51 protein-coding genes and 1 tRNA gene (2 of these 52 running past the window's edge) are annotated in these 56769 nt (G+C 65.8%); 28 read left to right on the top strand and 24 right to left on the bottom strand.

The window, feature by feature from the left end; translation table 11 throughout:
• Positions 1 to 75: the start of a heme ABC exporter ATP-binding protein CcmA gene (ccmA, locus tag NLR35_RS29580; protein ID WP_257170059.1), read on the bottom strand. Its footprint begins 537 nt before the window's first position; 75 of the gene's 612 nt are visible here — the first part of the coding sequence; it begins with the start codon at positions 73 to 75; its stop codon lies beyond the left edge, outside the window.
• Between the two features lie 223 nt (positions 76 to 298).
• On the opposite strand from ccmA, the gene acnA reads away from it, so the two are divergent.
• The 3 genes from acnA (at position 299) to NLR35_RS29565 (ending at position 4814) form a co-directional block, all read left to right on the top strand.
• The gene (gene acnA, locus NLR35_RS29575; RefSeq protein ID WP_257170058.1) at positions 299 to 3019 is read left to right on the top strand and encodes an aconitate hydratase AcnA; all 2721 of its coding nucleotides are present in this window, start codon (positions 299 to 301) and stop codon (positions 3017 to 3019) included.
• A 189-nt stretch (positions 3020 to 3208) separates the two neighbouring features.
• Complete coding sequence (locus tag NLR35_RS29570) at positions 3209 to 3991, top strand: thioredoxin family protein (RefSeq protein ID WP_257170081.1); 783 nt, start codon at positions 3209 to 3211, stop codon at positions 3989 to 3991.
• Positions 3992 to 4448: 457 nt separating this feature from the next.
• Positions 4449 to 4814, top strand: a complete 366-nt coding sequence (locus NLR35_RS29565; RefSeq protein ID WP_257170057.1) for a DUF2794 domain-containing protein — start codon at positions 4449 to 4451, stop codon at positions 4812 to 4814.
• A 28-nt stretch (positions 4815 to 4842) separates the two neighbouring features.
• Here NLR35_RS29565 and NLR35_RS29560 read toward each other — a convergent pair whose 3' ends face one another.
• The 4 genes from NLR35_RS29560 to NLR35_RS29545 form a co-directional block, all read right to left on the bottom strand.
• Positions 4843 to 5370, bottom strand: a complete 528-nt coding sequence (locus NLR35_RS29560) for a GNAT family N-acetyltransferase (RefSeq protein ID WP_257170056.1) — start codon at positions 5368 to 5370, stop codon at positions 4843 to 4845.
• Between the two features lie 277 nt (positions 5371 to 5647).
• Positions 5648 to 6439, bottom strand: a complete 792-nt coding sequence (locus tag NLR35_RS29555) for a Bax inhibitor-1/YccA family protein (protein ID WP_257170055.1) — start codon at positions 6437 to 6439, stop codon at positions 5648 to 5650.
• A 293-nt stretch (positions 6440 to 6732) separates the two neighbouring features.
• Positions 6733 to 9303 carry an ABC transporter permease gene (locus NLR35_RS29550; protein ID WP_257170054.1) on the bottom strand — a complete coding sequence of 857 codons (2571 nt, stop codon included), beginning with the start codon at positions 9301 to 9303 and terminating at the stop codon, positions 6733 to 6735.
• A complete protein-coding gene (locus tag NLR35_RS29545; protein ID WP_006609300.1) occupies positions 9300 to 10034 on the bottom strand; it encodes an ABC transporter ATP-binding protein in 735 nt (244 codons plus the stop codon). The genes NLR35_RS29550 and NLR35_RS29545 overlap by 4 nt, the downstream gene beginning before the upstream one ends.
• Positions 10035 to 10089: 55 nt before the next feature.
• Here NLR35_RS29545 and NLR35_RS29540 point away from each other — a divergent pair, with 55 nt between their 5' ends.
• From NLR35_RS29540 to NLR35_RS29490, 11 genes are all read left to right on the top strand, one after another.
• Positions 10090 to 10722: an arylesterase gene (locus NLR35_RS29540; protein WP_257170080.1), complete on the top strand. Its 633-nt coding sequence runs from the start codon at positions 10090 to 10092 to the stop codon at positions 10720 to 10722.
• A 205-nt stretch (positions 10723 to 10927) separates the two neighbouring features.
• Positions 10928 to 11467, top strand: a complete 540-nt coding sequence (gene thpR, locus NLR35_RS29535; RefSeq protein WP_257170053.1) for an RNA 2',3'-cyclic phosphodiesterase — start codon at positions 10928 to 10930, stop codon at positions 11465 to 11467.
• Between the two features lie 157 nt (positions 11468 to 11624).
• Entirely contained in the window at positions 11625 to 12806 is a 1182-nt protein-coding gene (zapE, locus tag NLR35_RS29530; protein ID WP_257170052.1) for a cell division protein ZapE, read from the top strand.
• Between the two features lie 225 nt (positions 12807 to 13031).
• On the top strand, positions 13032 to 14000 hold the full coding sequence (mdh, locus tag NLR35_RS29525) for a malate dehydrogenase (RefSeq protein WP_015663565.1): 969 nt from the start codon (positions 13032 to 13034) through the stop codon (positions 13998 to 14000).
• Between the two features lie 126 nt (positions 14001 to 14126).
• Positions 14127 to 15323: an ADP-forming succinate--CoA ligase subunit beta gene (gene sucC / locus NLR35_RS29520; protein ID WP_257170051.1), complete on the top strand. Its 1197-nt coding sequence runs from the start codon at positions 14127 to 14129 to the stop codon at positions 15321 to 15323.
• A gap of 55 nt (positions 15324 to 15378) precedes the next feature.
• Positions 15379 to 16263 carry a succinate--CoA ligase subunit alpha gene (sucD, locus tag NLR35_RS29515; RefSeq protein ID WP_172112915.1) on the top strand — a complete coding sequence of 295 codons (885 nt, stop codon included), beginning with the start codon at positions 15379 to 15381 and terminating at the stop codon, positions 16261 to 16263.
• A 139-nt stretch (positions 16264 to 16402) separates the two neighbouring features.
• Positions 16403 to 19360, top strand: a complete 2958-nt coding sequence (locus NLR35_RS29510; protein WP_257170050.1) for a 2-oxoglutarate dehydrogenase E1 component — start codon at positions 16403 to 16405, stop codon at positions 19358 to 19360.
• Between the two features lie 144 nt (positions 19361 to 19504).
• Positions 19505 to 20746: a 2-oxoglutarate dehydrogenase complex dihydrolipoyllysine-residue succinyltransferase gene (odhB, locus tag NLR35_RS29505; protein ID WP_257170049.1), complete on the top strand. Its 1242-nt coding sequence runs from the start codon at positions 19505 to 19507 to the stop codon at positions 20744 to 20746.
• A 67-nt stretch (positions 20747 to 20813) separates the two neighbouring features.
• The gene (locus NLR35_RS29500; RefSeq protein WP_257170048.1) at positions 20814 to 21560 is read left to right on the top strand and encodes an SDR family oxidoreductase; all 747 of its coding nucleotides are present in this window, start codon (positions 20814 to 20816) and stop codon (positions 21558 to 21560) included.
• 45 nt (positions 21561 to 21605) lie between these two features.
• On the top strand, positions 21606 to 23009 hold the full coding sequence (lpdA, locus tag NLR35_RS29495) for a dihydrolipoyl dehydrogenase (protein WP_257170047.1): 1404 nt from the start codon (positions 21606 to 21608) through the stop codon (positions 23007 to 23009).
• A 129-nt stretch (positions 23010 to 23138) separates the two neighbouring features.
• Positions 23139 to 23678 (top strand): hypothetical protein, encoded by a 540-nt coding sequence (locus NLR35_RS29490; RefSeq protein ID WP_257170046.1) that lies wholly within the window; start codon positions 23139 to 23141, stop codon positions 23676 to 23678.
• Positions 23679 to 23882: 204 nt separating this feature from the next.
• Here NLR35_RS29490 and NLR35_RS29485 read toward each other — a convergent pair whose 3' ends face one another.
• A complete protein-coding gene (locus NLR35_RS29485) occupies positions 23883 to 24473 on the bottom strand; it encodes a DUF4337 domain-containing protein (RefSeq protein WP_257170045.1) in 591 nt (196 codons plus the stop codon).
• Positions 24474 to 24596: 123 nt separating this feature from the next.
• Between NLR35_RS29485 and NLR35_RS29480 the strand changes: the two genes are divergently transcribed.
• Positions 24597 to 25163, top strand: a complete 567-nt coding sequence (locus tag NLR35_RS29480; protein ID WP_257170044.1) for a hypothetical protein — start codon at positions 24597 to 24599, stop codon at positions 25161 to 25163.
• A gap of 9 nt (positions 25164 to 25172) precedes the next feature.
• Here the strand turns inward: NLR35_RS29480 and NLR35_RS29475 are convergent, their stop codons facing one another.
• Positions 25173 to 26075, bottom strand: coding sequence for a tyrosine recombinase XerC (locus NLR35_RS29475; protein ID WP_257170043.1), 903 nt, complete (start codon positions 26073 to 26075; stop codon positions 25173 to 25175).
• A 464-nt stretch (positions 26076 to 26539) separates the two neighbouring features.
• On the opposite strand from NLR35_RS29475, the gene NLR35_RS29470 reads away from it, so the two are divergent.
• Positions 26540 to 28750, top strand: a complete 2211-nt coding sequence (locus tag NLR35_RS29470; RefSeq protein ID WP_257170042.1) for a primosomal protein N' — start codon at positions 26540 to 26542, stop codon at positions 28748 to 28750.
• Positions 28751 to 28873: 123 nt separating this feature from the next.
• On the opposite strand, the gene NLR35_RS29465 is transcribed toward NLR35_RS29470, so the two are convergent.
• Complete coding sequence (locus NLR35_RS29465) at positions 28874 to 29416, bottom strand: septal ring lytic transglycosylase RlpA family protein (RefSeq protein ID WP_257170041.1); 543 nt, start codon at positions 29414 to 29416, stop codon at positions 28874 to 28876.
• A 653-nt stretch (positions 29417 to 30069) separates the two neighbouring features.
• Between NLR35_RS29465 and NLR35_RS29460 the strand changes: the two genes are divergently transcribed.
• The 6 genes from NLR35_RS29460 (at position 30070) to NLR35_RS29435 (ending at position 37061) form a co-directional block, all read left to right on the top strand.
• Positions 30070 to 30630 carry a F0F1 ATP synthase subunit delta gene (locus NLR35_RS29460; RefSeq protein WP_257170079.1) on the top strand — a complete coding sequence of 187 codons (561 nt, stop codon included), beginning with the start codon at positions 30070 to 30072 and terminating at the stop codon, positions 30628 to 30630.
• A complete protein-coding gene (atpA, locus tag NLR35_RS29455; protein WP_006609210.1) occupies positions 30630 to 32159 on the top strand; it encodes a F0F1 ATP synthase subunit alpha in 1530 nt (509 codons plus the stop codon). The genes NLR35_RS29460 and atpA overlap by 1 nt, the downstream gene beginning before the upstream one ends.
• A 156-nt stretch (positions 32160 to 32315) precedes the next feature.
• Positions 32316 to 33194: a F0F1 ATP synthase subunit gamma gene (locus NLR35_RS29450; RefSeq protein WP_257170040.1), complete on the top strand. Its 879-nt coding sequence runs from the start codon at positions 32316 to 32318 to the stop codon at positions 33192 to 33194.
• A 90-nt stretch (positions 33195 to 33284) separates the two neighbouring features.
• Positions 33285 to 34727, top strand: a complete 1443-nt coding sequence (gene atpD / locus NLR35_RS29445) for a F0F1 ATP synthase subunit beta (protein WP_257170039.1) — start codon at positions 33285 to 33287, stop codon at positions 34725 to 34727.
• 89 nt (positions 34728 to 34816) lie between these two features.
• On the top strand, positions 34817 to 35224 hold the full coding sequence (locus NLR35_RS29440; RefSeq protein ID WP_257170038.1) for a F0F1 ATP synthase subunit epsilon: 408 nt from the start codon (positions 34817 to 34819) through the stop codon (positions 35222 to 35224).
• A 166-nt stretch (positions 35225 to 35390) separates the two neighbouring features.
• Positions 35391 to 37061, top strand: a complete 1671-nt coding sequence (locus tag NLR35_RS29435) for an adenylate/guanylate cyclase domain-containing protein (protein WP_257170037.1) — start codon at positions 35391 to 35393, stop codon at positions 37059 to 37061.
• Positions 37062 to 37359: 298 nt separating this feature from the next.
• Here the strand turns inward: NLR35_RS29435 and NLR35_RS29430 are convergent, their stop codons facing one another.
• The 9 genes from NLR35_RS29430 to NLR35_RS29390 form a co-directional block, all read right to left on the bottom strand.
• Positions 37360 to 37857: an RNA pyrophosphohydrolase gene (locus NLR35_RS29430; RefSeq protein WP_257170036.1), complete on the bottom strand. Its 498-nt coding sequence runs from the start codon at positions 37855 to 37857 to the stop codon at positions 37360 to 37362.
• 137 nt (positions 37858 to 37994) lie between these two features.
• Positions 37995 to 38501 (bottom strand): RNA pyrophosphohydrolase, encoded by a 507-nt coding sequence (locus tag NLR35_RS29425; protein WP_257170035.1) that lies wholly within the window; start codon positions 38499 to 38501, stop codon positions 37995 to 37997.
• Between the two features lie 81 nt (positions 38502 to 38582).
• Positions 38583 to 39785 (bottom strand): divergent polysaccharide deacetylase family protein, encoded by a 1203-nt coding sequence (locus NLR35_RS29420; protein ID WP_257170034.1) that lies wholly within the window; start codon positions 39783 to 39785, stop codon positions 38583 to 38585.
• A gap of 164 nt (positions 39786 to 39949) precedes the next feature.
• Positions 39950 to 41302: a S41 family peptidase gene (locus NLR35_RS29415; RefSeq protein ID WP_006615124.1), complete on the bottom strand. Its 1353-nt coding sequence runs from the start codon at positions 41300 to 41302 to the stop codon at positions 39950 to 39952.
• Entirely contained in the window at positions 41299 to 42669 is a 1371-nt protein-coding gene (locus tag NLR35_RS29410; RefSeq protein WP_257170033.1) for a murein hydrolase activator EnvC, read from the bottom strand. Before NLR35_RS29410 ends, NLR35_RS29415 begins: the two co-directional genes overlap by 4 nt.
• 33 nt (positions 42670 to 42702) lie before the next feature.
• Positions 42703 to 43185, bottom strand: a complete 483-nt coding sequence (gene rlmH, locus NLR35_RS29405; RefSeq protein WP_257170032.1) for a 23S rRNA (pseudouridine(1915)-N(3))-methyltransferase RlmH — start codon at positions 43183 to 43185, stop codon at positions 42703 to 42705.
• A gap of 55 nt (positions 43186 to 43240) precedes the next feature.
• Positions 43241 to 43567, bottom strand: a complete 327-nt coding sequence (gene rsfS / locus NLR35_RS29400) for a ribosome silencing factor (protein ID WP_306577791.1) — start codon at positions 43565 to 43567, stop codon at positions 43241 to 43243.
• 346 nt (positions 43568 to 43913) lie between these two features.
• Positions 43914 to 44537, bottom strand: a complete 624-nt coding sequence (locus NLR35_RS29395) for a nicotinate-nucleotide adenylyltransferase (RefSeq protein ID WP_257170078.1) — start codon at positions 44535 to 44537, stop codon at positions 43914 to 43916.
• Between the two features lie 66 nt (positions 44538 to 44603).
• A complete protein-coding gene (locus NLR35_RS29390; RefSeq protein ID WP_257170030.1) occupies positions 44604 to 45893 on the bottom strand; it encodes a glutamate-5-semialdehyde dehydrogenase in 1290 nt (429 codons plus the stop codon).
• A gap of 147 nt (positions 45894 to 46040) precedes the next feature.
• On the opposite strand from NLR35_RS29390, the gene NLR35_RS29385 reads away from it, so the two are divergent.
• Both NLR35_RS29385 and NLR35_RS29380 read left to right on the top strand, forming a co-directional pair.
• On the top strand, positions 46041 to 46316 hold the full coding sequence (locus NLR35_RS29385) for a hypothetical protein (protein WP_006615118.1): 276 nt from the start codon (positions 46041 to 46043) through the stop codon (positions 46314 to 46316).
• The gene (locus NLR35_RS29380) at positions 46306 to 46614 is read left to right on the top strand and encodes a type II toxin-antitoxin system RelE/ParE family toxin (RefSeq protein WP_257170029.1); all 309 of its coding nucleotides are present in this window, start codon (positions 46306 to 46308) and stop codon (positions 46612 to 46614) included. The genes NLR35_RS29385 and NLR35_RS29380 overlap by 11 nt, the downstream gene beginning before the upstream one ends.
• Before the next feature lies 1 nt (position 46615).
• Here NLR35_RS29380 and proB read toward each other — a convergent pair whose 3' ends face one another.
• Positions 46616 to 47755 carry a glutamate 5-kinase gene (gene proB, locus NLR35_RS29375; RefSeq protein WP_257170028.1) on the bottom strand — a complete coding sequence of 380 codons (1140 nt, stop codon included), beginning with the start codon at positions 47753 to 47755 and terminating at the stop codon, positions 46616 to 46618.
• A gap of 161 nt (positions 47756 to 47916) precedes the next feature.
• The gene (gene obgE, locus NLR35_RS29370; protein WP_257170027.1) at positions 47917 to 48987 is read right to left on the bottom strand and encodes a GTPase ObgE; all 1071 of its coding nucleotides are present in this window, start codon (positions 48985 to 48987) and stop codon (positions 47917 to 47919) included.
• Between the two features lie 201 nt (positions 48988 to 49188).
• Between obgE and NLR35_RS29365 the strand changes: the two genes are divergently transcribed.
• Positions 49189 to 50106 carry a DMT family transporter gene (locus tag NLR35_RS29365; RefSeq protein ID WP_257170026.1) on the top strand — a complete coding sequence of 306 codons (918 nt, stop codon included), beginning with the start codon at positions 49189 to 49191 and terminating at the stop codon, positions 50104 to 50106.
• Between the two features lie 356 nt (positions 50107 to 50462).
• On the opposite strand, the gene NLR35_RS29360 is transcribed toward NLR35_RS29365, so the two are convergent.
• From NLR35_RS29360 to rplU, 3 genes are all read right to left on the bottom strand, one after another.
• Complete coding sequence (locus tag NLR35_RS29360) at positions 50463 to 51050, bottom strand: GNAT family N-acetyltransferase (protein ID WP_257170025.1); 588 nt, start codon at positions 51048 to 51050, stop codon at positions 50463 to 50465.
• A 139-nt stretch (positions 51051 to 51189) separates the two neighbouring features.
• Positions 51190 to 51459, bottom strand: coding sequence for a 50S ribosomal protein L27 (gene rpmA, locus NLR35_RS29355; protein WP_257170024.1), 270 nt, complete (start codon positions 51457 to 51459; stop codon positions 51190 to 51192).
• A 138-nt stretch (positions 51460 to 51597) separates the two neighbouring features.
• On the bottom strand, positions 51598 to 51981 hold the full coding sequence (rplU, locus tag NLR35_RS29350) for a 50S ribosomal protein L21 (RefSeq protein WP_257170023.1): 384 nt from the start codon (positions 51979 to 51981) through the stop codon (positions 51598 to 51600).
• Positions 51982 to 52367: 386 nt separating this feature from the next.
• On the opposite strand from rplU, the gene NLR35_RS29345 reads away from it, so the two are divergent.
• Positions 52368 to 53516 (top strand): ROK family protein, encoded by a 1149-nt coding sequence (locus tag NLR35_RS29345; RefSeq protein ID WP_257170022.1) that lies wholly within the window; start codon positions 52368 to 52370, stop codon positions 53514 to 53516.
• Positions 53517 to 53949: 433 nt separating this feature from the next.
• A tRNA-Ser gene (locus NLR35_RS29340) sits at positions 53950 to 54039 on the top strand.
• Between the two features lie 67 nt (positions 54040 to 54106).
• Here NLR35_RS29340 and NLR35_RS29335 read toward each other — a convergent pair.
• Both NLR35_RS29335 and NLR35_RS29330 read right to left on the bottom strand, forming a co-directional pair.
• Positions 54107 to 55453, bottom strand: coding sequence for a patatin-like phospholipase family protein (locus NLR35_RS29335; RefSeq protein WP_257170021.1), 1347 nt, complete (start codon positions 55451 to 55453; stop codon positions 54107 to 54109).
• An 82-nt stretch (positions 55454 to 55535) separates the two neighbouring features.
• Entirely contained in the window at positions 55536 to 56057 is a 522-nt protein-coding gene (locus NLR35_RS29330) for an HdeD family acid-resistance protein (protein WP_374940873.1), read from the bottom strand.
• Positions 56058 to 56391: 334 nt separating this feature from the next.
• Here NLR35_RS29330 and NLR35_RS29325 point away from each other — a divergent pair, with 334 nt between their 5' ends.
• Positions 56392 to 56769: the 5' end (the start) of an AraC family transcriptional regulator gene (locus NLR35_RS29325; protein WP_257170020.1), read on the top strand. Its footprint extends 654 nt past the window's final position; 378 of the gene's 1032 nt are visible here — the first part of the coding sequence; the start codon lies at positions 56392 to 56394; the stop codon falls past the right edge of the window.

Below are 56769 nucleotides of genomic sequence, written 5' to 3'. Positions count from 1 at the left end.
AAGGCTAGAGAACACCTCGCGGCCGCCACGCACGCATCTGACGTCGTGCCCGATCAGTCTTGGAGACAGCTGCATGGCGCGTGGTGACAGCCCTTACGAAATTGATGGCTAGCGTGTGAGAATTTGTGGGTGATGCCACGTCGAGACTTGATTGTCTCTGTAGCGACGCAGTTAGAAAGCTTCTATAAGCCCGACCTTGATGCAGCACACAATCGCCCGCTGCAAGCCATCCGGCGCCTCGCGCTGACGGTTCTTAAATACCCCCTCGGGGTATACAGATCAATTGGGATTCCCACGCATGACCTCGCTCGACAGCTTCAAGTGTCGCAAGACCCTCAAGGTCGGAACGAAGAGCTACATCTATTACAGCTTGCCCACAGCCGAGAAGAACGGTCTCAAGGACATCTCGAAGCTGCCGTATTCGATGAAGGTGCTGCTCGAGAACCTGCTGCGTAACGAGGACGGCCGCACCGTCACCAAGGACGACATCGTCGCGGTGTCGAAGTGGCTGCGCAAGAAGTCGCTGGAGCACGAGATCGCCTTCCGCCCGGCGCGCGTGCTGATGCAGGATTTCACCGGCGTGCCGGCAGTGGTCGACTTGGCCGCAATGCGCAACGCGATGCAGGCGCTCGGCGGCGACGCCGAGAAGATCAACCCGCTGGTGCCGGTCGACCTCGTCATCGACCACTCGGTGATCGTGAACTACTTCGGTGACAACAAGGCGTTCGGCAAGAACGTCGCCGAGGAGTACAAGCAGAACCAGGAGCGCTACGAATTCCTGAAGTGGGGCCAGAAGGCGTTCTCGAACTTCTCCGTCGTGCCGCCCGGCACCGGCATCTGCCATCAGGTCAATCTCGAATACCTGGCGCAGACGGTCTGGACCAAGAAGGAGAAGATGACGATCGGCCGGACCAAGGGCACCTTCGAGGTCGCCTATCCGGATTCGCTGGTCGGCACTGATTCGCACACCACCATGGTCAATGGCCTCGCCGTGCTCGGCTGGGGCGTCGGCGGCATCGAGGCCGAGGCCTGCATGCTCGGCCAGCCGCTGTCGATGCTGCTGCCGGACGTCGTCGGCTTCAAGCTGACCGGCGCGCTGAAGGAAGGCGTCACCGCGACCGACCTCGTGCTGACCGTCACCCAGATGCTGCGCAAGCTCGGCGTGGTCGGCAAGTTCGTCGAATTCTTCGGCCCCGGCCTCGACCATCTCTCGGTCGCCGACAAGTCGACCATCGCCAACATGGCCCCCGAATACGGCGCGACCTGCGGCTTCTTCCCGGTCGACACCGCCACGATCGACTATCTCAAGACCTCGGGCCGCAAGGGCCCGCGCGTCGCGCTGGTCGAGGCCTACGCCAAGGCGCAGGGCCTGTTCCGCACCGGCAAGTCGGCTGACCCGGTGTTCACGCAGACGCTGAACCTCGATCTCGCCGACGTCGTGCCGTCGATGGCCGGTCCGAAGCGTCCCGAGGGCCGCATCGCGCTGCCTGCCGTAGCCGAGGGCTTCGCCACCGCGCTGGCGGGTGAGTACAAGAAGCCGGATGCCGCCGAGCAGCGCTTCGCGGTCGAGGGCAAGGATTTCGACATCGGCCATGGCGACGTCGTCATCGCCGCCATCACCTCCTGCACCAACACCTCGAACCCGAGCGTGCTGATCGGCGCTGGCCTGCTGGCCCGCAACGCCGCCGCCAAGGGCCTCAAGGCCAAGCCGTGGGTGAAGACCTCGCTCGCTCCGGGCAGCCAGGTGGTTGCCGAATACCTCGCTAACTCCGGCCTGCAGAAGGACCTCGACAAGGTCGGCTTCAATCTGGTCGGCTTCGGCTGCACCACCTGCATCGGCAATTCCGGCCCGCTGCCGGAGGAGATCTCGAAGTCGATCAACGACAACGGCGTCGTCGCGGCGGCGGTGCTGTCGGGCAACCGCAACTTCGAAGGCCGCGTCTCGCCGGACGTGCAGGCCAACTACCTGGCCTCGCCGCCGCTGGTCGTCGCCTACGCGCTAGCCGGCACCGTGACCAAGGACCTCGCGGTCGAGCCGATCGGCATCGGCAAGGACAAGAAGCCGGTCTACCTGAAGGACATCTGGCCGACGACGAAGGAGGTCAACGACTTCGTCAAGAAGTTCGTCAAGGCCTCGATCTTCAAGAAGCGCTACGCCGACGTGTTCAAGGGCGACACCAACTGGCGCAAGATCAAGACGGTCGAGAGCGAGACCTATCGCTGGAACATGTCGTCGACCTACGTGCAGAACCCGCCGTATTTCGAGGGCATGAAGAAGGAGCCGGAGCCGATCAAGGACATCCTCGAGGCCCGCGTGCTGGCGCTGTTCGGCGACAAGATCACCACCGACCACATCTCGCCGGCCGGTTCGATCAAGCTGACCTCGCCCGCCGGCAAGTTCCTCAGCGAGCACCAGGTCCGTCCGGCCGACTTCAACCAGTACGGCACCCGCCGCGGCAATCACGAGATCATGATGCGCGGCACCTTCGCCAACATCCGCATCAAGAACTTCATGCTCAAGGGCGCCGACGGCAACATCCCCGAGGGCGGCCTGACCAAGCACTGGCCCGACGGCGAGCAGATGTCGATCTACGATGCCGCCATGAAGTACCAGGAAGAGGGCGTGCCGCTGGTGGTGTTCGCCGGCGCCGAATACGGCAACGGCTCATCGCGCGACTGGGCGGCCAAGGGCACCCGTCTGCTCGGTGTCCGCGCCGTGGTCTGCCAGAGCTTCGAGCGCATCCATCGTTCGAACCTGGTCGGCATGGGCGTGCTTCCGCTCACCTTCCAGGAGGGCACGTCCTGGTCGTCGCTGGGCCTGAAGGGCGACGAGAAGGTCACCATCAAGGGCCTGCAGGGCGACCTGAAGCCGCGCCAGACGCTGACCGCGGAGATTGTGTCGGCTGACGGTGCATCGCAGCAGGTGCCGCTGCTCTGCCGGATCGATACGCTGGACGAGCTGGACTACTACCGCAACGGCGGCATCCTGCACTACGTGCTGCGGAAGCTCGCCGCTTAACCAAAGCGCGATGCGACAGTTTGGCTCACTCTGAAGTGAGTAGCGGGTGATGAAGGAGGCGGCCTATGACAAGGGCCGCCTCCTTTGCATTTTCGGTTTATTAACTACGAGGACGGCATCGCGGATGTGATGGCGCGCGAGCGCGCAGCGGACGGTGGTCCAGACGGGACAGTGGCGATGAGTGGACAGATGTCGTGGTGGTCGCGCGCGGCGCTTGGTGTCTGTGCGGTCATTGCCTTCGTCCGGCCGGCTGCCGCCGATCCCCGTGCGGTGATCGAACTCTTTACGTCGCAAGGCTGCTCGTCCTGTCCGCCGGCCGACAAGCTGCTCGGCGACCTCTCCCGCGACCCCTCCGTGATCACCCTGTCTCTGCCGATCGATTATTGGGACTATCTCGGCTGGAAGGACACCTTGGCCGACTCCCGCTTCACGGCCCGGCAGCGCGCTTATTCGCGGGCGCGGGGCGATCGTGAGGTCTACACCCCGCAGGCCGTGGTCAACGGTGCCGTGCATGTGATCGGCAGCGATCGCGAGGCGATCGAGGGCGCCATCGAAGAGACCGGCCGAGGCGGCGCCGTGATGTCGGTGCCGGTCAGCCTGTCGATCGAAGGCCAGGAGCTGACCGTGTCGGTCGCGGCGGCCGACGAGCACGCGCCGCGCAGGCACGGTGAGGTCTGGGTCTGCTCGATCTCACGCGTCGTTCCGATCCAGGTCGCGCGCGGCGAGAATGGCGGGCGCGAGCTGACCTACTATAACGTCGTTCGCGGTCTGATGAAGCTGGGTGACTGGAACGGAGCGTCTGCCAGCTGGAGCGTCCCGCTCGAGAAGATCGCCCGAGAGGGCGTCGACGGCGCCGTCGTCTATGTCCAGGACGGCAGCCGGGACCGGCCCGGCCTGATGCTCGGCGCGGCCCGCTCGGACCTGCCATTTCTCACCCGGACTTCGGCGACGACGCGCGCTCCCGAGCGCTGAGCCTCTTCGCCGCTCACCTTCATACGGCCTGCAAGACGGCTTGCAAGACAACTTGATCCACGGCGCGACTCGCCGGGTCCAGGGCGCACGCGCGTCGCAGCATCTCGCGCGAGCTCACGCCAAAAAAGCAAAAGGACCAACTTGCGTTGGCCCTTTGCCTTTACTTGTGAATAGACCCGATCCTGACGACCCCGGGGGGCTGGGGGCTGAGGAATCCGGAACCGAAAGGACCGGGCCAACGCACACGAATCTTATGCCTAACGTCGGGGGCAGTCCCTGGGCGGAAACACGGCGCGATTATGATTCCGCTAACGATCCCGTGACGCTTGCGTGTTCGCGGAACTCGCGTTCGTCGCAGAAGCTGCCAAAGACGCTGCCAAGTTCGATAACGAAAACCGCCCCTTGCGGCTTTCACCGGTTGGCGCGATCATGTCACACAGATGACAGGAGGACGCTCATGAACCTCACCCCGGAGGATGCCGACCCCAGCGAGAACCGCGCGGCGGCGCGCAACGCGGCCGCAGCGCCGACCCGGGTGACGTTCGACCGCCTCGAGCTGAACCGCATCCTCAATCTCTACGGCCGCATGGTCGCCGACGGTGAGTGGCGCGACTACTCGATCGACTTCCTGCGCGACCGCGCCGTGTTCTCCGTCTTCCGCCGCGCATCCGAGGTGCCGCTCTACCGCATCGAGAAGGACCCGCGGCTGGCGCGCAAGCAGGGCATGTACAGCGTGATCTCGGCGACCGGCCTGATCCTGCGCCGCGGCCATGAGCTGGAGCGCGTGCTGCTGGTGATCGCGCCGAAGCCTGCGCTGGTCTGAGCCGGCGCTCCCGGTCGATCGGCGCGACCTAAGCCGGGATGTCGTTGCTGCCGCTCCCGAGCGGACGTTGCATCATGACGGTATCGAGCCAGCGGCCGAATTTCAGGCCGACGCTGGGATGGGTGCCGATCATCTGGAAGCCGCAAGCCGTATGCAGGCCGACGGAGCCGGCATTGGCGGAGTCGCCGATGACCGCGATCATCTGGCGGAAGCCTCTGATCTCGCACGCCTCGATCAGCGTCCGCATCAGCCGCATCCCGATGCCGCGGCGCTGGCTGGCCGGCGCGAGGTAGACCGAGTTTTCGACCGTGAAGCGATAAGCGGGCCGCGGCCGGTAAGGCCCGGCATAGGCATAGCCCACCACCTCCCCATCCAGCAGGGCGGCGAAATAGGGGAAGCCGCCGTCGCTCAGCGCCCGAAAGCGTCGGGTCATTTCCGCCAGATCCGGCGGGTCCAGCTCGAACGTGGCGGTACCCTCGCGGACGGCCTGGCCGTAGATCGCGGTGATGGCGGGAAGGTCGGCCTCGGCCGTCGGGCGGATTTCAATGCTGGACATGGCCGGAACATACCAGCGCGCGAAAGCCGTTCAACCTCCGCCGAACATGGCTCCGGTCTGCCGTGCAGGGATGCAGCCCGCGTGGAGAGGGGGCTATCGCATTTGGCGATCGGAGCGGTGCGCCGTCCGTCTCCACATCGTCATGGCCGGGCATGACGGAGTAAACCAACTGCTAGGATTGTTCGTCGCGACAGCCCCGCCGCCTGCAGGGTGCCCCAAACGAAAAGCCCCGGCGCGGAGGCCGGGGCTTTGAAGGTCGCTCGCTCGAGCCGTTGGATCAGTCGCGCTGTCCGAGCAGCTGCAGCAGCAGCGTGAACAGGTTGATGAAGTTCAAGTACAGCGACAGGGCGCCGGTAATCGCTGCGCGCTCGGCGATGTCGCCGCCCGCGGAGGCGTAGCCGTAGATGTACTCGTTCTTCAGGCGCTGCGTGTCCCAGGCGGTCAGGCCGGCGAACACGAACACGCCGATCACCGAGACGATGAACTGCAGCATCGAGCTCGCCAGGAACAGGTTCACGAGGCTCGCCAGCACGATGCCGATCAGGCCCATGAACAGGAACGAGCCCATGCCCGTCATGTCACGCTTGGTCGTGTAGCCGTACAGGCTGAGCGCGCCGAACGTCGCCGCGGTGATGAAGAACACACGCACGATCGAGGTGTGGGTGTACACCAGGAAGATCGACGACAGCGACACGCCCATCAAGGCCGAGAACACCCAGAACAGGATCTGCGCGGTCGACGGCGCAAGGCGGTTGATGCCGGCCGAGATCGCGAACACCATGACCAGGGGGGCCAGGATGAATAGCCACTTCAGCGGGCTCACGAACATCGCGTAGCCGAACTGCGTCAGATAGGCGTTGCCGAACTTGAACACGCCCGCCGCCGGATCGCCGGTCACCGACGCCATGTAGACGCCCAGCGCCGCGAGGCCGGTGATGGCCAGGCCGATGCTCATGTAGTTGTAGATGCGCAGCATGTAGGCGCGCAGACCGGCGTCGACGGTCGCGGCATCGGCGCGCCCGGCCACCCGGCCAAAGGGTGAAGCATAGTTGCGGTTGAGGTCCGACATGGTCGAATTCCCGTTGGTTGCCCGGCAGCCCGGTCCTGGCAGGACCTTTGGCCGGTTCTCGAAAAACCCTATCTCATAGAGCCTGCCATCGATATTAAATTTGCGTCATCGGCAAATTCGCCATCTTTTGGCAAATCTCTTTGGCGGCTCTCTGAGCCCATTCCCTAAATGGGAAACTAGCATATTTGGTGCAAGCTTCCACGCGCGGCTGAATGTCGCTCCGCGCGCGTCTGCGCCGTGAAAATCCCGTTAACCGTGCGGCATGAGCGCACAATACCTCAAACACCAGAGCGTCAAAGGTTCCTCAGAACCGTTGCCGGCTTCTGGTTGAGCGCCAGTAGCGTACCGGCGAGGCCGAGGCCCACGGTCACCACCAGGGCGGCCAGCACCACCAGCGCAGCGCTCCCGGCTTGCCAGGCGAAGCTCAGGGTCATCAACCGCGTCACGATCAGCCAGGCCGAGACGGAGCCTGCGATGACGCCGAACGCGGCGGTGGCAAAACCGATCATGAGATATTCGAGCGCGTAGGCGCCGAGCAGCCGCAGCCGCGTGGCGCCCAGCGTCTTCAGGATCACGGCGTCATAGACGCGATGGCGGTGGCCCGCGGCCAGCGCGCCGCCGAGGACGAGGATGGCCGAGATCAGCGTCACCGCGCTGGCGCCCCGGATGGCGAGCGCGAGATTTGAGACCACCGAGCCCACGGTTTCCATGACCTCGCGAACCCGTACGCTCGTCACCATCGGGAAGGCGTCCGCCACCTTGCGGATGACGCGGGCGTCCTCTGCGCTGTCGGAGCGTGCCTCGGTCAACGTGGCGACGTGGGTGTGGGGCGCGCCCTTGAAGGCATTCGGCGAGAACACCAGCACGAAGTTGATGCCCATGCCCTGCCAGTCGATCGTGCGCATGTTGCCGATCTTCGCCGTGATGTCGCGCCCGAGCACGTTGACGACGATGTCATCGCCGAGCTTGAGGCCCAGACCATCGGCGATCCGCTTCTCGATCGAGACCAGCGCCGGGCCGCTGTAGTTGTCGCCCCACCATTCGCCCTCGACGACCTTGGAGCCCTTCGGGATCTCGCCGGTATAGGTCAGGCCGCGGTCGCTCTGCAGCACCCATTCGGTGTCCGCTGTCGCCTTGAGGTCCTCGGCGCGCACGCCGCGGGCCGAGACGATCCGGCCGCGCAGCATCGGCACGTCGTCGACGGTGGATTGCGGCGCCAGACCCTTGAGGAAGTCGCGGAAGCGGTCGGCGTCGCCCGAGGGCACGTCGATGAAGAAGAACGACGGCGCCTGCTCCGGCAGTTGCGCCAGGAATTGCCGCCGCAGATTGCCGTCGATCTGGGTGATGGTGACCAGCACCGCGAGCCCCAGTCCGAGCGACAGCACCACCGAGGGCGTCAAGGCGCCTGGGCGGTAGATGTTGCTGACCGCGAGCCGCAGCATCGGGAAGCGGCTGCGCGGCGCGGCGCGCGCGATCGCCATCACGACAGCCGCAATGCCGCGCAACAGCACGAACACCAGCGCGGCGGCGACGACGAACACCGCGGCGATCTTCTTGTCGTAGGACAGGCCGACCACGACGGCGATCAGCAGTGCGACGGTGCCGGCGATCAGCGCCAGATAGCTCCAGCGCGGCCGATGCCATTCGGCGATGACCGCTTCCCGGAACAGCGCCGCCACCGGCACGTCACGCACGCGCCCGAGCGGCCACAGACCGAACGCGAGCGCCGTGAGCAGGCCGTAGAGGAAGGACAGCGCCAGCTCGTCCGGATGCACCGCAGGGATCACCGGCAGCGGCAGGATCTTGCCGAACAGGCCGACGATGGCGAAGGGCAGGGCGGCGCCGGCGCAGAGTCCGATGATCGAACCGATGGTCGCAAGGACCATCACCTGCACGAGGTAGATGCCGAACACGTCGCGGCTGGTGGCGCCGAGCGCCTTGAACGCCGCGATCACCTCGGTGCGGCGATCGACATGGCTCTTCACGGCGTTGGCGACGCCGACCCCGCCGACCAGCAGCGCGGCGAGGCCGACCAGGGTCAGGAATTGGGTGAAGCGGCCGATCGTCCGCTCCAGCTGCGGCGAGGCGTTGCTGCGGCTGCGGATCTCCCAGCCGGCCTGCGGCAAGGTCAGGCGGGTGTCGGCGATGAAGGACGCGGCGGCGTGGTCGTCGGTGGCGTTGTCGGGCAGCCGGACGCGATAGGTCCAGCGCACCAGGCTTCCCGGCTGCAGCAACGGGGTGGCGCGCAGGCCGGCCTCGCTGATCAGGAAGCGCGGCCCGAGGCCGATGCCGCCGGACAGCTTGTCCGGCTCGGCCTGCAAAGCGCTGCGGATCTGGAAACGGACGGTGTCGATGTTGACGATGTCGCCGACCTTGATGTCGAGGCGAGCCAGCAGCGCCGGATCGGCGGCGGCGCCGAACACGCCGTCGCGCTCGGCCAGGATGTCAGCCAGCGGCAAGTCGGGCTGCAGCTCGGCCTTGCCGAGCAGCGGGTAGGCGTTGTCGACCGCCTTGAGCTCGACCAGCGCCAGTTTGGCATCACCTGCCCGCACCATGGCGCGCAAGGTCGCCGCCAGCGACAGCTGGCCGCGCGAGCGCAGGAAGGCGATCTCCTCGGGCTTGGCTTCGCGCTGAAACAGCGAGAACGCGACGTCGCCGCCGAGCAGCGTGCGGCCCTCGCGGACGAGTCCGTCATTGAGGCTGGCGGCCACGGAGCCGACGCCGGCAATGGCGAGCACGCCGAGCGCGATGCACGCGATGAAGACATAGAAGCCGCGCAGGCCGCCGCGCAGCTCGCGCAGGGCGTAGCGCACCGGCAGCGCCGCCATGCGGCGGCCGGGAAGCGGTTCGGACAGGGTGCTCATGCGTCGGCAGGCTCGTGCGCGCCGTCGGCTTCGATCCGCCCCGAACGCAGCCGCACCACGCGGTCGCAGCGATGCGCGAGGCCGCTGTCGTGGGTCACCAGCACCAAGGTCATGCCGCGCTCGGCATGCTTGGTGAACAGCAGGTCGACGATCTGCCGCCCGGTCGACTCATCGAGATTGCCGGTCGGCTCGTCGGCCACCAGGATCGCCGGATCAGGCGCCAGTGCGCGCGCCAACGCGACGCGTTGCTGTTCGCCGCCGGACAATTGTGTCGGATAGTGATGCAGCCGGTGGCCGAGCCCGACCTGCTCCAGCTCCCGGGCGGCGCGCTCGGCGGCGCCGGAATGGCCGGCCAGCTCGAGCGGCACTGCGACGTTCTCCAGCGCGGTCATGGTCGGGATCAGATGGAATGACTGGAAGACGATGCCGACCTGGCGGCCGCGGAACCGGGCCAGGGCGTCCTCGTCCAGGGCATTGAAAGCGGTGCCGCTGACCACCACCTGACCGCTGTCCGGACGTTCCAACCCCGCCATCACCATCAGCAGCGTGGACTTCCCCGATCCCGAGGGGCCGATCAGGCCGATCGTCTCGCCCTGTCCCACCCGCAGGCTGATGTCCTTGAGGATATGAACCCGCGCCGCGCCGGTGCCGAGCGAGAGGTTGACGTTGGAGATGGTAATGGTGTCCGGCGCAGTGCCGGCCAAACGCGAGGTTTCGATGAGACTGTCCATGGCTCGGTCATATGGCAACTCCGCAAGCCGGGTCGAGGGGCGCGGACGCATCTTCGTGCACATACTCGTGTTGATGCTCGCCTTGATGACAGTCGGGCCGGCGCTCGCCGGCGCTGATCCTGGAAAGCCGATCAAGCTCGTCGTGCTTGGCGATTCGTTGAGCGCCGGCCTTGGACTCTCCGCGTCGGACTCCTTCCCGTCCAAGCTGCAAAAGGCGTTGCAGGCCAAGAGGCTGCCGATCGACCTGACCAATGCCGGCGTGTCCGGCGACACCGCGTCCGGCGGCCGTGACCGGCTCGACTGGTCGGTGGCCGACGGCACCGAGGCTGTCATCGTCGAGCTCGGCGCCAATGATGCGCTTCGCGGCATCGATCCCGCCGTCACGCGCAAGGCGCTGACCGAGATCGTCACCAAGCTGAAGGCGCGCGGCATCGCGGTCATGCTGTGCGGAATGCTGGCACCGCCGAACTACGGCAGTGACTACGCCGCGAAGTTCAACGCGATCTATCCCGATCTCGCCAAGGAGTTCGGCGTGCCGCTGTATCCGTTCTTCCTCGACGGCGTCGCCGCTGACGCCAAGCTCAACCAGGCGGACGGCATTCACCCCACGTCTGCCGGCGTCGACATCATCGTCGCCCGGATGCTGCCTACGGTCGAAGCATTCCTGCGTCCGCTTCGTGGGCAATGAAGGAACGAAGCCGTCGGCCGGACATTTGCGATAACCTTAAAGACCGGGTTTTCCGCAGGTTTTCACCGCGTTAACGCTCCCTCCGTCGCGGAGTCATATAAGTTCGGTAGGAATGTTGCATTGGCGATTCGTCGTCGATCATCTCGTCAAGGCATGATCTCGTCACCTTTCGAGATCAGCCTCCAGCATCGGGAGTCCTGAAACGATGCCGCGTCTGTTTACTGGACTGGAGATCCCGGCCGAAGTCGGCCACACCCTCTCCAATTTGCGGGGTGGCCTCCCCGGCGCCCGCTGGATCGATCCTGAAAATTATCATGTGACATTGCGCTTCATCGGCGACATCGACGGCGCCTCCGCCAACGAGATCGCCGCGATGCTGTGGCGGGTGAACCGCAAGCCGTTCGAGGTCACGGTGCAGGGCCTCTCCAGCTTCGGCGGCCGCAAACCGCGCGCTGTGGTCGCCAACATCGCGCCGAGCCGGCCGCTGATCGAGCTGCAGGCCGAACTCGAACGGATGATGCAGCGGATTGGCCTCGATCCGGAAGGGCGCAAATTCGTCCCGCATGTGACCTTGGCGCGGCTGCATGATGCCTCGAGCCAGGATGTTGCCGATTATCTCTCGGTTCGCGGCTACTTCCCGAGCCGGGTGTTCATGGCCGAGCGCTTCGTGCTGTTCTCGTCCCGTGCTTCCACGGGAGGAGGGCCGTATGTGGTGGAGGATGCCTACGATCTGTGCGCCGCCTGACGCGGCGGCTCACCGAAGCGAGACGTCGTTAGCCCGCAACTAACGCGCGCCGGCGCGTTTGCGTGCCATATACCACGATCCCACGGCCTCGCTGCATGGCGGCTTCCACCATTTGCGGATTGCATTTTCCGTTAGTCTCATGACCTAGAGTGGGCTCATGCTGTCCACTCCCTCAGACGCGTTCCGCGCGCAATATCAGTCGCTGGTCGACACCGGTGCGATCGAAGCCGACCCGGCGCAGGCCGAGGTCGCCGATGCCTTGGCGGCGCTGGAGCGCCGCCTGTCCACCTACAAGCCCGCCCGCAAGCAGAGCCTGTTCGGTCGCCTCTTTTCCGACAAGACCGAGCCGCCGAGCGGCCTCTATGTCCATGGCGAGGTCGGCCGCGGCAAGACCATGCTGATGGACCTGTTCTTCCAGAACTGTCCCGTCGAGCACAAGCGCCGCGGGCATTTTCACGAGTTCATGGCCGAGGTGCATGAGCGCATCTACGGCTATCGCCAGAACATCGCGCGCGGCGAGCTCGCCGATGCGGATGTGATCGGGCTCACCGCGCAGGCGATCTTCGATCAGGCCTGGCTGCTGTGCTTCGACGAATTCCACGTCACCGACATCGCCGACGCGATGATCCTGGGCCGGCTGTTCGCTAAATTGTTCGAGCTCGGCACTGTCGTGGTTGCGACGTCCAACGTCGCGCCGGAAGACCTCTACAAAGGCGGTCTCAACCGCGCGCTGTTCCTGCCCTTCATCAAGCAGATCGCCGACCACATGGACGTGGTGCGGCTGGATGCGCGCACGGACTTCCGGCTGGAGAAGCTCGCGGGCGTGAAGATGTGGCTGGTGCCGGCTGATGTCGATGCGCGCGCGGCGCTCGACAAGGCCTGGGCGCGGCTGACCGGCAACGCCCGCTGCAAGTCACGCGACATGACGATCAAGGGGCGCATCCTGCATATCCCGTGCTCGGCCAATGGCGTCGCGCGCTTCGGCTTTGCCGATCTCTGCGAGAAGCCGCTCGCGGCGTCCGACTATCTGCGGCTCGCGCACGACTATCATACGATCCTGATCGACCACGTTCCGGTGATGGATCTGGCCGAGCGCAACGCCGCCAAGCGCTTCATCACCCTGATCGACACGCTCTACGACAACGCCGTGAAGCTGATCGCCTCGGCCGAGGCCGATCCGATCTCGCTCTATGTCGCGACCGAGGGCATCGAGGCCATGGAGTTCAAGCGCACGTCGTCGCGCCTGATCGAGATGGGCTCGGAATCCTATCTGGCTCTGCCGCACGGCCGGAAGGACTCGGCCGCATCCGGGACTTCTACGGGCCTGGTCGAAACCTGACAAACACCGCCTTTCCGGCAGCGCCCGCCGCCGGGCACACAGCCGCGAAAAGGCCACGTCAATCATGCTGAAAGGATCATCAGCAGACCTCGCCCGGTCCTGATCGAAATCAAGGCACGCCCGCCAATTGGCCATAGCGTGACTTGAACGGCCCGGGCGAAAGGGATAACCACCCACTCGACTTTTCAACCTCCCTCACCCCTTCGGGTTAAAAGGAAATTTGCCATGGCGCGCGACAAGATTGCTTTGATTGGCTCCGGTCAGATCGGCGGAACGCTGGCTCACCTCGTCGGCCTCAAGGAGCTCGGCGACGTCGTGATGTTCGACATTGCCGAAGGCGTTCCGCAGGGCAAGGCGCTCGACATCGCGCAGTCCTCGCCGGTCGACGGCTTCGACGCCCACTACACCGGCGCCAACTCCTACGAGGCGCTCGACAACGCCAAGGTGTGCATCGTCACCGCCGGCGTGCCGCGCAAGCCCGGCATGAGCCGCGACGATCTGCTGTCGATCAACCTGAAGGTGATGGAGCAGGTCGGCGCCGGCATCAAGAAGTACGCCCCCGACGCCTTCGTCATCTGCATCACCAACCCGCTCGACGCGATGGTCTGGGCGCTGCAGAAGGCTTCCAACCTTCCGGCGAAGAAGGTCGTCGGCATGGCCGGCGTGCTGGACTCCGCCCGCTTCCGCTACTTCCTGGCCGATGAGTTCAACGTGTCGGTCGAGGACGTCACCGCCTTCGTGCTCGGCGGCCACGGCGACACCATGGTGCCGCTGACCAAGTACTCGACCGTCGCCGGCATTCCGCTGCCCGACCTGGTCAAGATGGGCTGGACCTCGCAGGCCCGCATCGACGAGATCGTCGACCGCACCCGCAACGGCGGCGCCGAGATCGTCAACCTGCTGAAGACCGGCTCGGCCTACTACGCGCCGGCTGCCTCGGCGATCGCGATGGCCGAGAGCTATCTGCGCGACAAGAAGCGCGTGCTGCCCTGCGCCGCGTATCTCAACGGCGAGTTCGGCGTGAAGGACATGTATGTCGGCGTTCCCGTCGTGATCGGCTCCAAGGGTGTCGAGCGCATCGTCGAGATCGAGCTCGCCGGCAAGGACCGCGAGGCGTTCGACAAGTCGGTCGGCGCCGTGCAGGGCCTGGTCGACGCCTGCAAGAAGATCGCGCCCGACCTGCTCGGCCGCTGAAGTTGGCAGGGCGGGCCATCCGCCCGCTCCGATGAGTTGCAGGATGCTTGGTATATGGTATACCAAGCATCCGCAAAACACTTATAGACGTCACCACCCCAGCGGGGGTTCGGGGAGCAAGCGCTTATGAACATTCACGAATATCAGGCCAAGGCACTGCTGCACGAGTTCGGCGTGCCGATTTCCAAGGGCGTGCCGGTTCTCCGTCCGGAGGACTCGGATGCGGCGGCGAAGACGCTCGGCGGTCCGGTCTGGGTCGTGAAGAGCCAGATCCACGCCGGTGGCCGTGGCAAGGGCAAGTTCAAGGAGGCCTCGGCCGGCGACAAGGGCGGCGTCCGCCTCGCCAAGTCGATCGACGAGGTCAACGCCTTCGCCAAGCAGATGCTCGGCGCGACCCTGGTGACCGTGCAGACCGGCCCGGACGGCAAGCAGGTCAACCGCCTCTACATCGAGGACGGTTCTGATATCGACAAGGAGTTCTATCTGTCGCTGCTGGTCGACCGCGAGACCTCGAAGGTCGCGTTCGTGGTGTCGACCGAAGGCGGCGTCAACATCGAGGACGTCGCGCACAGCACCCCTGAGAAGATCATCACCTTCTCGGTCGATCCGGCCACCGGCGTCATGGGACATCACGGCCGCGCCGTCGCCAAGGCCCTCAAGCTCACCGGCGATCTCGCCAAGCAGGCCGAGAAACTGACCACCCAGCTCTACACCGCCTTCGTCGCCAAGGACATGGCGATGCTCGAGATCAACCCGCTGGTCGTGACCAAGCAGGGTCAGCTCCGCGTGCTCGACGCCAAGGTGTCGTTCGACTCCAACGCGCTGTTCAAGCATCCGGAAGTCGTCGCGCTACGTGACGAGACCGAGGAGGACGCGAAGGAGATCGAGGCCTCCAAGTACGACCTCAACTACGTCGCGCTCGACGGCACCATCGGCTGCATGGTCAACGGCGCCGGCCTCGCCATGGCGACGATGGACATCATCAAGCTCTACGGCATGGAGCCCGCCAACTTCCTCGACGTCGGCGGCGGCGCCAGCAAGGAGAAGGTCGCGGCGGCGTTCAAGATCATCACCGCCGACCCGAACGTGAAGGGCATCCTGGTCAACATCTTCGGCGGCATCATGAAGTGCGATGTCATCGCCGAGGGCGTCGTGGCCGCGGTGAAGGAAGTTGGCCTGAAGGTGCCGCTGGTGGTGCGCCTCGAAGGCACCAATGTCGATCTCGGCAAGAAGATCATCAGCGAGTCCGGTCTGAACGTGCTGCCCGCCGACAATCTCGACGACGCCGCGCAGAAGATCGTCAAGGCCGTCAAGGGAGGCTGAGCGCCGGTTCAGGCGCTCGCTTCACCCTCACCGCAACGCTTTTAGAGAAAGCACGATGTCCATCCTCATCGACAAGAACACCAAGGTCATCTGCCAGGGCTTCACTGGCAAGAACGGCACCTTCCACTCCGAGGCGGCGATCGCCTACGGCACCAAGATGGTCGGCGGCACCTCGCCGGGCAAAGGCGGCTCGACCCATCTCGGTCTGCCCGTCTTCGACACCGTCAAGGAGGCCCGCGAGGCCACCGGCGCCGACGCCTCCGTGATCTACGTGCCGCCGCCGGGAGCTGCGGATGCGATCTGCGAGGCGATCGACGCCGAAGTACCGCTGATCGTCTGCATCACCGAGGGTATCCCGGTGCTGGACATGGTCCGCGTCAAGCGCTCGCTTGTGGGCTCCAAGTCGCGCCTGATCGGGCCGAACTGCCCGGGCGTGATGACCGCCGGCGAGTGCAAGATCGGCATCATGCCGGCCAACATCTTCAAGCCCGGCTCGGTCGGCATCGTGTCGCGCTCCGGCACCCTGACCTATGAAGCCGTGTTCCAGACCACCTCGGAAGGCCTTGGTCAGACCACGGCTGTCGGCATCGGCGGCGACCCGGTCAAGGGCACCGAGTTCATCGACATGCTGGAGATGTTCCTGGCCGACCCGAAGACCACCTCGATCATCATGATCGGCGAGATCGGCGGCTCGGCCGAGGAGGACGCGGCGCAGTTCATCAAGGACGAGGCCAAGCGCGGCCGCAAGAAACCGATGGTGGGATTCATCGCCGGCGTCACCGCTCCTCCCGGCCGCCGCATGGGCCATGCCGGCGCGATCATCTCGGGCGGCAAGGGCGATGCCGGTTCGAAGACGGCCGCGATGGAAGCTGCTGGTATCACAGTCTCTCCGTCGCCGGCGCGCCTCGGCAAGACGCTTGTCGAAAAGTTGAAATCCTGATTCAGGACTTAGTGCTTTTCGGCGCGAATATTTACAAAGAATAAGGTAAACCGTCCTAACCGAGCCTGACCCCCTTTTCACAGTGGGTCAGGCATTGCGCCGTTTTTGATGGGCGCATCGAAATTACCAGGACGCTACCATGTCTCGCCAAGATGCGAACGCCGCCTTCGCCCTGTCGTCTTTTCTGCAGGGCACCAATGCCACCTACATCGATGAGATCTACGCGCGCTACGAGAAGGATCCGTCGTCGGTCGATGCCGACTGGCAGGAGTTCTTCAAGAGCCTGAAGGACGCGCCGGCCGACGTTCAGAAGAACGCCTCGGGCCCCTCCTGGGAGCGCAACAACTGGCCGGTCTCCCCTCGCGACGAATTGACCTCCGCGCTCGACGGCAACTGGGCCGTGGTCGAGAAGAAGGTCGGCGAGAAGATCGCGGCCAAGGCGCAGACCAAGGGCGTCGAATTGTCGCCGGCCGACGTCAACCAGGCCACCCGCGACTCCGTCCGCGCGTTGATGCTGATCCGCGCCTACCGCATGCGTGGCCACTTCCACGCCAAGCTCGATCCCCTCGGGATCGAGGCACCGAAGAATCGCGAGGAGCTCGACCCGCGCTCCTACGGCTTCACGGAAGCCGACTACGACCGCAAGATCTTCCTCGATCACGTGCTCGGCCTCGAATACGGCTCCCTGCGCGACATCGTCGCGATCTGCGAGCGCACCTACTGCCAGACGCTCGGCGTCGAGTTCATGCACATCTCGAACGCGGCGCAGAAGGCCTGGATCCAGGAGCGCATCGAGGGGCCGGACAAGGAGATCTCGTTCACCCGCGAGGGCCGTCGCGCCATCCTGCAGAAGCTGATCGAGTCCGAAGGGTTCGAGAAGTTCTGCGACGTCAAGTTCACCGGCACCAAGCGCTTCGGCCTCGACGGCGGCGAGTCGCTGATCCCGGCCCTGGAACAGATCATCAAGCGCGGCGGCAATCTCGGCGTGAAGGAGATCGTGCTCGGCATGCCGCATCGCGGCCGCCTCAACGTGCTGACCCAGGTGATGGGCAAGCCGCATCGTGCTCTCTTCCACGAGTTCAAGGGCGGCTCGGCCAACCCCGACGCGGTCGAAGGCTCCGGCGACGTCAAGTATCACCTCGGCGCCTCGTCGGACCGCGAGTTCGATGGCAACCGCATCCATCTGTCGCTGACCGCCAACCCGTCGCATCTCGAGATCGTCGACCCGGTCGTGCTCGGCAAGGTGCGCGCCAAGCAGGACCAGCACGGTGATCCGCCGGATATGCGCATCTCGGTGCTGCCGCTCCTGATGCATGGCGACGCCGCCTTCGCGGGCCAGGGCGTCGTGGCCGAGTGCTTCGCGCTGTCCGACCTGAAGGGCTACCGGACCGGTGGCTCGATTCATTTCATCGTCAACAACCAGATCGGCTTCACGACCTATCCGCGCTACTCGCGCTCGTCGCCGTATCCGTCCGACGTCGCCAAGATGATCGACGCGCCGATCTTCCATGTGAACGGCGACGATCCGGAGGCCGTGGTGTTCGCGGCCAAGGTCGCGATCGAATTCCGGCAGAAATTCCACAAGCCGGTCGTGATCGACATGTTCTGCTACCGCAGGCATGGTCACAACGAAGGTGACGAGCCCGCGTTCACCCAGCCGGTGATGTACAAGAAGATCGCCGGCCATGCGACGACCCTGGAGATCTACTCCAAGCGTCTGGTCGCCGAGGGCGTGATGACCGAGGGCGAGGTCGACAAGGCCAAGGCCGATTGGCGTGCCCGTCTCGACGCCGAGTTCGAGGCCGGCACCTCGTATCGTCCGAACAAGGCCGACTGGCTCGATGGCAAATGGGCGGGCCTGAAGTCCGCCGACCAGGAGGAAGAGGCTCGCCGCGGCGTGACCGGCGTCGAGCTCGACCGCCTCAAGGAGATCGGCCGCAAGATCACCAAGGTGCCGGACGGCTTCCGCCTGCACCGCACGATCCAGCGCTTCCTGGAGAATCGCGCCAAGGCGATCGACAGCGGCATCGGGCTCGATTGGGCGACCGGCGAGGCGCTGGCGTTCTGCTCGCTGCTGCTCGAAGGCCACAAGGTTCGTCTGTCCGGCCAGGATTGCGAGCGCGGCACGTTCTCGCAGCGTCATTCGGTGCTGATCGACCAGGAGGACGAGAGCCGCTACACGCCGTTCAACCACCTGGGAACGGAGCAGGGCCACTTCGAGGTCATCAACTCGCTACTGTCGGAAGAGGCCGTGCTCGGCTTCGAATACGGCTACTCGCTGGCCGAGCCGAACACGTTGACGCTCTGGGAGGCCCAGTTCGGCGACTTCGCCAACGGCGCGCAGGTGCTGTTCGACCAGTTCATCTCCTCGGGCGAGCGCAAATGGCTGCGCATGTCCGGCCTGGTCTGCCTGCTGCCGCACGGCTATGAGGGCCAGGGTCCGGAGCATTCGTCGGCCCGTCTCGAGCGTTACTTGCAGATGTGCGCCGAGGACAACATGCAGGTGGTGTATCCGACCACGCCGGCGAACTACTTCCACGTCATGCGCCGCCAGCTGCACCGCGAGATCCGCAAGCCGCTGATCGTGATGACGCCGAAATCGCTGCTGCGCCACAAGCGCGCGGTGTCGCGTCTGGAAGAGCTGGCCAAGGGTACGACGTTCCACCGCATCCTGTACGATGACGCCCAGATGCAGGCGGACGACAAGACCAAGCTGGTGCCGGACGATCAGATCCGCCGCATCGTGCTGTGCTCGGGCAAGGTCTATTACGACCTCTATGACGAGCGCGAGAAGCGCGGGCTCAACGACGTCTATCTGATGCGCATCGAGCAGCTCTATCCGGTGCCGCTCAAGGCGCTGGTCGCCGAGCTCGGCCGCTTCAAGAACGCCGAGGTCGTGTGGTGCCAGGAAGAGCCGCGCAATATGGGCGCCTGGCACTTCATCGAGCCGTATATCGAGTGGGTGCTGAACCAGACCGGGGCTAAGAGCAAGCGTCCGCGCTATGCCGGCCGCGCCGCGTCGGCGGCGACCGCCACGGGCCTGATGTCCAAGCATCTCGCCCAGCTGAAGGCGCTGCTCGACGAAGCCTTGAACTGAACCTGCCTTTGAAGGCGCCCCGCAGATCATTGCGGGGCGCAAGTACAAGTCCATCGCGTTGGTTGTCCGGGTCGCATCGCTTGCTCGCCGCAAGGCGATGGCGGACGGGCTTTATGACCGCACGGGTTATTGAGGATAGAGACCATGACTGACATTCGCGTTCCGACGCTCGGTGAATCCGTCACCGAAGCCACCATCGGCCGCTGGTTCAAGAAGGCCGGCGACGCGGTTGCCGTCGACGAGCCGCTCGTCGAGCTGGAGACCGACAAGGTCACCATCGAGGTGCCGTCGCCGTCGGCCGGCACGCTCGGCGAGATCATTGCCAAGGACGGCGAGACCGTCGCCGTCGGCGCGCTGCTCGGCCAGATCACCGACGGTGCCGTTGCCGCCAAGCCGGCTGCTGCCGCTCCCGCCGCCGCTCCGGCGAAGCCCGCCGCGGCTGCACCGGCTGCCGCTCCGGCGCCGGCCAAGGCGCTTCCGGCTGACACGCCGCAGGCGCCGTCGGTGCGCAAGCTCTCGGCCGAGAGCGGCGTCGATGCCACCACCGTGCCCGGCTCCGGCAAGGATGGACGCGTCACCAAGGGCGACATGCTGGCCGCGATCGAGCGCGCCGCCTCCGCCCCGACCCCGGTCAATCAGCCCGCCGCTTCCGTGCAGGTGCGTGCGCCGTCGCCGGCCGACGATGCCGCCCGCGAGGAGCGCGTCAAGATGACCCGGCTGCGCCAGACCATCGCGCGCCGCCTCAAGGACGTGCAGAACACCGCGGCGATGCTGACGACCTTCAACGAGGTCGACATGACCAACGTCATGGCGCTGCGCAGCCAGTACAAGGACGTGTTCGAGAAGAAGCACGGCTCGAAGCTCGGCTTCATGGGCTTCTTCACCAAGGCCGTCGTGCAGGCGCTGAAGGACATCCCGGCCGTCAACGCCGAGATCGACGGCAGCGATCTGATCTACAAGAACTACTACCACATCGGCGTCGCCGTCGGCACCGACAAGGGCCTGGTCGTGCCGGTCGTGCGCGACTGCGACCACAAGTCGATCGCCGACATCGAGAAGGGCATCGCCGATTTCGGCCGCCGCGCCCGCGACGGCCAGCTCAAGATCGACGAGATGCAGGGCGGCACCTTCACGATCACCAATGGCGGCATCTACGGCTCGCTGATGTCGACCCCGATCCTGAACGCGCCGCAGTCCGGCATCCTCGGCATGCACAAGATCCAGGAGCGCCCGGTCGTGGTCGGCGGCAAGATCGAGGTCCGCCCGATGATGTATCTGGCGCTGTCCTACGATCACCGCGTCATCGACGGCAAGGAAGCCGTGACCTTCCTGGTTCGCGTCAAGGAAAGCCTGGAAGATCCGGCGCGCCTCGTGCTGGATCTCTGATCGATCTGATAGCCGATGTTCGCGAGGCGCGCTGAGAAGCGCGCCTCAAACCTAACGGGGGCTCCTCATGACCGACAAGGTTGCAGTGATCACCGGCGGCAGCCGCGGCATCGGCCGCGCCACCGCAATCGCCGCCGCATCGCGCGGCTTCAAGATCGTCGTCGGCTACGCGTCGAACGAGGCCGCGGCTCAGAGCACGGTCGCCGCGATCGAGGCCAAGAACGGCAAGGCGATCGCGGTGAAATGCGATGTCGGCCGCGAGCACGACATCCTCGCGTTGTTCAAGGCGGCCGACAAGTTCGGCACCCTCGGCGCGCTGATCAACAACGCCGGCATCGTGGGCCCGACCACCCGTGTCGACGAGATGAGCGCCGAGCGCATCGAGCGCTTGATGGCGGTCAATGTCACCGGCAGCATTCTCTGCGCAAGAGAGGCCGTGAAGCGGATGTCGACACGGCATGGCGGGCAGGGCGGTGTCATCATCAACCTGTCGTCGGTCGCGGCCAAGCTCGGCTCGCCCAACACCTATGTCGACTATGCGGCGTCGAAGGGCGCGATCGATTCCTTCACCGTCGGCCTCGGCCACGAGGTCGCCAATGAAGGCATCCGCGTCGCCGCCATCAGGCCGGGCCTGATCGATACCGAAATTCACGCCTCCGGCGGTGAGCCCGATCGGGCGCATCGTCTCGCTCCCAATGTGCCGATGAAGCGCGTCGGCACCGCGGAGGAAATCGCAAATGCCATCGTCTGGCTGCTGTCGGACGAGGCTTCCTATGTCACTTCGGCCATTCTCGACGTGTCGGGCGGACGCTGACGACCGTCATCATCTCTGACTACAAAGCTTACGGAACATTCGATCATGGCTACTTACGATCTCGTCGTCATCGGCACCGGCCCCGGTGGTTATGTCTGCGCCATCCGCGCGGCGCAGCTCGGCATGAAGGTGGCCGTGGTCGAGAAGAACGCGACCCTCGGCGGTACCTGCCTCAACGTCGGCTGCATGCCCTCGAAGGCGCTGCTGCACGCCTCGGAATTGTTCGAAGAGGCCGGGCACTCCTTCGCCAAGATGGGCATCAAGGTGTCGGTGCCCGAGGTCGATCTGCCCGCGATGATGAACTTCAAGCAGCAGGGCATCGACGGCAACGTCAAGGGCGTCGAGTTCTTGATGAAGAAGAACAAGATCGACGTGATCGTGGGCAAGGGCAAGATCCTCGGCACCGGCAAGGTCCAGGTCACGGCCAATGACGGTGCTGTTCAGACCGTCGAGACCAAGAACATCGTGATCGCCACGGGCTCCGATATCGCGCGCCTCAAGAGCATCGAGATCGACGAGAAGCGCATCGTGTCGTCGACCGGCGCGCTGGCGCTGGACAAGGTGCCGTCGAGCCTGCTCGTGGTCGGCGCCGGCGTCATCGGCCTGGAGCTCGGCTCGGTGTGGCGCCGCCTCGGCGCCAAGGTCACCGTGGTCGAATTCCTCGATCGCATCCTGCCCGGCATGGACCTTGAGATCGCCAAGCAGTTCCAGCGCATCCTCGAGAAGCAGGGCTTTGCGTTCAAGCTCGGCGCCAAGGTGACCGGTGTCGATACGTCCGGCGCGACGCTCTCGGCGACGATCGAGCCGGCTGCCGGTGGCGCTGCTGAGAAGATCGAAGCCGACGTCGTGCTCGTCGCCATCGGCCGCGTGCCCTACACCGATGGCCTCGGCCTGCAGGAAGCCGGCGTCGTGCTCGACAACCGTGGCCGCGTGCAGATCGATCATCATTTCGCGACCAGTGTGCCCGGCGTCTACGCCATCGGCGACGTCGTCGCGGGTCCGATGCTCGCGCACAAGGCCGAGGACGAGGGTGTCGCCGTTGCCGAGATCCTCGCCGGCCAGGCCGGGCATGTGAACTACGACATCATTCCGGGCGTGGTCTACACCACACCGGAGGTCGCCTCTGTCGGCAAGACCGAGGACGAACTCAAGCAGGCTGGCGTTGCTTATACCGTCGGCAAGTTTCCATTCACCGCGAACGGCCGTTCCAAGGTCAACCAGACCACTGACGGCTTCGTGAAGATCCTCGCAGATGCGAAGACCGACCGCGTGCTCGGTGCTCACATCATCGGCCGCGAGGCCGGCGAAATGATCCACGAAGCCGCCGTATTGATGGAGTTCGGTGGCTCGGCCGAGGATCTGGCGCGCACCTGCCACGCCCATCCGACCCGCTCGGAGGCCGTCAAGGAAGCTGCACTTGCAGTGGGCAAGCGTGCCATCCACATGTGATCGACGCCCGGCGGCGTGATCGGCAGGTGCGACAAAACGCCTGCCTGACACGTTGAACCAATTGGCAAGACGCGAGGTCGCATTGTCATGGCGGCCTCGATGCTGAGGCCGGGGCCGAGATGGAGTGCCATGCTGCGCCGCCTGCTTCAGCCGTTCTGGATCCTGCTCGCGATCATCTTCCTGATCGAAGCATGGCTGTGGGATCATCTCGAGCCGATCGTAGCGCGCATCGTCGCGGCGATTCCGCTGCGCAGCCTCAAGCACTGGCTCGCCGCGCGCATCGAGACGCTCTCGCCGGCGCTGACGTTGATCGTTTTCGCCGTGCCGGTCGTGCTGCTGTTTCCGCTGAAGCTGCTGGGCATGTGGCTGTTGATGCATCACCAGTGGAAGCTGGCGCTGGTCACGATCATCTTCGGCAAGATGGTCGGCGTCGGCATCACCGCCTTCATCTTCGACGTCACGCGCGGCAAGCTGCTGCAGATGGGCTGGTTCGCCTGGCTCTATGAGGCCGTGCTGACGCTGCGCCGGAAGGCGGCCGAGCTCGTCGATCCGATCAAGCAGCGCATCCGCGAAATCATCGGTGACCTGCTGCGCGGCAACACAAGCGGCTGGTCGTCCCGCGTCGTTCGCCAGATCCTCCGCTTCCGCCGCAGCGTGCAGGCGCGCTGATCAAGCACAGCTCTTGCGCGGCTCCGGTCGCCTGATCCCAACCGGCGTCATTCCGGGGCAATCGTCCGCGTGCGGACGATTGCCCCGGAATCCCGAGATTGTTGAAAATGAGCGCAAGCCAAGCTCGGGATTCCAGGTTCAAGGCCTGCGGCCTTGCCCCGGAATGACGGGATGTGCGGCTTAGGAGATCAGCCGCCTTCGGCATTAATGCAAATGCAGCAGATGCGGCTGGAACAGGCCCAGCACCGTCATCGCGATGCCGACCAGCGCCAGCGCGCCGGAGGCCCAGGCGAGCACCAGCATTCCGGTGATGATCGTCGCCGATGCCAGCACGATGCCGATCTGGAAGGCGGCCGAGGCGAGCTCGTAGTGGTGGTACTTGGCGGTGGCGAGGTCGCGCTCCTCCTCGGCATGCTTGGCGCGCGCGGCGAGCTGCTCGCTGCCTTCACCGGTCTCCGGCTCCGAGCGGTAGCGCGCGGCATTCTTCTGCCAGTCGTCGATCTGCTTTTGCAGCGCAGCCTTGGTGGTCTCGTCGGGCAGCGCCGGCAGGTTCAGCTTGCCCTGCTCTGCCGCGGTCTGCACCACCGTGCGTCGCACCGTCTTGGCCTGGAAGAACGCCCAGAGATTGGAGGCCTCGACGTTCTTGCTGATCGATTCGGTCTGCGCGCCCTTGCCGAGCGTCTCCGACAGCGCCAGGAACAGCGCGATCACCGAGATCAGCAGCGCGATCTTCTTGTTCGAGCCTGACGCGTGCTCGGCATGCTCGGCATGCTCCATGCTCTCATGTGCGCCCATTTTGACCTCTCCCGAATGAACCCGGCGCACGATTGCCGGAACAGCGGAGTCGGTGCAAGGGGGGCGGCCGAACTTGAGGTGACGTTAAGGGATTTGTGTTCTGGCGCGCGCTAGGCTGTTGCCATGGAATTGGCTGATTTGTTCGCGGCGGCGTTCTGGCCGCTGATCATGTTGATCGCTCTGTGGCTGTTCGCGATCCGTGAGCAGGTCTCGCGCAACACTCTCATGACGGCCGGCGCCTATACGATCGGGCCGCTGCTCATGACGCTGTTCCTGCTCGAAAAAACGTCAGTCTACGCGGTCCTTGATCTCTATGTTCTATCGATCCTCCTGGGTCTGCTTCTGATATGGCAAGCGACCGCCATTGCGCCGCCAGGCGGCGCCGCAATGGCGAAGCCTTTGCAGACTCCCGTGAGCCGGGTCGGTGGCGTGCTCGCCGGCGTGGTGCTGGTCTGGGTGTCGAGCCACCGGCTGCTGCCTGACCTTCTTGAGTCCCGGCTGGTGGTCCAAGGCGTCGCACGGGCCGGCCGGGGGAGCGGCCGTCATCCCGACTACCTGGCCTATATTGGCAATCGGACGGTCAAGGTCACGACACCTGTCTACGAGCGTCTGCAAGACAGCCCCTTCGTGCGGGCCGAAGTCGGCCGAGGCACCAACTATGTCTACAGGATCGAAATGCGGACCAACTAGGCTAGACCATCACCGCCGCGGATGCGCCGACGCGTAGACCTGCAGAAGCCGTTCAGAATCGATGCCGGTATAGATCTGCGTCGTCGACAGCGAGGCGTGGCCGAGCAGCTCCTGGATCGCGCGCAGATCGCCGCCGCGAGACAAGAGGTGAGTCGCGAAGGAATGGCGCAGCGCGTGCGGTGTGGCGCTGTCCGGCAGGCCCAGCGCGCCGCGCAGCCGCTCCATCGCGAGCTGGATGATGCGCGGGCTGAGGGGCCCCCCCTTGGCGCCGAGAAACATCGGGCCATCGGCGGGCAGCGGGTAGGGACACAGCCGGGCGTACTCGTCGATCAGCGCAAGCACGTTCTGCAGAACAGGCACCATGCGGGTCTTGTTGCCCTTGCCGGTGACGATCAGCACGTCGCCTTCGCCCGGCCGCGGCACCTCGCGGCGCTTCAGGCCGAGCGCCTCGGAGATGCGCAGGCCGGAGCCGTAGAGCAGTGCCATGACGGCGGCGTCGCGCGCCAGCACCCAGGTCTCGCGCGCCTCGCCGGCGCGCTCGTCGGCGTCGGCGAGCCGCTTGGCGGAGTCCATCGGCAGCGGCTTCGGCAGGCTCTTGGCGATCTTTGGCGCCCGCACGCCTGAAAGCGCGCCGACCTTGCCCTTGCCTTCGCGCTCGAGGAAGCGGCCGAACGAGCGCAGGCCCGCCAAGGTCCGCATCAGGGAGCGTCCGGCGATGTCGTCGGCGCGGCGCATCGCCATGAAGGCTCTGACGTCGGCGGCCTCCAGCGCGGCGAAGCGCGCCAAGGTGACCGGCTCGCCCCAATGGGTGCAGAGGAATTGCAGGCATTGCCGAAGGTCGCGCGCATAGGCCTCGACCGTCTTCGGCGACAACCGGCGCTCGCTCTTCAGATGCGCCAGCCACTGCATCATCGCGCGGACAACGCCGTCGTCGGCGCCAAGGAGATTGGGGGCCTGGGGCGCGTCGTCTGCGTTTGCTTCAATTTCAATACGCGTGGATTGGTTTTTTGCCATGGCGCTCCGGTGCCCGCGAATGGATCGACGGCTTGTGGAGCGATGTCTGCCGCGAGCTCGGTCTGCGCCTCTCCCCGCTTGCGGGGAGAGGTCGGATTGCATCGAAGATGCAATCCGGGTGAGGGGGTACAGGTCTCACGGCGAACACTTCCCGTGCGTCTGCCCCTCACCCCAGCCCTCTCCCCGCCCTAGCGAAGCTTCGCTTCGCCCTGGCGGGGCGAGGGAGCGCAGCGGCGCTCACGGCGACAAGCTCGGTCTCAACCCGTCGATTCATCTATATATATCGCATCGTCGTCCTTTACCGTTCGCTAACTTTGCCGGGCGGCTTTCGCTTCCATCCGAGCAAGGCTATCTCCGCCCTCATGGACCGCCCGACCGATCTCTTTCCTGATGCAACCCGTACGGCCGGCGTGGTCGACGTGCTGGTTCCGGTCGCGCTCGATCACACCTATTCCTATCGCGTGCCGCGCGGCATGGATCTGAAGCCGGGGGATGTCGTCGGCGTGCCGCTGGGGCCGCGCGAGGTGCTGGCGGTGGTGTGGGCGGAGAATGCCAATCCCGATCCGCGCCTGCACAACCGCCTCAAGGACGTCAGCGAGAAGCTCGACGTGCCGCCGCTCAAGCCCGAGCTGCGGTCGCTGGTCGACTGGGTCGCGAATTACACGCTGTCGCCGCGCGGCATGGTGCTGCGGATGTGCCTGCGCATGGGCGAGCATCTCGGGCCGGAGCGCGTCCGCCTCGGCGTACGGCTGGTGGGTGAGCCGCCGAAGCGGCTGACGCCGGCGCGGCGGCGGGTGATCGAAGCGGTCTCGGATGGCCTGCTGCACGGCAAGTCCGACCTCGTGCGCGAGGTCGGCGTCTCCGGCAGCGTGATCGACGGCCTGGTCGACGAGGGGACCCTGACCGTCGAGGCGATGCCCCGCGCGCTGCCGCCGCCCGCGCCGGATCCGTCCTTCGCGCAGCCCGAGTTCTTCGATGCGCAGCTGGCCGGCGTGAAGGCGATGCGTGAGCTCGCCGCCGATGGCGGCTTCCAGGTCGCGCTGCTCGACGGCGTCACCGGCTCCGGCAAGACCGAGGTGTATTTCGAGGCCGTGGCCGAGACCGTCCGCCGTGGCCGGCAGTCGCTGATCCTGATGCCGGAGATTTCGCTGACCGGGCAGTTTCTGGAACGCTTCTCGCGGCGCTTCGGCGTGCGTCCGCTCGAGTGGCATTCCGAGCTGACGCCGCGCACCCGCCAGCGCAATTGGGCGGCGATTGCCGCCGGCGAGGCGCCGGTGGTGGTCGGCGCGCGCTCGGCGCTGTTCCTGCCCTATGCCGATCTCGGCCTCGTCGTCGTCGATGAGGAGCACGACCAGGCCTACAAGCAGGACGAGGGCGCGCATTACCACGCCCGCGACATGGCCGTGGTACGCGGTCACATCGCCAAATTCCCCGTTGTGCTGGCCTCGGCCACGCCGTCGGTCGAGACCGAGGTCAATGCGCGCAAGGGCCGCTACCAGCGCGTCGCGCTGCCGTCACGGTTCGGCGGCCAGCACATGCCGCATATCGAAGCCATCGACCTCCGGCGCGAGCCGCCGCCGCGCGGCCGCTACATCTCACCCCGGCTTGCCGGCGAGATTCGCACCGCGATCGAGCGCGGCGAGCAGGCGCTCTTATTCCTGAACCGCCGCGGCTATGCGCCGCTGACCTTGTGCCGTGCTTGTGGCCACCGCTTCGCCTGCACCATCTGCGACGCCTGGCTGGTCGATCATCGCTTCCGGCAGCGGCTGGTCTGTCACCATTGCGGGTTCTCCATGGGGCGGCCGCCGACCTGTCCGCATTGCGCGGCCGAGGAGTCGCTGGTCGCCGTCGGGCCCGGAGTCGAGCGGTTGCAGGAGGAGGCGGCGGCGCTGTTTCCGGACGCCCGCAGCATGGTGCTGTCGAGCGACCTGATCACCTCGATCGAGACGATGCGCGCCGAGCTGACCGAGATCGCCGAAGGCAAGGTCGACCTGATCATCGGCACCCAGCTGGTCGCCAAGGGCCATAACTTTCCGCGGCTCAATCTGGTCGGGGTGGTCGACGCCGATCTCGGCCTCGGCAATGGCGATCCGCGCGCCGCGGAGCGCACCTGGCAGCTCCTGAACCAGGTGATCGGCCGTGCCGGCCGCGAGCAGGGCCGGGGGCGCGGTTATCTGCAGACCCATCAGCCCGAGCATCCCGTGATGAAGGCGCTGATCGCCTGCGACCGCGAGGCCTTCTACACCAGCGAGATCGATGCGCGCGAGCGCACCGGCTATCCGCCGTTCGGGCGGCTGGCGAGCCTGATCATCTCGGCCGGCGATCGGCCGACCGCGGAAGGGTTTGCAAGACGGCTGGTGGCGTCAGCGCCGCAGGAGGAGGGCGTGCTGCTGCTCGGCCCGGCCGAGGCGCCGCTGGCCGTGATCAAGGGCCGCTACCGTTTCCGGCTGCTGCTCAAGTCGGCGCGCAATTTCGATCTGTCGGATTACTTACGCCACTGGCTGGCGCATGCGGAGAAGCCTCGCGGCAACCTCAAGCTCGAGGTCGATGTCGACCCGCAGAGCTTCTTGTAAGGGGCGGGCACCACTCTCTCCACCGTCATTGCGAGGAGCGAAGCGACGAAGCAATCCAGAGTCCCGATCGGGCCCCTGGATTGCTTCGCTGCGCTCGCAATGACGCGCGGATAGATAGGTGACTTACGACACGACCTCGGCGGTCACGCGGCCGACGCCGGAGCGGGTCAGGCCGATGGCGCGGGCGGCGCCGGTCGAGAGGTCGAGCACGCGGCCGCGGATGAACGGGCCACGATCATTGACGGTGACGATGACGCTGTTGCCGCCATGGGTGACGCGCAGCTTGGTGCCGAACGGCAGCGAGCGGTGGGCGCAGGTCATGGCGTTGGCGTTCATGCGCTGACCGGAGGCGGTGCGGCTGCCGGACTCGTTGCCGTAGTACGACGCCATCCCGGAGAAGGTGCGGCCGGTGCCGGACGTCGGCGCGACGGATGCGTTGGAGTTCATCCAGGACGAGTTGTTCGACCAGCCGTTGGAGAAAGAGTCGGCTGCGGGCTGAGCAGCCTGGCGCGCGTGATGATGATGGTGGCGCGCATGATGATGGTGATGCCTGGAGCGGGCCGAGGCTTCGGTCGCGGTGCCGCCGACGATCAACGTGACGGCAACGGCGAGCGCGGTACGCGAGCCGGCGATCTTGCCAGCCGAGAGGTTCTTCAGTTTCAGCATCTAGATCAGTCCCTCGAAACAGTATTGCTGCGTTCTGCAGCCAGTGGACCCCCGTCAGGTATTGAGGCGCGCGCCGTTTGATGGCGCAATGAGGCGCGAATGGGGCAGTAGAAATTGTTCCGCTCGTCTCGAATTATCTTGGGACTGGTGTTCTACGTCACATAAAATTCCGTAATCCGACGATTTAACACTTAATTAACTCTTTAATATTTGTCATTACTGTTGAGTTAAGTCCTCGTTGAGCTTGATAGCCTCTTGACAAGTAATCCTGCCGGAAATCGGCAAACGGCACCCAACCCTACCGGAGCACCATGCAAGGCCATGCCCGCATAGCGGCCATGCAGCAACAGCTGGAACCGAGCGCGCTGGAGGCGGTATCGCAGTCGGGTCCGGTGGACCCCGCGAGGGGGAGCGAATTCACCGCTCGCGCCGTGCGCTTGCGCCGCGGCAACAACGTGCCGAATAGCGGGCCACCGCTTGTTGCGGCTGCGCGTACGCTATGTTAGCAAAGCGCCGCTTTTCGTGATCAAGCCGCTCCCGCGGCGATCGAAAATCAAAGTCCTGCTTGAATTCCAAGGGCTTAACTGGTTTGCACCGCAGCGGTGCGCCGGTTTCCCTCTTGTGGGTTGGGCACTTATATAAAGAGCGCGCCTGTGGCTGCTGAAGATCCCTCCGTATCCGGTGTGTCCGGTCGTTACGCGACGGCCCTGTTTGAGCTGGCCCGTGACGAAAAGTCCGTCGATGCGGTCAAGGCCGATCTCGACAAGTTCAATGCCCTTCTCGATGAGAGCGCTGACCTGAAGCGTCTTGTCCGCAGCCCGGTGTTCGGTGCGGAAACGCAGCTCAAGGCGCTCAATGCCGTGCTCGACAAGGCCGGCATCGGCGGCGTCGCCGCGAATGTCCTGCGGGTGCTGACCAAGAACCGTCGTCTGTTCGCAGTCGCCGACGTGATCCGCGCCTTCAACGCGCTGGTCGCCAAATACAAGGGAGAGGCCACGGCCGACGTCGTCGTCGCCGAGCCGCTCTCCGACAAGAATCTCGACGCCTTGAAGGCCTCACTGAAGACGGTGACCGGCAAGGACGTTGCGCTCAACGTGAAAGTGGATCCAGCGATCATCGGCGGGCTCGTCGTCAAGCTCGGCAGCCGGATGATCGACAGTTCGCTTCGCACCAAACTCAACTCGATCAAGCACGCGATGAAAGAGGCAGGCTGATGGACATCCGCGCCGCGGAAATTTCCGCGATCCTCAAGGACCAGATCAAGAATTTCGGGCAGGAAGCCGAAGTCACCGAAGTCGGACAGGTGCTGTCCGTCGGTGACGGTATCGCCCGCGTCTACGGTCTCGACAACGTCCAGGCCGGCGAAATGGTCGAGTTCGAGAACGGCACCCGCGGCATGGCGCTGAACCTCGAGACCGACAACGTCGGCGTCGTCATCTTCGGCGCCGACCGCGAGATCAAGGAAGGCCAGACCGTCAAGCGCACCCGCGCCATCGTAGACGCGCCGGTCGGCAAGGGCCTGCTCGGCCGCGTCGTCGACGCTCTCGGCAACCCGATCGACGGCAAGGGCCCGATCCAGTTCACCGAGCGCAAGCGCGTCGACGTCAAGGCGCCCGGCATCATTCCGCGCAAGTCGGTCAACGAGCCGATGGCCACCGGCCTGAAGGCGATCGACGCGCTGATCCCGATCGGCCGCGGCCAGCGCGAGCTGATCATCGGCGACCGCCAGACCGGCAAGACCGCGATCGCGCTCGACACCATCCTGAACCAGAAGCCGCTCAACGCCCAGCCTGACGAGAAGATCAAGCTGTACTGCGTCTACGTGGCCGTCGGTCAGAAGCGCTCGACCGTCGCCCAGTTCGTGAAGGTGCTGGAAGAGCAGGGCGCGCTGGAATACTCGATCGTAGTCGCCGCGACCGCGTCCGATCCGGCCCCGATGCAGTATCTGGCGCCGTTCACCGGCTGCACCATGGGCGAGTACTTCCGCGACAACGGCATGCACGCCGTCATCATCTATGACGACCTCTCCAAGCAGGCCGTCGCCTACCGCCAGATGTCGCTGCTGCTGCGCCGTCCGCCGGGCCGCGAAGCCTATCCGGGCGACGTGTTCTATCTGCACTCCCGCCTGCTCGAGCGCGCCGCCAAGCTGAACGAGACCCAGGGTGCCGGTTCGCTGACCGCCCTGCCGGTCATCGAAACCCAGGCCAACGACGTGTCGGCCTACATCCCGACCAACGTCATCTCGATCACCGACGGCCAGATCTTCCTGGAGACCGACCTGTTCTTCCAGGGCATCCGTCCCGCCGTGAACGTCGGTCTGTCGGTGTCGCGCGTCGGCTCGTCGGCGCAGACCAAGGCGATGAAGAAGGTCGCCGGCAAGATCAAGGGTGAGCTGGCGCAGTACCGCGAAATGGCAGCCTTCGCGCAGTTCGGCTCCGACCTCGACGCGGCGACCCAGCGCCTGCTGAACCGCGGTTCGCGCCTGACCGAGCTCCTGAAGCAGCCCCAGTTCTCGCCGCTGAAGATGGAAGAGCAGGTCTGCGTGATCTGGGCCGGCACCAACGGCTATCTCGACGGTCTTCCGCTCAACAAGGTTCGCGCCTTCGAGGACGGCCTGCTGTCGCTGCTGCGCGGCAAGCACGCTGATCTCTTGAACACGATCCGCGACACCCGCGATCTGTCGGACGACAGCGCGGCCAAGCTGAAGGCTGCGGTCGAAGGCTTCGCCAAGACCTTCTCCTGATCGATCGGGAGGCGGTGGCCGGGTGACCGGCCACCCCCACGTCATCAGACGTGGATCAAGACGTCACGCCAGGCGCACGGCCTGGCGCTTGAGATTTAGATGGGTTGAGCGGCCAGATCCTTTTCGAGATCGGTCGCCGGGGTGAGCTAACGAGCCATGGCGTCACTGAAAGATATGCGGGTCCGCATCGCCTCGACCAAGGCGACGCAGAAGATCACCAAGGCCATGCAGATGGTCGCGGCCTCCAAGCTGCGCCGCGCGCAGATGGCGGCCGAGGCGGCGCGTCCCTATGCCGAGAAGATGGATGCCGTCATCTCGAACATCGCGGCCGCCTCCGCCGGCTCGCCGGCGAGCTCGAAGCTGCTCGCGGGCACCGGCCGCGATCAGGTTCACCTGCTGCTGGTCTGCACCGGCGAGCGCGGCTTGTCCGGCGCGTTCAACTCGTCGATCGTGCGTCTGGCACGCGAGCGCGCGCTGGCCCTGATGAACCAGGGCAAGGAAGTGAAGTTCTTCTGCGTCGGCCGCAAGGGCTACGAGCAGCTGCGCCGCCAGTTCGAGAAGCAGATCATCGCGCATACCGATCTGCGCTCGGTGCGCCAGATCGGCTTCGTCAATGCCGAGGACATCGCCAAGCAGGTGATCGCCCGCTTCGACGCCGGCGAGTTCGACGTCTGCACGCTGTTCTATTCGCGCTTCAAATCGGTGATCTCGCAGATCCCGACCGCTCAGCAGATCATTCCGCTGGTGGTCGAGGCGCCCGCCGCCAACGCTGCGCCGGTCGCGCTCTACGAGTACGAGCCGGAGGAGGACGAGATCCTGTCCGCGCTGCTGCCGCGCAATGTCGGCGTCCAGATCTTCCGCGCGCTGCTCGAGAACAACGCCTCGTTCTACGGCGCGCAGATGTCGGCGATGGACAACGCCACGCGCAACGCCGGTGAGATGATCCGCAAGCAGACGCTGGTCTACAACCGCACGCGTCAGGCGATGATCACCAAGGAACTGATCGAAATCATTTCGGGCGCCGAGGCGGTCTAACCGCTCAGCGTCTGGGTTAAGCAAACACGTTCAATTCTCGCGGTCGAACCGGCCGCGGCCCGAAATTCGGATCGTAAGGAGAGAGATGAGATGGCTACCGCAGCCAACCAGATCGGTCGCGTCACCCAGGTGATCGGCGCTGTCGTCGACGTTCAGTTCGAAGGTCACCTGCCCGCAATTCTCAACTCGCTGGAAACCAAGAACGGCGGCAACCGCCTCGTGCTCGAGGTTGCGCAGCATCTCGGTGAGTCCACCGTGCGCGCGATCGCGATGGACACGACCGAAGGTCTTGTCCGCGGTCAGGAAGTGACCGACACGGGCTCCCCGATCCGCGTTCCCGTCGGCGAAGGCACGCTCGGCCGCATCATCAACGTGATCGGCGAGCCGATCGACGAAGCCGGCCCGGTCAAGGCCGACAGCGTCCGCGCCATCCACCAGGAAGCGCCGAGCTACACCGACCAGTCGACGGAAGCCGAGATCCTCGTCACCGGCATCAAGGTCGTCGACCTCCTCGCCCCCTACGCCAAGGGCGGCAAGATCGGCCTGTTCGGCGGCGCCGGCGTCGGCAAGACCGTGCTGATTCAGGAGCTGATCAACAACGTCGCCAAGGCGCACGGCGGTTACTCGGTGTTCGCCGGCGTGGGTGAGCGTACCCGCGAGGGCAACGACCTCTATCACGAGTTCATCGAGTCCAAGGTGAACGCCGATCCGCACAATCCGGATCCGAGCGTGAAGTCGAAGTGCGCGCTGGTGTTCGGCCAGATGAACGAGCCGCCTGGCGCCCGCGCCCGCGTCGCGCTCACCGGTCTGACCATCGCGGAAGACTTCCGCGACAAGGGCCAGGACGTGCTGTTCTTCGTCGACAACATCTTCCGCTTCACCCAGGCCGGCTCGGAAGTGTCGGCGCTGCTCGGCCGTATTCCTTCGGCGGTGGGTTATCAGCCGACCCTCGCCACCGACATGGGCGCGCTGCAGGAGCGCATCACCACCACCACCAAGGGCTCGATCACCTCGGTGCAGGCCATCTACGTGCCGGCCGACGACTTGACCGACCCGGCGCCGGCGACCTCGTTCGCGCACTTGGACGCGACCACCACGCTGTCGCGCTCGATCGCCGAGAAGGGCATCTACCCGGCCGTCGACCCGCTCGACTCGACCTCGCGCATGCTGTCCCCGCTGGTCGTCGGCGAGGAGCACTATTCGGTCGCCCGTCAGGTGCAGCAGGTGCTCCAGCGCTACAAGGCGCTGCAGGACATCATCGCCATCCTGGGCATGGACGAGCTCTCGGAAGAGGACAAGCTGACCGTGGCGCGCGCCCGCAAGGTCGAGCGCTTCATGTCGCAGCCGTTCCACGTCGCCGAAATCTTCACGGGATCGCCGGGCAAGTTCGTCGATCTCGCCGACACCATCAAGGGCTTCAAGGGCCTGGTGGAAGGCAAGTACGACCACCTGCCGGAGGCTGCCTTCTACATGGTCGGCACCATCGAAGAGGCGGTCGAGAAGGGCAAGAAGCTGGCCGCCGAGGCGGCCTAAGCGAAGGGTGAACAGGGAGTAGCGAATAAGACTATTCGCCGCTCCCTTCTCAACTCGCTCTTCGCCACTCGCTATCAGCAGGTTTCCTCATGGCTACTTTCCACTTCGATCTCGTCTCGCCGGAAAAGATCGCCTTCTCGGGCGAGGTCGATCAGGTCGACGTCCCCGGCGAGCAGGGTGATTTCGGCGTGCTCGCAGGCCACGCGCCGTTCGTCGCCACCTTGCGTCCGGGCATCCTGACGGTCACGACCGGCGGCTCGCAGCAGAAGATCATCGTGCTCGGCGGCCTCGCCGAGATTTCGGAGAAGGGTCTGACCATCCTCGCCGACGTCGCGACGTCGCTGAAGGAGCTGGACCAGACTGCCTTCGCGGCCGAGATCTCCGGCATGGAATCGAAGCTGAACGAGAAGCAGGGCAACGAGCTCGATCGCGCGATCGAGCGGCTCGATCACTTCAAGACGATCCAGCAGCAGCTCAACACGACGGCGCTGCACTGATCGACCAACGACGTCTGAACGACCGTTCATGGCCGGGCTCAGCCCGGCCATTTTCGTTTGGCGGTTCGAACGTGCCGCGCGCGGGAATGACTACTTCAAAGGGATGCGGGTTGCGTGCTCACGGATCTGATTGCATGCTCCCGGCCGTTCGAGCAGACGTGGTGACATGGCAGAGCAGATCGTCCTGAAGCGCAAGATCGCGGCGATTTTCGCAGCCGACATCGCCGGCTATTCGCGCCTCGTCGCAGAGGACGAGGAGGAAACGCTGCGGCGTCTCGCGGCCTATCGCGAGGTCGTCGACGACTTCATCGCCCGCGCCGGCGGCCGCATCTTCAACACTGCGGGTGATGCCGTCCTCGCGGAGTTCCCGAGCGCCGTCGAGGCCGTGCGTTGCGCGATCGACATCCAGGAGAGCCTGCGGACGCGCAACATGGCGTTTCCGCCGAACCGGCAGATGAGCTACCGCATCGGCATCACCATCGGTGATGTCGTCGAGCGCAACGGCGATCTGCTCGGCGACGGCGTCAATATCGCAGCCCGGCTCGAATCCCTCGCCGATGTCGGTGGCATCTGCATCTCGCGTACCGTGCACGAGCAGGTCGCCAACAAGCTGTCGGTGCAGTTCGCCGACATGGGCGCCCGCGAGGTCAAGAACATTCCGACGCCGGTGCATGCCTATCGCGTGGCGATGCGCCGCGAGGATGGCACTTACGCGCCGGTGCCAAAAGACGGCAGGCTCCGCGGCGTGCGGCGCCTGTTGGTCATGGCGGCTGCGGCGGCCGGGGCGCTCGTCGCGATCGCTGCCGGAACGTCCTTCTATCTCGATTACCGTGAGTCCAAGCCCGTGCAGCGTGACGCGGCCAAGGCCGCCGCGGAAGCGCTGGCGCGGCTGTCCGCCAAGCCGGCGTCGCCGACGCCGGAGGCGGCCTCGCCATCACCTGGATCAACCGCTTTGCCGGCCGGACAACCCAGCCCGGCCCCTCAGCCGGCGGTGTCGCCGTCCTCGGCCTCGGCCGAAAGATTCGCGCCCGAGGCAGTGCCGTTCATCAGCGAGCGCACCCGCATCGCGCTGGCGCGCGACTATGTCCCGGCTCCGTCGCACAAGGCCTTCGCAACCACCATCAATGGTGTCAGCGCCTATGTCAGCGGACAGGCCAGCGAGGAGGCCGCCAAGACGGCGGCGCTCGAGCAGTGCCAGCAGCGCGCCGAAGCCTCGAACGGTCCACGCAAATGCGAGCTCTATGCCGTCGGCGACGACGTCGTCTACGCGCATAGCAGGCCGCCTTTGCCGCCGCAGCCCTGGGTGCGTCATGACCCGCTCACCGAGCGCGCCTTCAGCGCGGCGGAGATGCCGCTGATTCGTGACACCGGGCGTGACCGTCTGGCGGCGAATTACGGCACCGCGCGGCGCACCAAGGCGATCGCGCTCGGGCCGGGCGGGCAGTTCTTCTACAGCGTCGGCGGCGATCTGGTCGACGATGTAGTCCGGCGCAATCTCGAAGCCTGCGGTGCGCAGGCCGGAACCGCCTGCATCATCGTGGCGCTGGACGATACGTTCGTGGTGCCGGTGCCGACGGTGATGAAGGCGACGGGCTTCTTCCACGTCGCCAGCCACACCGCGATCGCTGCAGAGTCCCGCGATGAGGTCGCGCGGCGCCTCGCCGCCGCAAGCTCGGGTTGGAATGCGATCGCGGTCGGGACCGCCGGCCATCCCGGCTACGGCCTGAACGGCGATCGCGAGGAAACCGCGATCGGCGGCGCGCTGGCCGATTGCGCCACGCGCGACAGCGACTGCCGCGTCATCGCGATCGGCCCGTTCACGGTCGAGGATAATTAGTAAGGCAGCGAGAGAGCCGTCGCGCGGTCATAGATCAACGCGCATTCGACCACGACACGAGATCAGGACCGTAAGCGCGTTCAAAGTGCCCGTGAATGTGCCCTCTCCCCTTGTGGGAGAGGGCATGTAGGACACAGCGGCAAGCTCAGTTGGATGAGGGGGCTCTCTCCATGAGCGTCGCTAGCGGAGAGAGACCCCTCACCCAACAGTGTATGTTGAGAGGCTGCACATGCCCTCTCCCACAAGGGGAGAGGGCGCTGCATCTGGCAGCGTACCGATCATTTCGTACTTGCTTCACTCACGCAGCCAGATGCGCGAACGCCTCCGCCACCGCGCGATACACCTCGCGCCGGAACGGCACCACCAGATCCGGCACGCGCGCCAGGCGCTCCCAGCGCCAGGCGTCGAACTCAGCTGGCTGGCCGTTGCGCGGCGTCACCGGATCGATGTCGGCCTCACGTCCGGTGAAGCGCATCGCGAACCATTTCTGGCGCTGGCCGCGAAAGCCGGCGAGCCGGTGGTTCGGATCCTCGAATGGCGGAAACTCGTAGGTGAGCCAATCGCTTTCGGCGAGAATGTCGGCGTCGCGGATGCCGGTCTCCTCCCACAGCTCGCGCCGCGCCGCCGCCTGCAGGTCCTCGCCCGGATCGACGCCGCCCTGCGGCATCTGCCATTCCAGACCGGGCAGCACGATTTCCGGCCCGTCGTCGCGGAAGCGGCGTCCGAGGAAAACGAGGCCTTCGGCATTGAGCAGCGCGATGCCGACGTTCGGGCGGTAGGGTCTGGTTTCGGTCATGCTCGCATCCAGAGGACTTCGTCACCCATAGCAACGCAGCGTGACGGCGTTGTCGCGACGGATCTGCAGAGATTCTTTGCAGTGCAAGCGTATGGCACGCTTTGGCCAGCGCGTCGCGAGTCCCCTGCGATGGCGAATCAGGTGCCGGCGAGAGGGGTGAATTCCTTGACCACGCGCTCATAGACCGGCCGTTTGAACGGCACGATCAGCGTGGGCAGATTCCGCATCGGCTCCCAGCGCCAGTTGATGAACTCGGCCTTGTGGTGGCCGCCGCCGGGACGCTCGACGTCGATCTCGGCGTCCTTGCCGGTGAAGCGCAGCGCGAACCATTTCTGGCGCTGGCCGCGGTAGCGGCCCTTCCAGGCCCGGCCCGCCACGGTGCGGGGAATGTCATAGGTCAGCCAGTCGTCGATCTCGGCCAGCTTCTCGACCGAGCGCACGCTGGTCTCCTCATACAGTTCGCGCTTGGCGGCCTCCCATGCGTCCTCGCCCGGATCGACGCCGCCCTGCGGCATCTGCCAGACATGGGTGTCGTCGACATGCTCGATGCCGCCGGCACGGCGACCGATGAAGACCAGCCCTTCCGAGTTGATCAGCGTGATGCCGACGCAGGTGCGGTAGGGCAGGTCCTCGTAGCGAGTCATTCCGTCTCGGCCTTCCTGCGGTGCTCCGCGCATCATTGCACGGGCCCCGCTCACGTCGCCGTCTCGGCGGCGAACGCGCGTTCAATTGGATTTTGATTTCAGCATCGCGGTTGTCAATGGCACCAGCAGAATGCCCTTGCGATCGAGTCCCTTGATCCAGGTGCCGATGCGGTCGATGGAGACCGGCAGCGCCGAGGCCGTGCCGACCGCGACACCGCGCTCCTTGGCCAGGCTCTCCAGCTTGGCCAGCGCATTGTCGATCTCGACCGAGGTCGGCACCGCGTCGATGGCGACGTCGCCCTTGGCAAAGGGCATCGCGCGCCCGGTGGCGAGCGACGCGGCCACGCTGCGCGGCGCCGCGCCGTCGTCGAACAGCGCCAGCCCGCGCTTGGCGGCCTCGTTCACGATCGGCTGCATCGCCGCCTCGGTCGCAACGAAGCGCGCGCCCATGAAATTGCCGATGCCGACGTAACCCTGCAGCCGGCTCATGTGCCAGAACAGCCGGTCGATGTTCTGGTCGGGTCCGAGCGTGGCGAGCAGCGTCTGCGGTCCCGGGTCATTGTCGGGATAGTCATAAGGCTCCATCGGAACCTGCAGCAGGATCTCATGGCGCTGCGCCCGCGCCCGTTCGGCCAGCTTGGTCGGATCGGAGCCGTAGGGCGTGAAGGCCAGGGTCACCGCCGGCGGCAGCTTCATGATCGCATCGACGGTCTTGGCGGCGCCGACGCCGAGCCCGCCGATCACGATCGCAACCGCCGGCATCCGCGCCGCCTTGGCGCGGTCGGCGTCGGCGGCATAGGCCGTGAACGGCTTCAACCCGTCGGCCATCACCGGGATCATGCCATAGCGGGACTTTTCGAGGAGGCGCGGATCGACGCCGGGCATCTGGCTGGCCGGAGCGGCGGATCCAGGTTCGGCCGCCTCGCCACCGGCGCCGATCGCGACTTCTTGGCGGGCGCCGCTGGAGCCGTCGATGATGGTGACGGTCTTGCGTTCGCCCTCGGGCTTGGCCGCCGCCCCATGCTCGGCTTTCGCATCGGGCTTGGCCTCAGGCTTTGCCGCCTTGTCGTCAGGCTTGGCGCCCTCATTGATGGCGATCCGGGCGACCGGCTCGCCGCCGAGCGGGTTGTCGCTGAACATGGCAAAGCCGGCGAACACGACCAGGAACAGGCCGAGCAGCATGGCAAGGGCCTGCAGCGCCGTGAAGGGAAGCCGAATGCGGCGCCTGCGACGCTTTTCCGTCTGCCCGAGCGGGGCGCTCAGCTCATCGGCCGTCTCTGTCATCGAAATTCCCGAATCAATCGGGTCGACGATACCACGGCGGGGATTCGGGTGCAGGCGCAGTGTCGTAAGCCCGTAGATCGGCGGAGCCGATGCTGGACCCGCCAAAGCAAAGGGCGGCCCGAGGGCCGCCCTTGACATCGGATATCCGCCTGGCCGTCTGCTGCTTAGTTCGCAGCTTTGGCCGGCTTGTCGGCCGCGGCCTTTTCCGTCGGCGCCGGCGTGTTGGCGCTGTTCTTGATGCCGTGCAGCAGGTCCGCGGCCATCTTGAGCGCCTTGTCGTCCTTGGCGTCCGGCGGCACGTAGGACTGCGAGCCGGTCTTCTCGTCGCCGTCGTTCTTGAGATGGCCGCGCAGCGAGGCCTCGCCCTTGGTGTCGGTGCGCGACTTCAGCTCCTCCGGCACGTCCTGCAGCACTTCGATGTCAGGCACGATGCCCTTGGCCTGGATCGACTTGCCGGACGGCGTGTAGTAGCGCGCGGTGGTCAGGCGCAGCGCGCCGTTGCCGGCGCCGAGCGGGATGATGGTCTGCACCGAGCCCTTGCCGAACGAGCGCGTGCCGACCAAGGTCGCGCGCTTGTGGTCCTGCAGCGCGCCAGCCACGATCTCCGAGGCCGAAGCCGAGCCGCCGTTGATCAGCACGATGACCGGCTTGCCCTTGGTGAGGTCGCCGGCATGCGCCGAGCGGCGCTGCGTCTCCTCGGCATTGCGGCCGCGGGTCGAGACGATCTCGCCGCGCTCGAGGAACGCGTCGGACACCGTGACGGCCTCTTCGAGCAGGCCGCCCGGGTTGTTGCGGAGGTCGATGATGTAGCCCTTGAGCTTGTCGCCGATCGAGCCTTGCAGATCCGCGATGCTCTTCTTCAGGCCTTCGGTGGTCTGCTCGTTGAAGGTGGTGATGCGGATATAGGCGATGTCGTCGCTCTCAGGGCGCGAGCGCACCGAGCGGACGCGGATGTTGTCGCGGGTCAGCGTGACGTCGAGCGGATTGTCGGCGCCCTTGCGCATGACCTTCAGCTTGATCTTGGTGCCGACCGGGCCGCGCATCTTCTCGACGGCCTGGTTGAGGGTCAGGCCCTGCACGGCTTCGTCGTCGAGATTGGTGATGATGTCGTTGGCCTGGATGCCGGCCTTCGACGCCGGCGTATCGTCGATCGGCGACACGACCTTGATCAGGCCGTCTTCCATCGTGACCTCGATGCCGAGGCCGCCGAACTCGCCGCGGGTCTGCACCTGCATGTCGCGGAAGCTCTTGGCGTCCATGTAGCTCGAATGCGGATCGAGGCCCGAGAGCATGCCGCTGATCGCGGATTCGACCAGCTTGGAATCGTCGGGCTTCTCGACATAGTCGCTACGCACCCGCTCGAACACGTCGCCGAACAGGTTGAGCTGGCGATAGGTATCGGAGGTCGCGGCGCGCGCGGTCGATCCCATCAACACTGCGCGCGGTTGCGACACGAACAGGGTCAATGCCGCACCGGTGGCCGCGCTCAGGAGAATTACCGAAGTCTTACGCATCATCCGCGTACCTTTTCGCCTTCATTTGCGGCCCACCATGGGCCTGGATCGATTGGAGTGCCGTCCTTGCGGAACTCGACATAGAGCACTGGTTGACTCGCATTCGTTGCGAGAATGGAGGCGACTTGGGACGTGGTACCCATGGTCGCGACCGGCTCTCCCGTCTGAACAAACTGCCCGATGTTGACGGAAATGCGCTCCATCCCGGCGATCAGGACATGATACCCGCCACCGGCGTTGAGGATCAAGAGTTGTCCGTAGCTGCGGAAGGGACCCGCATAGACAACCCAGCCATCACACGGGGTTGTGACCTGGGCGCCCGGCCGGGCCGCCAAAGAAATGCCTTTATCGGAACCGCCGGCACCGTCTGACGCGCCGAACTCGCGAATCTTGTTGCCGTTGACCGGGTAGGTCAGCATCCCCTTGGTCGAGGCGAAGGCGATCGCCGGCGCCTTGCGCGTGGGGTTGCGCAGCGCATTCGCGTCGGGCTTGGCGTTGACCGGGACGCCCTGCAGGCTCGCCGTCGACGCGGCCTTGGCCGCGCTCTTGAGGTCGAGCTCCATCGTCGTGATGAGGCTCTGCAGCGAGTCGATCTGCTGCGCCAGCACGGCGGCGCGGGCGCTCTCGGCCTCCATGTCCTTCTCGGCGGAGGCCTGCTTGCGCTGGCGCTCTTCCACCAGGGCGGCAAGGCGGGTCTGGTCCGTCCTGAGCTTGTCGCGGTCGCCGGCGAGCTTGTCACGCTCCGATGCGATCGTCTTGCGGATCGCGACGAGCTCGCCGAGATCGGTCGAGAGCTTCTCGGCACGGCCGCGCATTTCCGGAATCACCGAGCCCAGCAGCATGGCGGTGCGCAGCGATTGCAGCGCGTCCTCGGGCCGGACCAGCAGCGCCGGCGGCGTGCGGCGGCCGGCGCGCTGCAGCGCGGCCAGCACCTCGATGATCTCCGTGCGCCGCGTTTCCAGCGAGTTGCGCAGATCCTGCTCGCGGCCATCGAGCCCGCGCAGCCTGATCTCGGCCTCGCCGACGCGGGTCTCCACGGTGCGCACCTGCGCGGCGACGTCGATCAGTTGCTGATTGAGCTTGCCGCGATCCTCGCCGAGGGCGGCGATATCGGTTTTGAGGCGCTCCTGCGCCTCGGCCGCGGCCTTTTGCGCGGCGCGCGCAGCCTCGAGCTCCTGTTCGCGCTGCTTGAGCTGCTCCGGAGTCGGCGGATTTTGGGGTGTCGCGCCGGTGATCGAGGGACGCAGTCCGCTCTGCGCCGCCGCCGGTATGACAGGAAGGGCCACCATCAAGACGATCAGCGACGCGCGGCACGCCCGGCCGCGGCGGACGGGGTTCGGGAAGCGAGAAGGGGGCCGCGCGGCGAACATCGACGTCCTTATTGTGCTCCCATCGTCCCTGATTCAAGCGCGGTGATAGGGGTGGCCCGCCAGGATCGTCGCACTACGGTAAATTTGCTCGAGCAGCAGGACGCGGACGATCTGGTGCGGCCAGGTCGCGGCGCCGAAAGCAACCCCGAGCTTGGCTCTGCGCCGGAATTCCGGCGAAAGTCCGTCGGCGCCGCCGATCACGAACACGGTCGCGGGGACGCCCTGGTCACGCCAGCGGCCGAGATGGCCCGCAAAGGTTGTGCTGTCGATGTTCTGGCCACGCTCGTCCAGGCAGACGACGGCTGCCTTGTCGGGGATGGCTGCGGCGATCGCCGCGGCCTCCTCGGCCATGCGGGTCGCCGCGTCGCGCGCGCGACTTTCCGGAATCTCATGGATATCGAGGCCGCGAAAGCCGAGCTTGCGGCCGATGTCGTCGAAGCGCTCGCGGTAGCGTTCCGCAAGCTCCCGCTCCGGACCCTGCTTCAACCGGCCGATGGCGACCACGATCAGGCGCATGCGCACGCCCTAGCACGTGCGCGTCCCGATTCGCACTGGCGCTGCCTTCGGCGGCCTAGACCGTCTTGGCCGGGTTCGGGCCCTGCGTCCACAACCGCTCGAGGTTGTAGAACTCACGAACCTCGGGCCTGAACACGTGCACGATCACGTCGCCGGAATCGATCAGCACCCAATCGCAATTGGGCAGGCCTTCGACGTGGAGCTTCTTCGCCCCGGCTTCCTTCAGGCCTTTGGCGACGTTCTCCGCAATCGATCCGACGTGCCGGTTCGAGCGGCCCGTGGTGATGACCATGTAGTCGGAATACGCCGATTTGCCGTGAAGATCGATGGTGACCGTCTCCTCCGCCTTCATGTCCTCGAGGCGGGAGAGGATCGTGCGCAGAGTCTTATCCGCGTCAGGCTTGTCGGCGTCGGAGGGCGCCTGCAAGGCCGCATCTTGGGTCGGAGTCTTACGCGCAGACTTGGCAGTGGACTTTGTCGTCGTTGCCTTGGTCTTCGGTAAGGCCGACTGGGACAATACAGATGTGGTCAGGGACCATTCCTTTCACTGTATCGCAGGCCGAATCCATAGGGGCCTGCTGACCATACTAGGCATGTGGGGTTCAGGGTTTCAACAATCCAGTCCCCCGGCTGTCCGGTCCGGTATTCACCCGACGCCCGCCTCGGACCATGACGGGATTGGTCATTTCATGCACATCATATGCCGCCCGAACCAGTCGGGCTGCATCTCAGAACGACTTCCAGCTTCCGTCCGGGTTCCTCAGCCCGGTCGACGACAGGCTCATTTTCAAGCCGGTGAGGTAAACCCAGGCGGGTGCTGCGCGGTCGGCCAGCCGGCTGGCGTCCGCCTCCGCCACCCGATACCGGGCCAGCGCGCGGGCGGCCGGCGCGTTCAGAGCGCGGAAGCTGCGGGGCGGGCGATCGACCACGGCAATCGGCACCTGGGCCGCGATGTGCCGCCACTTCTGCCAGCGATGGAACTGCGCGAGATTGTCGGCGCCCATGATCCACACGAAGCGCAGACGTGACGCACGCCGGCGCAGATAGTCGATGGTATCGGCAGTGTAGCGGGTGCCAATGACGGATTCGAGACAGCTGATCTCGATGCGCGGATCGGCAGCGACCTTGCGCGCCGCGGCGGCGCGTTCGGCCAGCGCATGCAGCCCGCCATTGTCCTTGAGCGGATTGCCGGGCGTGACCAGCCACCAGACGCGGTCGAGCTGCAGCCGCTTCAGCGCAAACAGGCTGATCGCGCGGTGCGCCTGGTGCGGCGGATTGAACGAGCCGCCGAGCAGGCCGATGCGCATGCCGTCGCTATAGGGCGGCAGCGCCTGGCGGACCGCAAGGCGCATGGCGGCGGCGTCGGTCACGTCTGTCACCGCCTGCTGCTCCCGCAACTCAACCACAGGATGCGGCTGTCATGGCCGAGTCTGACCGGTGCCGTGAATGCGGTATTTGAAGCTGGTCAGCTGCTCGACGCCGACGGGCCCGCGCGCATGGAATTTGCCGGTGGCGATGCCAATTTCTGCGCCGAACCCGAACTCGCCGCCATCGGCGAACTGCGTGGAGGCGTTGTGCAGCACGATGGCCGAGTCCACTTCATTGAGGAACTTGTCGGCGGCGGCATTGTCCGCGGTGACGATCGCATCGGTGTGGTGGGAGCCGTGCGCATGGATATGCGCGATCGCGCCGTCGACGCCGTCGACCATCTTCGCGGCGATGATCGCGTCGAGATATTCGGTGTCCCAATCCTCGTTGCTGGCCGGCTTCACCCGCGCATCGGCGGCGCGGATGGCGTCGTCGCCACGCACCTCGCAACCGGCGCCGATCAGCATGTCGACCAGCGGCTTGATCTTGTCCTGCGAGGCGCGGTCGATCAGCAACGTCTCGGCCGCGCCGCAGACGCCGGTGCGTCGCATCTTGGCGTTCAGCACGATCGACTTCGCCATGTCGAGATCCGCGGCGCCGTCGACATAGACGTGATTGACGCCCTCGAGATGCGCGAACACCGGCACCCGCGCCTCGGCCTCGACGCGCGCGACGAGGCTTTTTCCCCCGCGCGGCACGATGACGTCGACGCCGCCGTTCAGGCCGGACAGCAGCAGGCCCACCGCTGCGCGGTCGCGCGTCGGCACCAGCGTGATTGCCGCGTCCGGCAGGCCGGCCTCGCGGAGGCCGTCGACCAGGCATTCATGGATGGCGCGGCAGGAGCGGAACGAGTCCGAGCCGCCGCGCAGGATCACCGCATTGCCGGACTTCAGGCACAGCACGCCGGCATCCGCCGCCACGTTCGGGCGGCTCTCGAAGATCACGCCGATGACGCCGAGCGGCACCCGCACGCGCTCGATGGTCATGCCGTTCGGCCGTTGCCAGCTCTCGGTGACCACGCCGACGGGATCGGCGACGCCGCGCACCACGGCGATGCCGTCGGCCATTCCGGCGACTCGCGCCGGCGTCAGCGTCAGGCGGTCGAGGAACGACGCCGCCATGCCGGTGGCCTTCGCCTCGGCGACGTCCTCGGCATTGGCAGCAATGATCGCGTCAGCGCGGGCCCGGATCAGCCGCTCCATCGCCTCCAGCGCCCGGTTCTTCTGCTCCGCCGGCGCCAGCGCCAGCACCCGCGCCGCCGCACGGGCGCGCTGGGCGAGGTCGTTCATCAGCTGGGGCAGATCGGCGCTGCCGTCGATGGCTTTGAGAGGCGCGGTCATGGGCGTTTCAACCTTGAATTAAGATCATGGTGTAGCACGGAAAACGGCCGGATGCGAAGTGCGGGTGACGCTGGTCGAGAGCGATCGGAGAAGCTCAAATCGAGCAATGGCTGTGCTATGGTGCCCTTGGATCAAAGGCAGGACGAGATGCCGAGCAAAGCTTTTCAGGTCGAGCTGAGCGCCAAACAGCAGGACATGCTGAAGCGCCAGCTGGAAAACGGCCATTACGAGAACGTTAACGATGTTTTTGCCGACGCGCTGCGTGCCCTGGACGAGCGTGGAGCGGTTTACGACGACTTCCTTCGCAGCAAGGTCAAGGCTTCCTTGGCGAACAAGAAGCCCAGCATTCCGGCAGAGACCGTGTTCGAGCGGCTGGAGGCACGGCACGCCCGTCGTGTGAAAGCCAACAAGCGTGGCGCGTAAGGTCGTCTTCCGGGATGAAGCCGATGCCGACTTGACGGCTCTCTACGACTACATCGCGGATCGCAGTAGCCCCGCCATTGCCATCGCCTATGTGCGGAGGATCCGCGATGCCTGCATGGCGCTGGAGCATTTCCCTGAACGGGGTATCCGGCGAGACGATATCCTGAAAGGACTGCGGACGATCGGCTTCGAGCGCCGCGTCACGATCGCCTTTCGTGTCCTCAAGACACGTGTTGAGATCATCACGATCGCCTATGGGGGCCGCGATTTCGAGCGTGAGCTGACACGCAAGGACTAGCCTATCCGGCGGATGTCACCCCCGCCGGGCCGATCACCAGGTCGTCGCGGTGGATCATCTCGGCTCGTCCCGACATTCCCAAGATCACCGCGACATCCGGCGACGACCGCCCCTTGATCCGCTCGGCGTCGTCGGCGTCGTAGGCGACGAGGCCGCGGCCGATCTCGTCGGTGTCGGGGCCGCGCACCACCACGGCATCGCCGCGGGCGAACTGGCCGTCGACGCGGATGACGCCGGCCGGCAGCAGGCTCTTGCCGGCGCGCAGCGCACTGACGGCGCCGGCGTCGATCGTCAGCGTGCCCTTCGGCTCCAGCGAGCCCGCGATCCAGCGTTTGCGCGAGGTGACCGGATTGGCCGGGGTCAGAAACCAGGTGCAGCGGCCGCCATTGGCGATCGCGGCGAGCGGGTGCTCGATCTTGCCGGATGCGATCAGCATGTGGGTGCCGCCGGTCGTGGCGATCTTGGCGGCCTCGATCTTGGTCTTCATGCCGCCGCGGGAGAATTCCGACGCGGCGCTGCCGGCCATGCCCTCGATGTCGGCGGTAATGCTCTCGACCACCGGGATCAGCCGCGCGTTCGGATCCTGCGCAGGCGGCGCGGTATAGAGGCCGTCGATATCCGACAGCAGCACCAAGAGGTCCGCGCTCGCCATGGTGGCGACGCGGGCGGCGAGGCGGTCATTGTCGCCGTAACGGATCTCGGCGGTCGCCACCGTATCGTTCTCGTTGATGACCGGCACCGCGCGCCATTCCAGGAGCTTGGCGATGGTCGAGCGCGCGTTGAGGTAGCGGCGGCGCTCCTCGGTGTCCTGCAGGGTCACCAGGATCTGGCCGGCGCTGACGCCATGCGCGCCGAGCACCTCCGACCAGATCCGCGCCAGCGCGATCTGGCCGACGGCGGCCGCCGCCTGGCTCTCCTCCAGCTTCAAGGGCCCCCGCGGCAGTCTCAAGCGGCTGCGGCCGAGCGCGATCGAGCCCGACGACACCACCAGCACCTCGCAGCCGCGGCCATGCAGCCGCGCGATGTCGGCGGCCAGCGCCGCGAGCCAGGAGGCGCGGACCTCGCCGGCCTCAGAATCGACCAGCAGCGACGAGCCGACCTTGACGACGATACGGCGGAAATTTTCGAGACGGGGTGCCATGGCAGATACGGGGTCGGTTCGAGCCCGCGTCGCGAGACCAGCGGTTGCGTGATTGAGACGCGGTCCGCGCGGGACGGGGCTATGCAGTGAGAGATCGCGGCGGAGTGTCGCAAGCCGGGGCCCGCGAGGCAAGGTTGAGCTTCAGCTCAGCCTTGCTGAGCTCAACCTTGCGGTGGCGTCGGCGCCGCCCACGGCTCCTCGGTCGCGGCCGTCTCGGCCGTGCTCCTGGCTTTGTTGGAGACCGGCTGCTCGACGATGATGTCGGCGAGCTTGCGCAAGGCTTCCTTGACGCCGTCCCCGGTCGCGCCGGAGATCAGCAGCGGCGTCTTCTTCGCCGCGCGCTTCAACCGATCCTTCTGCTTCTTCAGCTCGTCCGGATCGACCGCGTCGATCTTGTTCAGTGCGACGATCTCGACCTTGTCGGTCAGCTCGCCGGCATAGGCTTCGAGCTCGTGCCGCACGGTCTTGTAGGCCTTGCCGGCATGCTCGCAGGTGGCGTCGACCAGATGCAGCAGCACGCGGCAGCGCTCGACATGGCCGAGGAAGCGGTCGCCGAGGCCGGCGCCCTCATGCGCGCCTTCGATCAGGCCGGGAATGTCGGCCAGCACGAACTCGCGGCCATCGGCGTTCACGACGCCGAGCTGCGGATGCAGGGTGGTGAACGGATAGTCCGCGATCTTCGGCTTCGCGGCCGACACCTTCGACAGGAAGGTCGACTTGCCGGCGTTCGGCGGGCCGACCAGGCCGGCATCGGCGATCAGCTTCATGCGCAGCCAGATCCAGCGCTCCTCGCCGGGCTGGCCCGGGTTGGCGTGGCGCGGCGCCCGGTTGGTCGGCGACTTGAAATGGGCATTGCCGAAGCCGCCATTGCCGCCCTCGGACAGCACGAAACGCTCGCCAACCGCGGTGAAGTCGTGGATCAGGGTCTCCCGGTCCTCGTCGAAGATCTGGGTTCCGACGGGAACCTTGAGAACCACCGACTTGCCGCCGGCGCCATGACAGTCCTTGCCGGAGCCGTTGCCGCCGCGCTGGGCCTTGAAATGCTGCTGGTAGCGATAATCAATCAGGGTGTTGAGGCCGTCGACGGCCTCGATGATGACGTCGCCGCCGCGGCCGCCATTGCCGCCGTTCGGGCCGCCGAACTCGATGAACTTCTCGCGCCGGAACGCAACGCAACCGTTGCCGCCGTCGCCGGAGCGCACATAGACCTTGGCTTCATCGAGGAATTTCATGATGCGCCCTACGTAGGCGAGCCGGGCCGCCACGGCAACCGCGGAATGGGGTTAATTCGGCCCGGAGCCTTAATTTCGAGCGGTATCTCAGCGTTGCGCAAGGGGTGGGCGAGCGTTGCGCCGGGGTTGCGGCAGGGCTGCGCCACGCCTTTGGCGGAAGGGCTGGAGCCGGTCAGTCTCGCCTGATAAGGCAGCCCGATCATGAGCGTGCTCTCCCGAATCTCGACCGCCAACGACGAACGCTCGGCCCGGCTGGCCGGCATCGGCCTCATGCTGCTGTCGATTGCGATGTTCTCGTTCGGCGACGCCTTGGGCAAGTTCCTGGTGTCGACCTATGCCGTCGGCCAGCTCTTGTGGCTGCGCGCCTGTGCTGCGTTGCTGCTGCTCGCGCCGTTCATGTGGCGCAACCGCGCCGCCTTCCTGCAGCTGGAGCGGCCCTGGCTGCAGCTGGTGCGCGTGATCCTGTCGACCTTGGAAGTCGCGGCGTTCTTCCTGGCCACCGTGTATCTGCCGCTCGCCGATGTGATCACCTACTATCTCGCGGGCCCGATCTTCGTCACCGCGCTGTCGGCGCTGGTGCTGCGCGAGCATGTCGGCTGGCGGCGCTGGACCGCGATCCTGATCGGCTTCTGCGGCGTGCTGATCGCGCTCCGTCCGTCGGCGCAGACCTTCAGCCTGCCGGCGCTGATCGCGCTTGGCGGCAGTCTGTCCTTCGCCGTGTTGATGCTGATCACGCGCTCGCTGCGGTCGACGCCGGACATCGTGATGGCGTCCTCGCAATTCGTCGGCACCTTCCTGCTCGGCGCCGCCATGTCCACCTTCGGCTGGGTGACGCCGACCCCCGGCAGCCTGGTGCTGTTCGCCGCCGCCGGCCTCATCTCGGTGACCGCGCTGTTCTGCGTCAACCGCTCGCTGAAGCTCGCCCCGGCCTCGGTGGTCGTGCCCTATCAGTACACCATGATCATCTGGGCCGTGCTGTTCGGCTTCGTCGTATTCGGCGACGTGCCCCATCCGGCGACGATCGTCGGCGCGGTCATCATCATCGGCGCGGGGCTGTACATCTATTTGCGCGAGCGCAGCCTGGGGCAGGGCCAGGGTGCGGTAAATCCGCCGGTGTAGCCGCACCCACCGCCGTCGTCCCGGCGAACGCCGGGACCCAGACTCCGCAGCGCCTGCGGTGATGCGCGATTGTCGCTCCAACTCGGCCTAACATCAGCTTCGGTGGCTATGGGTCCCGGCTCAAGGCCGGGACGACAGCGGAGTGTTTGGCCGATCTCTCACCCCGCCAACGCTGTCGTCCCTGCGAACGCAGGGACCCATACCGCGGGAGCTATCGAGGGACGGGGCTGCCAGTTGCCTGCCTCGCCATGGCCGGTGGTTATGGGTCCCTGCGTTCGCAGGGACGACACCATTAGTGGAGCAAGCGGTTTGGGCCTATCCCGGGGACGACACCTTTCGTGCAGCGGCAGCCGGGCCTACCGCCGTCCCGTATTGGCCCGCGCCTTCAGCGACGACCACGCCCCGCGCGTCAGACGGAAGGCATCGACCGGCGCCGACGAGCCGATCACCTCGAAGCGGTGCAGCTCGACGCCGGTCCATTGGAAGCCGCACTTCTCCAGCACATTGCGCGAGGCCGGGTTGCTGACGCGGGCGTGCCCGATCAGCAGATTGTCCTCGCTACCCCCGAAGAAGTCATCGATCACAGCCCGCGCGGCCTCGGTGCCGAAGCCACGGCCCCAAGAGTCGACGCCCAGCCAGTAGCCGAGCTCGGCCCGGCCGGACGCCGGCCGGTTGATGCTGATCATGCCGATCGGCGCATCCAGATGCGCGATCAGGAACACGGTCTCGGCGCTCTGCTCCAGCGACCGCACGAAGCGGGCGGCATCGACCTCGGAATAGGGATGCGGCAGGCGGCGGGTGTTCTCGGCAATGCGCCGGTCATTGGCGATCCGGGCGATGGCCGCGGCGTCCGCGAGCACGGGCGGACGCAAGGTCAGCCTGGGCGTCTCGAGCACGCAAGGTCTCGCCTCGCGCAAGGTGGGAGTGGTGATGTCCTGCAGCATGTCGGGCTCCATCGACGCTTCGGGATCAATCGATCAGCGAAAATGAAAAGGGGAGGCCGGTTGTCCCGCCTCCCCTGGAGCCATCTGGTGCTCCGCCGGTTTGTCAGGACCCGGCGGATGCGAATTGTTCCACCGTATGTTACTCAGCAGCTTCGGCGAGTACCGGACGTACCGAGATGAACGTGCGGTTGGCACGGTCATGGAACTCGACGACGCCCTCGATTTTCGAAAAGATCGTGTGGTCCGTGCCCATGCCGACGTTGAGGCCGGGATGCCAGGTCGTGCCGCGCTGACGCGCAATGATGTTGCCGGGAATCACGCGCTCGCCGCCGAACGCCTTGATGCCGAGGCGCTTGCCCTTGGAGTCGCGTCCGTTGCGGGATGAACCGCCTGCCTTTTTATGAGCCATCGCTCGTCTCCGATCTCGAGATCACCATTAGCGCGATTCCGCTAAGGGATCATTCACAATTGCAACCTGCGCGGACAAAAAAATCCGCTGATGATGAGGATCAAGCCAATGCGGCGCGCGAGACGCGCGCCGGCACGCTTACTCGGCGGCGTCGGCCGCCGGGGCTTCCGCCTTGGCCTTCTTCGGGCGCGGGCCCTTGGTCGGCTTGGCGTTGTCGGTCAGAATCTCCGAGACGCGGACCAGGGTCAGCTCGTCCCGGTAGCCGCGCTTGCGGCGGGAATTCTTGCGGCGGCGCTTCTTGAACGCGATGACCTTGGGGCCACGCTTGTGGTCCAGCACCTCGACGGCCACGGACGCGCCGGCCACGGCCGGAATGCCCAGCACCGGAGTGTCGCCACCGACCACCAGCACCTCGTTCAGCTGCACGATCGTGCCGGGTTCACCGTCGATCTTGCCAATCTCGAGCACATCATCCGGGGCGACGCGGTATTGCTTGCCGCCGGTTTTGATGACTGCGAACATCGTTCTCATCCTTCGTGTTCGATCCCGGCCTCAGAGCGCTGACGCCCCGGGTCGGCTTCTTGTTCAGTCGTTATGGTTCATATTTCCAAGAGAGTCCGGTCCGGCCCGATCGAGGCCGGCGTCGGCGTGTCCCAGGCATCGCGGCCTGTCCGATACGCGCAACGACAATCGGCGCGAGAAGCTCGCGCCGGTCGATCGAGGACTTATAGCGGCCAGGGGCGGGGAGTCAAGGAAAAGGGCGAATGCGAATGGGGCGGCAGTTGAGCCTGCGCCGCCCCTGCTTGTCGCTATTCCCCATTCGCTATTCGCCTCTCACTCGCAACCAAACTGTTCCCTCCGCCGTTGTCCGGGCCCAACGCACAACCACACGACAGGGCAGGGACCATATGGCCGACGACGTCATGACCAAGACCACGGGCATTGCCCGTCACGGGGCCGCGCGGCTGCCGTCGGTCGAGATCGACAGCTTCAACATCGAGCTAAAGGACGAGGACGGCTTCCTCGGCGACCGCGCCTCCAAGGGCGCCTTCCGCAAGATCCTGGAGCGGTGGCGCAAGCCGTTGCGCAAATCGGGCAAGGACCCGTTCGGCGACGAGGACAGCGAGACCATCAGCAAGAAGGCGCTGGACGCGATCCTGGTCGGCGACGACACCGAGGCCTCGGCCGTGGTGCATTCGGCGATCGAGGAGTTCGCCCAGGAGCTGGCCCATGTCACCCGGCGCTTCCTGCGCACCAAGGCCTGGGCCAAGACGGAATGCATCGTGGTCGGCGGCGGTTTTCGCGATTCCCGCCTGGGCGAGCTCGCGATCGCGCGCACCGAGATCATCCTGAAGGACGAGGGTTTCGGCGTCGAGCTTGAGCCGATCCGCTACCATCCCGACGATGCCGGCCTGATCGGCGCGCTGCATCTGGCGCCGTCCTGGATCTTCGAGGCCCATGACAGCATCCTCGCCGTCGACATCGGCGGCACCAACATCCGCTGCGGCGTCGTCGAGACCTGCTGGAAGAAGACGCCGGACCTGTCGAAAGCCTCGGTCTGGAAGTCCGATTTGTGGCGCCATGCCGATGACGAGCCGACGCGCGAGGGTGCGGTGAAGCGGCTCGCCAAGATGCTGAAGGGCCTGATCGAGGAGGCCGACGCGGAGGGGCTCAAGCTGGCGCCCTTCATCGGCATCGCCTGTCCCGGCGTCATCAACGAGGACGGCTCGATCGAGAAGGGCGCGCAGAACCTGCCGGGTAATTGGGAGAGCAGCAAGTTCAACCTGCCGGCCAGCCTGGTCGAGGCGATCCCGATGATCGGCGATCACGACACCGCGGTGCTGATGCACAATGACGGCGTCGTCCAGGGCCTCTCCGAGGTGCCCTTCATGCAGGAGTTCGAGCGCTGGGGCGTGCTGACCATCGGCACCGGGCTCGGCAACGCCCGCTTCACCAACCGCCGCAAGGAGAACGGGCGGAAGGACAAGGAGAAGGACGACAAGTCCGAGGACAAGAAGGCGGACGACAAGAAGGCGGCCAAGAAGAAGAAGGATTGAGCACGGGCGCCGCTCGCGGCGCCGCATCCGCTGCAGCATGTCTCCGCGGCCGCCGCCTCGGGAATGCGCGAGGTGCGGAAAAGGACCGTATCGCCAATCGGATAGCCCGGCAGGTCCGGTAACCTTGACCGGTTAGGTTAAGGAACGGTTTGCGTTGCAGTGCACGCTCCGATGCCCCAGGGTCCGCCGCGTCGCTCAGGCCGGCCGGATTGACCCCCGTCTCTTCCGTCGGTTTCCCCAAGATGTAGCGACACGGGACCGCCGGTATGTGTCAGCGTACGGCGGTCCCACCCGCTTGGGCCCGTATGCCGGCGCCGCCCGCCGGCCGCACCGTCGTCTTTCGGTTGGAAATATCGCAATCCCCGCCTTGTCACCCCCGCCGCGGTGCCCTAGAACGGCGCCCGACCCGGGGGCTCGCCCCTGATTTGCGCCTGGAGAGGTGGCAGAGTGGTTGAATGCACCGCACTCGAAATGCGGCATAGGTGCAAGCCTATCGGGGGTTCGAATCCCTCCCTCTCCGCCATCCACCGCGAACGTCGTTCTCCGGCTTGAATTGCCTTCCCGGCCCGACCACGCCGACCCGGCGGTCGTCAATGGCGGACTGACGTCGTCGCTTTCTGCAAGAGCCGATCCTCTGCCACAGCCTTCAGTCCGCCGCTGATCAGCGCATCGACATCCTCGACGGGCAGCTGAAAACGCGTCGGGATCTCGGACAGCCGTGCTGCCGTTGCCGCGTCCAGCCGGTCGAACGAGATCTCGCTGATCTCGAACGTGATGTCGTTGCAGCGCCAAGCCGTGCCGGCTCCGTGCTTGCGCGCCTCCTGGGCGGTCAGGCTGCAGCGCCATTTGCGCACGGCCTCCTCCCACTCGCGCAGGCTGAGCCGGAACGCATCGAAGCCGCTCCGGACCGCCGAGTCGATCGCAGTGTCCGTGACGGCATTGAGGAGCGCGGCGCCGCTTGGACCTTCGAGCGTGCGCGACCATTCGCCCTGCGGCGGCCGGCCGGCATTGACCACCACGAAAACCAGACGGCGAAGCTGAACGGCTTTGTCGGCGGTCAGCGGCATGTAGGGCCGAGACGCCGCGGCGCGCGCGATCACCAGGCCCGAAAGACCGAAATTGTCGGTGATGCCGCCATCCGCCAGCTTGAGATAGCGCGTCCGCGCCGGATCGCGATAGCTCGCCAGCGATTGCGACACCGCCCGCAATTGTGCGCCTGCCGCCTCGTCGGTCGCCGCGCGAGCGGTCCATGCCGGCAGCGGCGCCGAGCACGATTGCGGAAACGTCTGCAGCGTGATGGGGACGAACGCCACCGGTACCGCGGCCGAAGCCGCCACCGCCTGCGACAACGGATAACCTTTGAGATCGCTGCAGAGCGCGCCGAACGTCACCTCGGAAAACACGAACGGCGTCCGGTGATAGAGGTCCGATGCGTTGATCCACACGATCGGCCGGTCGGGTCGGAGCAGGTCGCCCATCGTGGCGTGGTCGAACAGATTGCGGTCGAGCCAAGCCGGCAGGCGGCTGGAGTCGTTGACGCCGCCTTCGAGGCCTCGCGCCAGATTGGCCAGGTCGATCGCCATGCTCAGATCCTCCTCGGCATTGCGGATCAGGAAGCGCTCGCGGAGGTCATCCAGCGCTGCCGCCCCCTTGAGGCCGAAATAGGCCGCGGTGACCGAGCCGCCGGACACGCCCGATACGAACGCGACCCGATCCAGGTCTGTCTTGCCGTCGGCGCCGACGCTTTGCTGCAGGCCGCGCAGTACGCCGAACGCGAAGGCCGCGGCCCGGGTGCCGCCGCCCGAGAAGGCGAGCCCCAACGCAGTGTCGCCCTCGACATCAGCGATGCTGCGCGTCGTCGTCCGCTTTGCGCCGGCCGGGGCGGGGACGTTGGCCGGCAGGTTGACCGACGCACAACCGGCAACGGACAGGCTCAAGGCCGTGGCGATGAGGCTTCGCGCCCACGGCCGGAGCCTAGTTGATGTGACGAACATCGGCAAACGACCAACGCCCGCATGGTCACGTCAGGCGCGCAGGCGCCGGCACCGGCGCAGCGAGCCCAGCGAACGAGCGGGCAGCCAGCGCTGCTGTCACGATCGCCGCGCCTGACGTCATCAAGTTGACGCCCACGAACGACCCGAGCACCCAGGCCGCGCTGATCGGCCAGAAAGCGATCATGATCGCAGCCATCGCCAGGTCGACGATGCCGCTGGCGAGCATCCATCTCCACGAGAATGCGATCACCTTGCGATAGGCGATCGACGTCGCGATCTGACACACGCCCTCGGCGGCGAACAATGCAACGAGCACGATCGTCAGCGACGCTGCGCTCTCCAACGGCCGGCTCAGCAGCAGCATGCCCGCCGCAATCGACAGGGCTGCCGTGACCAGGATCCACCGGAACGCAGGCACATCGTAGGTCGCAAGGATCGTCGCCAACCCGATGACGCCGGCGACCACGAACAGCCAGCCGATGAAGAGATCGACAGGCATCCTCGCCACCACCGGCACGGCAATCGCCAGGCCGCCATGGATCAACATTGCGACCCCCTGAACCAGCAACAACCGCCACCGACTGCCGAGTGCTTGCCGCACGGCATGCCGCATCCCCGTTAGAATTTTTCCAATCTGATCCATCATCGCTTCCGTCGGATGAGTAGTCAGCCTCGTCGACCCGTGAATTGCGGTTGTCTCGAATGGCTGATGTCAGCGTCATGCATCGCGCGACAGCTGCCCGCAGCTGCCGATCGCGAGCGCGGCCGGTGGCTAAACCTCGCCTGACGCGGTATGGGAGAGAAGTCCGACGGCGGCCAATATCCGGCGAATTGCGGCCAATCACGTCCGAGAGCTGCCATCTATCCCCGATGGAGAAGGGATGTTCGAAGTCGATCCTGACGAGAAGGTCTATTCCGTCTTCAAGATCAGCAAGATCGTCGATGCTCTGAAGGACGAGGGCGTTCCGGCGCAGGCGGCGCTGGAGGGCATCCGCATCTCCGAAGCCGAACTGACGTCTCCCCTGACCAAGGTGTCGGCCAATCAGGTCGTTCAGTCGTACAGAAATGCGCTGACGTGCAGCCGAAACCCGAGCTTTGCTTTCGACGTCGGCTCGAGGTTTCACGTTTCGACCTTCGGGATCTACGGCCTCGCGTTGCTCAGCGGTGTCGATTTTCGCCAGACCGTCGCCTTTGCCGTCCAGTATTATCAACTGACCGCACCGCTGGTGGAGGTGACCTTCGAAGAGCAGCCGTCATGG

The sequence above is a fragment of the Bradyrhizobium sp. SRS-191 genome (assembly GCF_024586915.1).
Taxonomy (GTDB): domain Bacteria; phylum Pseudomonadota; class Alphaproteobacteria; order Rhizobiales; family Xanthobacteraceae; genus Bradyrhizobium.
Note: the sequence above shows the minus strand (reverse complement) of the source record. Positions and strands in the feature narration are given on the sequence as shown.

Coding starts and splice junctions, on each gene's coding strand:
- acnA (WP_257170058.1), top strand. CDS start 299: ATGACCTCGCTCGACAGCTTCAAGTGTCGCAAGACCCTCAAGGTCGGA.
- atpA (WP_006609210.1), top strand. CDS start 30,630: ATGGACATCCGCGCCGCGGAAATTTCCGCGATCCTCAAGGACCAGATC.
- NLR35_RS29420 (WP_257170034.1), bottom strand. CDS start 39,785: ATGACAGAGACGGCCGATGAGCTGAGCGCCCCGCTCGGGCAGACGGAA.
- NLR35_RS29450 (WP_257170040.1), top strand. CDS start 32,316: ATGGCGTCACTGAAAGATATGCGGGTCCGCATCGCCTCGACCAAGGCG.
- NLR35_RS29475 (WP_257170043.1), bottom strand. CDS start 26,075: ATGATGCAGTGGCTGGCGCATCTGAAGAGCGAGCGCCGGTTGTCGCCG.
- NLR35_RS29365 (WP_257170026.1), top strand. CDS start 49,189: ATGAGCGTGCTCTCCCGAATCTCGACCGCCAACGACGAACGCTCGGCC.
- lpdA (WP_257170047.1), top strand. CDS start 21,606: ATGGCTACTTACGATCTCGTCGTCATCGGCACCGGCCCCGGTGGTTAT.
- NLR35_RS29480 (WP_257170044.1), top strand. CDS start 24,597: ATGGAATTGGCTGATTTGTTCGCGGCGGCGTTCTGGCCGCTGATCATG.
- NLR35_RS29490 (WP_257170046.1), top strand. CDS start 23,139: ATGCTGCGCCGCCTGCTTCAGCCGTTCTGGATCCTGCTCGCGATCATC.
- NLR35_RS29395 (WP_257170078.1), bottom strand. CDS start 44,537: ATGCGCCTTGCGGTCCGCCAGGCGCTGCCGCCCTATAGCGACGGCATG.
- sucD (WP_172112915.1), top strand. CDS start 15,379: ATGTCCATCCTCATCGACAAGAACACCAAGGTCATCTGCCAGGGCTTC.
- obgE (WP_257170027.1), bottom strand. CDS start 48,987: ATGAAATTCCTCGATGAAGCCAAGGTCTATGTGCGCTCCGGCGACGGC.
- atpD (WP_257170039.1), top strand. CDS start 33,285: ATGGCTACCGCAGCCAACCAGATCGGTCGCGTCACCCAGGTGATCGGC.
- proB (WP_257170028.1), bottom strand. CDS start 47,755: ATGGCACCCCGTCTCGAAAATTTCCGCCGTATCGTCGTCAAGGTCGGC.
- odhB (WP_257170049.1), top strand. CDS start 19,505: ATGACTGACATTCGCGTTCCGACGCTCGGTGAATCCGTCACCGAAGCC.
- NLR35_RS29555 (WP_257170055.1), bottom strand. CDS start 6,439: ATGTCGGACCTCAACCGCAACTATGCTTCACCCTTTGGCCGGGTGGCC.
- NLR35_RS29470 (WP_257170042.1), top strand. CDS start 26,540: ATGGACCGCCCGACCGATCTCTTTCCTGATGCAACCCGTACGGCCGGC.
- thpR (WP_257170053.1), top strand. CDS start 10,928: ATGCCGCGTCTGTTTACTGGACTGGAGATCCCGGCCGAAGTCGGCCAC.
- NLR35_RS29385 (WP_006615118.1), top strand. CDS start 46,041: ATGCCGAGCAAAGCTTTTCAGGTCGAGCTGAGCGCCAAACAGCAGGAC.
- rlmH (WP_257170032.1), bottom strand. CDS start 43,185: ATGCGCCTGATCGTGGTCGCCATCGGCCGGTTGAAGCAGGGTCCGGAG.
- NLR35_RS29565 (WP_257170057.1), top strand. CDS start 4,449: ATGAACCTCACCCCGGAGGATGCCGACCCCAGCGAGAACCGCGCGGCG.
- NLR35_RS29425 (WP_257170035.1), bottom strand. CDS start 38,501: ATGACTCGCTACGAGGACCTGCCCTACCGCACCTGCGTCGGCATCACG.
- rplU (WP_257170023.1), bottom strand. CDS start 51,981: ATGTTCGCAGTCATCAAAACCGGCGGCAAGCAATACCGCGTCGCCCCG.
- NLR35_RS29415 (WP_006615124.1), bottom strand. CDS start 41,302: ATGATGCGTAAGACTTCGGTAATTCTCCTGAGCGCGGCCACCGGTGCG.
- NLR35_RS29545 (WP_006609300.1), bottom strand. CDS start 10,034: ATGGACAGTCTCATCGAAACCTCGCGTTTGGCCGGCACTGCGCCGGAC.
- NLR35_RS29570 (WP_257170081.1), top strand. CDS start 3,209: ATGTCGTGGTGGTCGCGCGCGGCGCTTGGTGTCTGTGCGGTCATTGCC.
- zapE (WP_257170052.1), top strand. CDS start 11,625: ATGCTGTCCACTCCCTCAGACGCGTTCCGCGCGCAATATCAGTCGCTG.
- NLR35_RS29500 (WP_257170048.1), top strand. CDS start 20,814: ATGACCGACAAGGTTGCAGTGATCACCGGCGGCAGCCGCGGCATCGGC.
- NLR35_RS29330 (WP_374940873.1), bottom strand. CDS start 56,057: ATGTTGATCCATGGCGGCCTGGCGATTGCCGTGCCGGTGGTGGCGAGG.
- NLR35_RS29440 (WP_257170038.1), top strand. CDS start 34,817: ATGGCTACTTTCCACTTCGATCTCGTCTCGCCGGAAAAGATCGCCTTC.
- mdh (WP_015663565.1), top strand. CDS start 13,032: ATGGCGCGCGACAAGATTGCTTTGATTGGCTCCGGTCAGATCGGCGGA.
- sucC (WP_257170051.1), top strand. CDS start 14,127: ATGAACATTCACGAATATCAGGCCAAGGCACTGCTGCACGAGTTCGGC.
- NLR35_RS29560 (WP_257170056.1), bottom strand. CDS start 5,370: ATGTCCAGCATTGAAATCCGCCCGACGGCCGAGGCCGACCTTCCCGCC.
- rpmA (WP_257170024.1), bottom strand. CDS start 51,459: ATGGCTCATAAAAAGGCAGGCGGTTCATCCCGCAACGGACGCGACTCC.
- NLR35_RS29465 (WP_257170041.1), bottom strand. CDS start 29,416: ATGCTGAAACTGAAGAACCTCTCGGCTGGCAAGATCGCCGGCTCGCGT.
- NLR35_RS29550 (WP_257170054.1), bottom strand. CDS start 9,303: ATGAGCACCCTGTCCGAACCGCTTCCCGGCCGCCGCATGGCGGCGCTG.
- NLR35_RS29410 (WP_257170033.1), bottom strand. CDS start 42,669: ATGTTCGCCGCGCGGCCCCCTTCTCGCTTCCCGAACCCCGTCCGCCGC.
- NLR35_RS29430 (WP_257170036.1), bottom strand. CDS start 37,857: ATGACCGAAACCAGACCCTACCGCCCGAACGTCGGCATCGCGCTGCTC.
- NLR35_RS29390 (WP_257170030.1), bottom strand. CDS start 45,893: ATGACCGCGCCTCTCAAAGCCATCGACGGCAGCGCCGATCTGCCCCAG.
- NLR35_RS29360 (WP_257170025.1), bottom strand. CDS start 51,050: ATGCTGCAGGACATCACCACTCCCACCTTGCGCGAGGCGAGACCTTGC.
- NLR35_RS29345 (WP_257170022.1), top strand. CDS start 52,368: ATGGCCGACGACGTCATGACCAAGACCACGGGCATTGCCCGTCACGGG.
- NLR35_RS29510 (WP_257170050.1), top strand. CDS start 16,403: ATGTCTCGCCAAGATGCGAACGCCGCCTTCGCCCTGTCGTCTTTTCTG.
- NLR35_RS29485 (WP_257170045.1), bottom strand. CDS start 24,473: ATGGGCGCACATGAGAGCATGGAGCATGCCGAGCATGCCGAGCACGCG.
- NLR35_RS29435 (WP_257170037.1), top strand. CDS start 35,391: ATGGCAGAGCAGATCGTCCTGAAGCGCAAGATCGCGGCGATTTTCGCA.